This window comes from Paenibacillus xylanilyticus (assembly GCF_013359935.1).
GTDB lineage: Bacteria > Bacillota > Bacilli > Paenibacillales > Paenibacillaceae > Paenibacillus > Paenibacillus xylanilyticus.
Map to the genome: position 1 here is coordinate 1 of NZ_JABMCB010000206.1, position 57065 is coordinate 57065.

Here is a 57065-nt window from a genome sequence, read left to right on the forward strand (position 1 = left end):
ACAATTATATAGTGTGCCAGGCGAAATAAAGGTTGGGATTATTTCAAAAAAATTTGGACGTCCTACCAGATCACTCATACATGTATAATTACAAACATCATGAGTAGGTCATTTAAATGGTTAAAGAGACGTTATGAACTTATTGTTAAACAAGATGAAGATTACTTTAGATGTAAAGGTCTCACTTTTAGTATATAAAGATACTTCTTTTCCGTTCAACTATGGGAGGATACAAACTAGGAGCAGGAGCCGAAGTTCTTCTTTGGGTACTTGGGGTACTCCTTCGTTCCGTAGTTAACCAGGAGTGGTCTTAGTTATTCAAATGCATAATAGAGGTTCATTCAACTAACGGGAAACGATAGCGTAATAGAACTAAGAAAGCAGCCGACCAATCTGATCGACTGCTTTTTTCATCTAACGGGCAGGATTGCTCAATGTTCTGTTGAATACCCTTCATTGCAGGTGCTACAGATATTGAGGAGGTTATAGAATTGTTCGGAGTAGTTGCTCATTTTGACCAGAATACAGAGCTCTATATAAAGCAGGTTTGGAAAGAGTTGAGCGATAATGCAGTTTCTAAATATGCAGAGGAAGTACAAGATAGACGACCTCACATTACGATAGCGGGTTATAACTCAGACGTAGATATCGAGCAATTCATAAGCGTTTTTGACTGCTTTTATGAATCTAAAAAACAACTTTCAATCACAATGAACTCGTTAGGAACTTTCCTGAACACTGGGATTTTATTCCTCACGCCTGTTCCTTCCAAAGAGTTTTTAACGCTTCATGATAATCATCACAGTTTCTTTGAAAAATATCGAATGAAAGCTGAGTCTCAATATCTTCCGGGTAACTGGATACCTCACTGTATACTAGCAAACAGATTAAACGATGAGAAATTAAAAGAAGCGATGTCTTTCTGCACGAAAAGAATCGAAAGAATAAGTGCTACAATCGTTGAAGTATCAATAATCAAAGCCACATACGAAAATAATAAATGTATAAAGTCACCATCAATTCATACGAAAGCTTTGGGCATTGTCTAAATTACAATATAAGTCTCACGACTCAGAGTAAGTTAGCTAACGAGATCGTAGAAATCATATTGAAGACGATAGACCAAGATCTTAACCTTACCTAGCTAACTGATAAAAGTGAAGAAGGTGGTGTTACTCCCGTTGCTCAACCTACAGAAATCGAACAATAAAACATTCAATGAACTGAATGATTATGTTTTGCGGGTTAAGAATGTGATATCTGCTACAGCAGCTGCAACCTGTATTATTCATCATGATCGTATCGTGAATGAATGGTATTCAGGAGTACATAACAATTCTCAAGGTAGTCGATTAGTGGATGAGGAATCACAATTTCATGTGGCTTCGATCCGAAAGACATATGTAGGATTTGCTATTAGTCTTGCATTATATGAGGGGAAGATCAGCAGCATAGATGATTTTGTTGCCGACTACTTGGATGATACGGATACGAAGGTATTAGGCGATACAACGATAAGACATCTGCTAACTCATACTCATGGTTTAGGTGATCTGCATCATCGATTGTTCCTTCCAGGGACGGACTGGAAATACAATAACGTTGGAGTCAATTTGCTCATTAAAATCATCCGGAAATTGTATCATATGCCGTTATCACAATTACTCGAAGAACGTATATTCTCACCTATGGGTTTTAGCCAAACAGGATGGAGAAAAGAACGGCATGAAAAGTTAATATGGCTCAATGAACAATATAACGATGAACAAGGCGATGAAGCCAACTTATTTGTGAGTACCAAGGAATTGGCCTACTGGGGTTATTTGCATTTGAAAAAGGGAGCCATTCACGGGAAGCAAATACTGCCCAGAGAAGTATTTGAACAAGCAACAACAATCATAAGTCCTCCAGATCTGGAACAACCATTACCGAGAAACGGTTTCTTTTGGCTTGTGCAAGATGAGCCGCGTGCTCGAACAGAATTAGGTGATGATCTTCCAACCGGTTCTTTTCAATCCTTGGGTGTCACCGGTTGTGCCTGCCTTGTCATTCCTAAGTATAGAACTGTAGCCGTAAGAATGTATAATCAAACCGGACCCAATCCAGTAGGATATGATTATCTAGAGGATATCAAAACATTTGGAAACCTGGTTAGTAAATATGTGGAAGATTTATAACCCTTGAAAGGTGATCTACCTACGTATGAAAAATGTAAACCAGTGATCAAAGGAGGAGAGCTCACTTATGGAAAATGTTTCGGAACGACATCAATTGCAATCCATACAATCCCTCCAATCTACAATCCGCAAATCCGAAAATGCCTTGACTCAGATGACTCAGAAAGGTGCAAATACGACCTTAATAGAGAAGAGACTCAGGGCTCTTAATATTGGCTTATCCATGCTTGAGAATGTGTGGCATCAAAAGCCTCATTCATATACCCAGGAAGATCTTACCGAAGCTCGCAATGTTCTTACTGGTTTAATGCCATCAATTGAAAATGCATTTGCTAAGTCAAAGGAAGGTGGTCCTCAAAAAAATCTTTTGAAAAGGAGAATTCAAGCATTGGAACTGGCTGTGCATGCGATTGACGATTTATTGCAAGATAACTGATTCTGACTTAAAGTCTGGCGAGCGGAAAAAGAAAGGTTTTATAAAAAAACATGGAGGATAACCAGTGAACAGCTATTATGGAGAACTTTGCACGAAAATATATGAAAACGATAAATCGTTAGCCGAAGGGAAGGAATTGGATTTTTACCTTTCGTTTGCTGACAGAAAAGATATACATGTGCTTGAGCCCATGTGTGGAAACGGAAGAATGCTGATCCCTTTTATGCAGCGTGAAATACAAATAGAGGGATTCGATGTTAAAAGGGAATGACATTGAAGAGATCCCCGAATGGAGAGAAACGGATCGAAAGGTTGTTAACAATGAATTAATTGTTCTATATAAAAAAGTTCAATATCACAAAGTTCAATATCACAAAGAGCAATCCATGCTTGTAACGGAGCTGAAGTATGAGTTAGTTAAAGACGACAAAATTGAAAAGACAGAGGTTATGGATTTTCCTCTTCGTTTGTATGATATGAAGGAGTTTGAAGACGTTCTTAGAACTAATGGTTTTCAACATATTCATTTGCATGAAGTGAAGGATGGATATGGGAAAGGTACTTATTTTCATGTTTTCGAATGTTCCTTATCGGATCTAAGCTAGGGAGTAACTTAATTGACATAAGCCCAAAATGGCCGATTTAATATTCGTGATGAAAAAATGTAAGTTCTTTAACATGATAAGGAGGTATTACATTGTCAGTTCCTAATTTGCTCGTTCGTGAAGCTGTGAAAGAAGATGTACCGTTTTTGATAGAATTGAATGATCAATTTAATGGAGTTCGCCGAAGTCAGGAAGAGGTGGAAACGGACCTATTGAATGGAAGAGAAGTTATTGTAGTAGCTGTAATGGAAGAGAAAGTTGTAGGGTTTGCATGTGGACAGATCTATAAATCGTTTTGCTATGCTGAGCATCAGGCTGAGATTACTGAAATGTACATACAAGAATCTGCACGAAGAAATGGATTGGCTACAATGATGATCGAACAACTGGAAGAAACATTTAAAAATTCTGGAGTGAAACACATAAAAATTTTGACAGGAATAAAGAATACAAATGCTATTAAGACATATGAAAAAGCAGGCTATAACCAGGAAGAGGAGCTAGTATTTGATAAAGATTTGTTATGTTAAAAACCTTTCATTGTTGAACATTCAAGAGATGAGTTGGGCAGTAGCGTTAATAGAAAATAAGAAATCTTCAGGCAGCGATGAAATTTCGGACAAAAATAAACCAAGTTAAAGCGAATATCATACGCTCTAGCTTGGTTTATTTGGTTTTTACTACGATGATACCATTAGAAATGGTCGACATTTTAATTTTGGTTTTAGTTGCAAAAAGCTGCAGCACTTAATTACGGTATATCAGAATAAGATTTAGTTTGCGATATAGATAGCAATGACCTCAAGCATTTCCGAATTCCTTTCGCTTCTTTGCATACTCCGCGGTTGCCGTAAACAATACATCTGACGAGGAGTTCAGAGCCGTTTCGGCAGAGTCCTGCAGCACCCCGATGATAAAGCCAATTCCAACGACTTGGATCGCAACTTCATTCGGAATACCGAACAAGCTGCAAGCGAGCGGAATGAGCAAAAGTGAGCCGCCGGCAACACCGGAGGCGCCTGCTGCGGAAACAGCAGATAATAGAGAGAGGACAATCGCCGTACCAAAATCCACTTCAATGCCAAGGGTGTGAACGGCAGCCAAAGTCAAAACTGAAATGGTCACTGCAGCGCCACCCATATTAATCGTTGCACCTAAAGGAATGGATACAGAATAGGTATCAGGATTCAGATTCATCTTTTCACACATCTTCATGTTAATCGGAATATTTGCAGCGGAACTGCGTGTGAAGAATGCAGTGACCCCGCTTTCTCTCAGGCAGCTGAAGACGAGTGGATATGGATTGCGGCGAATAGCGACGTATACAATCACCGGGTTTACCACTAGAGCAATAAACAACATGCATCCAATAAGAACAAGTAGTAACTTTCCATAATCAAGCAGTGATTGAAGTCCATTAGCTGTAATGGATTCATATACCAATCCCATGATGCCAATCGGTGCGAGGTTAATGACCCACTTGACGATCATGGATACAGCATCCGAGAGATTGGATATCGTAGTTTTGGTGCTGTCCTTGGCATTTTTCAAAGCAACTCCCAGAAGAATCCCCCAGGCAAGAATCCCGATATAGTTGGCATTCATCAGGGCACTAATCGGATTATCGACCACATTAAGCAGCAACGTTTGAAGAACTTCGGCAATCCCTCCGGGCGGAGTCAGATCTTCGGTGCCTTCTATAAGTGACAACTGAACTGGAAAGAGAAAGCTTGCCACAACAGCAGTTAGACCTGCCAAAAAGGTGCTTACAGCATAGAGAAGAATAACTGATTTCATGTTCGTTGGACTGCCCTTTTTATGCTGTGAGATAGCCGAAATAACGAGGAGGAATACTAGTATGGGTGCAACTGCCTTTAACGCAGATACAAACACGGAACCAAAAATGCTGAGTCCGGCAGCACGGGGAAAGACCAAAGCAAGAAGTACCCCTACTATAATTCCTACTAGTATTCGTTTAACCAAACTTAACCGGTTCCATTTGTGTAGCAATGTAAGCATGATTTCCCTCCAGGATTTAAAAATGGAAAAACTTGTGCGCTTCACAGTAATGAAGCATTTTCGTAATAAAAATTAGTTTACCATGAAAATCTCCCATTGCAATATAAAATATTGGGTACTACCATACGACTGAATAAGATCATGAATCATATTCACTTCATACATATTGTATACATAAAAGAGGGATTAACCTGTTAATTCCTTTCGATCATTTTAATTCCATAAAAGGTGTCGTCTGAGTTAAAATAGATGTAGTTAAGATACTAATCCTGAATGCTTGTGTTCTCTTGGTTTAAAAGAGACTTTTCGGAGTAACGGAGTCAGCAGAGCAAACTTTTATTATGAAAGAAGGATAAACATATGATTACAATTCGATTTGTAGCAGGTGAGGATATCCCACACATTCAGGCTATAGCTCATGAAACGTGGACTTTCACATATGGAGCCATTTACTCCAAAGAGTACATTCACAATTTTTTAGGAAGAGCCTATTCTACTGAAAATTTAAATCGATCTGTAGAGAGAGATCTTCAAAGCAACAAACGAAATTTTTTAATCGCTGAATTTAATGATGAAGTTGTTGGATATGCTCAAACAAATCAAGTGAATGAAGAAGAATATGAATTACTGAGAATCTATGTGCGACCTGAATACCATAAAATAGGAATAGGAAAAACCTTCATTCAGGAGTTTATTCGAATTTTAAAGCCGATAAAGAACATTTTTGCCTGGGTAGGAAAAGAGAATGAGATCGGAAGATCTTTTTATGAGAAGAGGGGATTTAAAGAAGCCGGGGAAATGACTGAAAGCATAGAAGGGCAAAGTAAAACACAAATTAAATATGAATTGGAAATTTCCCATGAATAGGGTATGAGTAGTTCAACTAGCCAATTTAAAAATCGTCAAATTCAATTGGTAGTTGCAGCATTTAATGAAAGGGCTATCAAGGTGTATGAACGGACGGGGTTTACGAAAGGGATAAGTTTTAAGAGCAAGGTTGAAGAAACGGAAATTGAATTTATTTCAATGAATTACATTAACAAGATTTGATAATTAAGAAGAGAAGTATGCTGACTAAACGAATAAGGGAGATGGAAGCTATCTATTCTTATAGATCTCTAAAGAAGGAGGATTTACAAGAAATATGTACTTTTCCTCAATCAGATGAAGAATTATTCTATGTTAGTCCGCAGTTCAAATATCCATTGACACCAGATCAGATATTAAAGGTTCTTGAGAATCGCTATGAGCCTACAGTTGTTGTTGATGAGGAGTCAGGACAAGTTATAGCCTATGCCAATTTATATGAGTACAAAGACGATGTATGTTGGCTTGGCAACGTTATTGTATCTGAGAGTTTTAGAGGACAAGGAGCTTCTAAGTATTTGTTAGAGACAATGATAATGAAGGCAAAATCGATTTATAGAGTAAGCAGTTTATTATTATCATGTCATAACACGAATTCAAGTGGCCTAGCATTTTATCACAAGTATGGATTTAAACCTATTGATATGCGAATAACAAAACTAGATAATCAAAAAAGAATAATAACTATACAGATGGAGCTAGAGATTTGAAAGTCTCTTCAAGAAAAAAATGTTGCTGATGGGGCTTTTGCATAGCCAATTTAAGGATCGTCAAATTGTAATTCAAAAAAATAAAACCTCAATGATGCAAAAAAAGGAAGTGATTCAATGTTGAGCTATACCAATACCACTAAAGAACTTTTTGAAAGCGGTATCGATACGGCCATTATCTCTGCCGGAGCTACCGAACAGTTTGGTCCATATTTGCCGATGCACTTAGATACTTTAATTGCTGAAAGATATGCTGAAGAATATGGAAAAACTCTAAATGCATACGTTCTTCCCACAATCCCCTTTAATACCTCTGAAGAGCATGCAAACTTTAAAGGCACGATTACAATTAGTCCTACCTTAGTAGCAACAATGCTAGAAGAAATAATTACAGGATTAATGAGACAGGGATTCAAGAAATTCGTTATTTGTTCTGGTCATGGTGGCTCCTATTGGGAGGGAGCATTTATCAAGCACATGAACTATAAGTATCCAGAAATCATCGTTATTCATCCGCACCATAATCATGATGCGTGGTTGGTTGCCGTTCAAGCAGCAGGGTTAGAGGGAATAGATGAAATGCACGGTGGATTGTTGTCGGTGTGTACTGCAATGTGGTTATGCCCTGATCATGTGAAAATCGAATCCATGGGATCCAACATACCTAGTGAAAACAAAAAGTATGCTGATTTTATGGGATGGGATAAGCTTACATCTGACGGATGTTGGGGAAGTTTTCAGCCCGGAATGTACACCAATGAAGAGTTAGCTCACAAGGGAAAGGTTTTTTGGAGTACTTTGATGAAAAGAAAAGCGGAAGGTCTAAAGGAATTATTAAATGAAGCATATATGAGAAAGACTTGTAATAGAGGAAATCATAACATTCACAATGTTTTTAGCAAGATGGAAGAAGAAAACTAAAAAGTTCTATATTAAGAATTTCTAACTTTTATTATTACGGGAGGTTATTTATGGTAGAGGTAAAATTACATACAGAGAAACCTATCGCCCCATCTCAACTAAAGAATCTTTATCAAGTTGCTGGTTGGTGGCCCGATCGGGATGAGGACGGAATTTTAAAATTACTTACTTGTGGTGTTGCCGTAGGAGCTTGGGAAGATGATGTGTTAGTTGGCTTCTGTAGATCGATTACAGACGGAATGTATCGAGCTTATATAGAAGATGTTGTTGTATTAAGTAGTTACAGAAATAAAGGAACAGGAAAACTAATGGTTGAAAGGCTTTTAAGTGAACTGAAAAATATTGATGTCATTAGTTTGTTTTGTACAGATGATTTGGTTGGTTTTTACGAAGGATCAGGATTTAAAAAGACAAAGCAAATTGTGATGCACTATAAAAATTAAAAATTTTATAATTGAGCGGGAACAGTGTGAATGATCATATCGGAGCGATATTAAGAACGGAACAGGATCAGGTTATAACGGCAGAAGGTAACTTCAATAATAAATCAGGAATATTTCGAAGAACTCCAGATCAAATAAACGGATATATATGAATCAACAATGAGTATGAATAGATTTTAAAGTCTGCATATTGAAAGTTAAAACTTCACATAACAAATTATTCGCGCTGTGGGCTATTGCCAAAAGATTAATGGGGGATGACAATGTTACCTTTTCAAGTAAATGAATCGATTTTAATAAAACTAATTCGACTGCAAGAAAGAGATGAATTATACACGTTAATTGATGAGAACAGAGCACATCTTCGAGAGTGGTTGCTTTGGGTAGATAAACGACAATCACCAATAGACTTAGATCCAATCCTAGCGATGTGGATACAAAATTATGAAGATAGAAACGGCTTTGATGCCGGTGTGTGGCGTGATGGTAAACTGGTTGGAATGATAGGCCTTCACTACATTGATTGGAAGAATAAAGTAACAAGTATTGGATATTTTTTGGCTGAATCAGCTGAGGGTAAAGGGATTATTACAAAATCAATCACAAGACTACTCGAAATCTTATTCAGTGAGTTGAAATTAAATCGAATAATCATACAGTGTGCAGAAACTAACCTTAAAAGCAGGTCTGTACCAGAACGTATTGGTTTTATAAATGAGGGCATTTCGAGAGAAGCACAATGGCTTTATGATCATTACGAAAATATTGTGACATATAGCATGTTATCAAGTGATTGGAATACTTAAATGCTGCAAATTCGCATATAACACATTATTCAATCACGGCTCCATGGGGTTGGTTTATAAGATGGGTTCCGGAGAGGATAATATCTTCGGGCCTATGAATGGGAATGTTAGCTGAAATTAATGTAAAGGTGGTCAACACATGAATCCAATTCTCAAACCATACGTAATGAATGTGAAATTATCTAATGATTTAAGGAATGATATTCACTCTTTCTTTGAAGCCCATCATGATCAGGAAACTTTACAACATACATTAACCGTCGCCACCGAAGCTAAGCGCGTAGCAGGATTATTTGGTGCCCACCCTCAAAAGGCAGAACAAGCGGGATTATTACATGATATTAGCAACGTGGTTCCAGTAAATGAAATGCTGAATTTAGCCAATGGATTGTCGATAGAAATCTTGGATGAAGAAAATAAATACGATAGAATCATCCACCAAAAGTTATCTAGAGCTATGGCAAAAGAAATATTTAATATCAATGATCAAGAAATATTAAATGCAATCGAATGTCATACCACTCTTAAACCACAATCAAGTTTATTGGATAAAGTTCTTTTCATTTCCGACAAAATATCATGGGACTTACCAGGAGAACATAACTATCTGGAAGAGATACGAGATAAAGTAAATGAGTATCAACTTAATGAAGGGATACTTATCTATCTCAACCAGGTGTGGGAACAACGCAATAAACTTAAATTAGTACATCCTTGGCTTATTGAAGCGAGAGATGAATTGTTGAAAGTGAAATAATGAGAGCGTTAACATTTTAACGCATTCTAAACCATCTTGGTTCATGTATGAATACGAGAGAGGTGAGAAGATGATATATCGGAGGAAAGCTCAGAAATAAGTGTTACATGCATAAACAATTCTGGAGGTTATTATGAGAGAAATAGATTATACGGATTATTATTGGCAAGATAAAAAGGTAAGATTGCGAGCAATACAGGAGGAGGACTGGGAAAGTTGCTACGTAAGTGATTTTGACACTCCCGCTCGAATTTTATTGGAATGTGCTATTGAGTTACCGCCTACCATGTCAGGAGCCAAAAAATTCGTAGAAGGAAATGCGAACTTCTCTTCTACGAATGGACGAATCATGTTCACGATTGAAAACTTGGATGGCGATAGCGTGGGAGGTATCAATTTAAACAGCATCGACGAGAGAAATGGGACATTTAGTATAGGAATTGTAATAGATAAAGAGTACCGAGGTATGGGATACGGCACAAGTGCTATGAAAATTTTACTAAAATATGCATTCCTGGAACGGAGACTTCATAAGTTCAATGACTATGTTCTTGAAGGTAATGAAGGCTCAGCGAAGATGATGAGGAAGCTCGGCTGTGTGCAAGAAGGTGTCCGACGCCAAGTCGTGTATATCAACGGAAAACATTTAGATTTTATCTTGTTTGGACTAACGAAAGATGAATTTATAGAAACGTTATCTAAAGAGAATTAGAACCAATATTTCCAAATAAATTAATTTGTTGTAAGATAGAACAATCAATTTCGGCCAGAACATTATGCTGTTCAGAAAAGTATGAATGGTTTTCTAACTAAAACGGAAGGAGGGAAGAAATTCTCTCCTTTTCTTGTACATGAGTGACACCTGCAGATCATTCAGAAGAGGAGGATGAATATTTTCAAGACTTATTGGAGGTATTTCCTATATGTAGTAGATCATAAATTAAATGTCCTCATAGAATGCTGGAAAGCAGGATTATACTATCAGGGATTGAAGCATGATATGTCCAAATTTTCCCTCAAGGAATTCATTCCCTATGCTCGAAAGTTTTATTCTGATCAAAAAAGTGAAGAGATTGAAAAGAAATGGAGATATGCATGGTTGCATCATCAATACCATAATAAGCATCATTGGGAGTACTGGGTAGTAAATCAATATGAAAGAAAAGCTTTGCCGATGCCGAGGAAGTACCTCATTGAGATGGTATGTGATTGGGAGTCGTTTTCAAGAAAATGGGGGCGTAAAGTAAAGGAAAGCAATCTGGCAGAAAGAATGATGACATCAGACAAAATCATCCTGCATGAAGATACAAGGAAAGAGCTTCAGGAGTTATTAACTAAATCAAAAGAAAAGAAGAAGAAATGAAACATCGTAAACGAGAGCATATATCACATATGTGTTTCGCATGTGTTAGTTTAACACCATTGGTTTGCCCGCGATCATCGCGCAGATTGGATAAACCCATGAAAGGAGAAAAAATATGCCTCAATTCCCCGTTTTAGAAACAGAAAGATTAATACTAAGGCAGATTACATCAGAGGATTCAAAGGATATATTTCATTATTTCTCTATGGATGAAGTTACAAAGTTTTATGATGTGGAGAGTTTTACGAGCATTGAACAAGCAGAAGAACTAATTCAAAGATGGAATGAAAGATTTGAAAAAGAACAGGCCATTCGCTGGGGAATCACACTGAAGTCGGAAAACAGAGTCATTGGAACGTGTGGATTTCATGGTAGGATGAAAAATCATTATAAAGCGGCAATAGGATATGAATTAGCATGGGAATATTGGCAGCAAGGTTACATAACCGAGGTGACTCAGAAGATCATTGAATTTGGATTTAACCATTTTGAATTAAACCGGATTGAGGCATTTGTAGAACCAGAGAATGTGGGGTCAAGAAAGGTACTTGAGAAAATAGGCTTTAGAGAAGAAGGGATTTTGAAAGAACACTATTATTGGAAAAATCGATTTGTTGATACGGCCATTTATGCTTTAATTAAGAAGGATTATAAAGTGCGTTAAGGAATGGGTTCAATCATCAAAGCTTTCAATTAGCTAACATGTATAGCTGAAGATATTTATTTATGTGGTGAGGAAATGGCTTGGAATATTGGATTACTTTGTATCAAAACAGAACTAAATAAAGTGGATGATATTCTAGATGTCTTTTACAAATCGGAAGATGGGTTACATTTTGAAGACGTTACTTCCTTTTCAATGGAAGATGCTCTTGGGGTTGGGGAACAGCAGCCCTGGATAATAATTGTTGATACACAAGGTCGATTTATCAATGACGTGAGTTTTCCACTGCAGTTATCAAAACAGTATAAAGTTAAAACGTTTTGGATCTCGGAGAAGCTCATTTATAGAGATTATTATTTCAATTTCTTGAAAAAAGGCGGATTAAAAAGCGAAGTTGTTGGTATAGATGGAGGACTAAAATATCTAAATTCTAAGGGCATTCAGGCAATAGATAAATGGGGAGAAACCATAATATTTCAAATCATAGAGAATGAGATCTTCAATAGAAAGACTACGAAATATGGTACGAGCCTTAATGAAATAAGATACCTGAAGTATGAATTATGAATTAGTTCAGGGTGGTACGGTGAGAGCTGGATGATCAGTAACCCATAAGGAATTTAATCAGAAAGGAGTAAGCCATGACTAAACAAAATGTAGACGTTCAAGCGGTCTTTATGGATAGAGATGGGACGATTGGGGGTACAGGTCACTTTATCCATCCCAGGGATTTCAAGTTATACCCGAATGCTCAGGAAGCTATAACTCTTTTAAAGAAAAATGGAATCAAGGTGTTTGCAGTTACGAATCAGTATAGAATTTCACGTGGAGAGGCTACTGTTCAAGATTTCGAAGAACAATTTAGTGAATATGGATTCGACCAATCCTATATATGCCCCCATGAACAAGAATGCGGTTGTAGAAAACCGAAACCTGGCATGTTGTTAGAAGCGGCAGAGCAGCACCATTTAGACTTATCGAGGTGTATCGTTATTGGTGACGTGGGGGATACCGACATGCTGGCTGCATACGCAGTAGGAGCGAAAAAGATCATGGTAAGAACAGGTTGGGGAGAATCCTCATTAACAACATACAGAAATAAGTGGATAGAGACGGAGCCTGATTACATAGCAGAAGATATTTTAGATGCAGTACACTGGATCATTAATGAAAGCAATCTTTAAAGCTTTTAAAAGAGGGAACATCATATAACAACAATAGCAGACAAACGGTAATTTAAGCCAAATATTTGAGATAGGAGAGGGTGCTCATGAAATATCTTACAAAGGAATGGTATGAATTATGCCAACAGATCAGCCTGCACTCTGGTATGAGAGTACATAGCGGAGCTCATCAACTGGATGAAGCTCTTTATTTGCGACTGTATAAAAGAAAAGAAAAAGAGCATGTAAAGTTTCAACGAGATGTTTATAATGTCGACCCCCGTTACATGCTGGAGCAGGATGGTGCGGTTCTTGTGCGTGCGGAGAAATTTATTAGCGGGGATGAGGTAACGGAAGAGGATACGATGGTTTATCATATGCCGCCTGAAGAAAGAGAGCATATAGAGAAATTAATTGCAGATTATGATGCGAGGCCGCCTTTTGATGAGTTGAGCAGCAGGCAAGAGTTTAAAAGTAACCTGGAATGGAATTGCGAAAACAAGATTGCACGATTACCGAAAGAGATCTATGACCAAATTGCGGATATACGTGTATTTGGCCTAGGTTATTGCACTAGAGAGGTTATGCGCCAGTTGAAAAAACAGAGCAAAATAAATGAAGCACAAATGCAGCTTATCTCAAAAGAATATAGGGAGGCGCAGCTAGCTGAACCTATTCCCGAACATATTCGCAATCAAGTCCATTTCCATGATTGCACTGTGACGGAGTTGGTCTCGGATACGGACTTGGTCATTCGATTCGATACACGTGGAGGCTTCACTAATTTGAATAAAGTCACGTTTGTTGCACCCGAGATCATCAAGCAAGAGGAGCACATTGTCCGTAGTTACTGGCTTTATCATGAAATGTATCGTATCGAGAATGGATATGAAGTACATATGCTTTTTGATGGTGCAGAGATGTCAGAACTGATCATTCAGTGCCAGGATATTGTTGTAGAAGAAGAGTGAACGGCAGAACGAAGTGTGATCGTTGCAAGCTGCAGTAATTTTTATTAACTCTATTGAAAGGGAGGTACTACTAAATGGGGATGTCTGATTACTATAAAAACCTTAGGCAAAAGATCGGAAACGAGCTCATATTTATGCCAGGTGTCGCTGCAATTATTCGAAATGAACAAGGAGAGATCCTGTTCGGGCGTAAACACAATGAATCAACTTGGGGGTTAATTGCAGGAGCAATTGAGATTGGAGAAACACCAGCTCAAGCGGTGGTCAGAGAAGCATTCGAGGAGACGGGGCTTTTCATTGTACCGGATAAGATTATTGGAGTCTACGGCGGTGAAGATCAACGTTTTACATATCATAATGGTCATCAGGTTGAATACTTAACTATTGTATTTGAATGCAGCATTCAATCAGGACAACTAAGATCAAATAATGAAGAGATGAAGGATTTGCAATTCTTCTCTGTGTATAAGCTTCCAGTCATAACCAACCATTACCCGGATTACATTTTCAGTTCCAATCAAGAAGAACGTGCGCATTTTATCAAATAATCCAATGTACATATATGGGAAGAGACTTGATGGTATCGACATGGAATGGACCACCAGTACATTGTCCGGTATTTGTGATGGGTATTGCGTTTTGAAGAAAACTTGCCGAACACAGAAATCCCTAAGTCTATAGAAGTGATTTTAAAAGTATTAGGGTGCACTTTGGTGATTCTAGGGATCATTTGGTTCTGGTTTTCAGAAGAATTTTATCGATATTGGTTTGAATCGGAATAGTACAGATCATATAAGCAGGAGTGAAATCAATGAAAGCATGGTTGTTAGATTATTATCCACCGAATAATACGATTGAGTTTAGCGACTCCGAGGAGTTGGATCAGATTTACGAGGCATTAGGAAGTGAAAATCCATTAATTCAGGAATGGTCTACGCCTACAGTTGAATTTAACGATGTGGGAAAACCAGCTGATATTTTAAACAGATACTCGGGAGCACTGGTTATTAGTAACAAAGTGAAAAATTTATTGGAACAGAATCATATCAAACATATTGAATTTCTTCCTCTCTCAACATCTACAAGTGAGGAATATTATATTCTTCACGTATTGAGCATCATTGATTGTATAGATCCGGAGAACTCTAAAGTTAGAACTTATTATGACGGCATTCCAGAGTTCGATGAATATTCACTCGTTCTGGATCAAGCAGCATTACAGGGACAACACATATTCAGAATCAAACTTCCAATTGGGGATAGAAAATTACCTTACATATATGTTTCAGATTCATTGCAAGAAATATTAAGTCAATCCATCGTGGGTTATCAATTAGTTGAGACATGGGACTCCGAATTTTCATGGAAAGCCAAAGAAGAAGAGCATGAACGGATGAGTAAAGAAATTGATAACTCCCTTCTAGAAATGTTTGATTTTGACAAAGCCAAGAAGTTTGCTCGCAAAAATAAGGGTCATGTGGTGTATTCGGGTAAGTGGGCAATCAAGGCAGATAAGGATAAGCGAATTTGGCTAGGAAACCTACAACTGGACGGGAGCTATTCATGGATAATGCCGATCTATTACCCACCGATTTTGTTAGGACTTCAGTGGGGGATAACGGAAAAAGGAAAATCGATGTTTAGTCGACTGAAAGAGAGTATGGGTTTTATATAACAAGCGTTTGAAGAATACTGATCGGCTTGCATCAATAAAGTATAAGAAGAAACTACATTATAAATGCTGGGATGTGAGTAGGTGGTAGTATTGTCTTCGATATTGTTTTCCGTCCTGATTCTGATTGTCATTCTATTTCAAGTTGCACTCGCTGCAGGTATGCCGTGGGGAGAGGCTGCCATGGGAGGCAAGTTTCCCGGGAAATATCCCACATCCATGCGTTATGCCTGTTTACTCCAGATCACCATTCTTGTATTCATTGGTTTAGTTGTCCTGAGTAAAGCGGGGGTGCTATTGCCTCAGTGGTCTGCGTTTGCAGATACAGCGATCAGGTTTATCGTTGCATATTTGGTGCTGGGGACAATATTAAATCTTATTACGAGAAGCGTATGGGAACGAAGAATCTGGGCGCCCGTAACGATACTGCTGCTTATCACAAGTATCATTATTGCTGTTTCATAAATAACGATTCTATTCATTGATATAAAGGGGTGATTCCATTGGTAAAACAATAAAATGAGAAAAATCCATCGTTTAAAACTATAATGACATGCGATTTTTCTCTTACTATCAAAATTATAAATAGAGGAGAATTGACATGTTAAATAAATTAAGTGAATCCATCTATTACTTATCTAACCAAAATGATAAAGATAGACCGACATTAGGGTTAGTTTGCGGGGATCAGTACAGTCTTGTGATTGATGGTGGGAATTCCGTTCAACATGCTAAAGACTTTTTGCAGGAAATAAGCCGTTTAAATGTACCACCCGTTAAATACTTGGCCATTACACATGCTCATTGGGATCATTTTTTAGGAATGAATGAATTCAATGCGACGATCATTGTTAATAGACTAACCCATCAATTGATCAATGTTTGGAGAAACTATTCGTATGATGACTATTCACTCAATGAATATGTAAAGTCAAACAAGATGAGTTCACATTGTATGGAGATCATACAAAATGAAATACCGATGAGAGACTCGTTTAAATTAAATACTCCTGATATCATTTTTGAACATTCTCTCCAGATTGATTTGGGGAATAAAATTTGTATTCTTGAGAGAATTCGAAGTACGCATACGGATGACTCAACCATTGTGTACATTCCAGATGAAAAAACCATTTTCCTGGGAGATAGCGCGTATGGAACAATTACAAATTCACTATTTCATTTCAAGCAAGCTCTGTTGCTGCTCATGATACAGGACATCCAAAAGTATGATGCCGATCATTTCTTACTTGGGCATGAATCCATTTGTGATCTGGATGAGATGGACGTGTTTTGGAGAGAACTTATCTCCTGTAGTAGAGCTGTGACATCCACATCATTAGATTGCGCAATAGAAACCTTTGAAAAAGATCATCAGCGGACTCCCAATGAAAATGAGATGTTCTTTTTAAAAGCGTTTGTTAACGATCAACGATTGAAGTCAAAGCAAGGATAGACAGTTTAACGTGCATATGTAATATCCATGCTGCATGGCGTGCGCTTCTTGAAGTAACCTTTAAACCAAGAGCCCTGACATTTATGTCAAAGGGCTCTTTTAATCATTGCCGGTCGTCAATTATACTAATGGGAGTTTACCCCATACATAGAAAACGATCAACGGAGAGGAGAGGCTCTACTATGCCTATCTACTACTACATCGCAGCAATTATATTGGTCATTGCAGTATATTTAATTCGGCGTAAAATCAGAATTTTCCGTCCAGCAGGGAGTCGCAGGAGGCACACGATAGTTACGTATAGACGCAAAAAGTTACCTTTGAATCTTGGAATGCGTGATGAAATTCCCTATGAGCAAACCATTCAACAATTGGAGAAGAGCTTTAATAAACATTATTCGAATAAACTTAAGCTCCGTATCGAGCAGGAATATCCTAACATCAAAAAGCTGGAGTATCGATGGAAACTGCTGGAGTTAAAAAGATATTTCGTTATGGCTTCTTTGCTTAAGCAGGTACCCATGTTCAGTGAAGAGGTAGACGAGTTTTGGCATGAAATGCTGATGTTTACGAAGTCCTACACTGACTTTTGTGCTGAATTTATGGGTTCCACGGTACATCATGAGCCGGCAGTTACCCGTCGTGAGAGTCCAGGAGCACGGGCATGGTTTGACTGGGTTTACTGTCAATTATTCGAATTCACTCCCTATAGTTCCGCGATCTGGGGTGATTTCTTCAGTTATCCGTTATCTGGTGATATGAAGAAGCTGATCACACAAGGGGATCAATCTGAACTGGTGAATCAACTCTTTCATACCAGACGTATGCAGGAGAATCCTGAAGCCGCGCAGGTTATTACTTATTTAATTGAAAAACTCCAAAGATCGGCAAGTCTAAACGAAAATGAGCTATCCCTCGAATCCTCGGGTACGGTTGATGTGGCTCTCATTATGGCGAGTGCCATGGTGTATCACTCCATGCATCATGAAGCAACATACGGGGTGCACATGGGTCGTCTGGAGCAGGAAATTCTTCCACAGGAAAAGGCAGCCGCCTCCGGGGCTTCGTCAAGCAGCAGTTGTTCGAGCAGTTCCAGCTGTTATGCGGATATTTGCACAGACAGCAGTGGTTCCTCGGGAGGTTCCGGATCATCCTCAGGGTCTTCCGATTCTTCTTGCAGCTCATCCAGCTGTTCGTCCTGTGGCGGTGGTGGAGATTAATGAAGGAGGATAAAGTATGACCGGGAGATTTCATTTAGAGCGTATTGGCGCAGAAGACCCCTCAGATGAGAACCGGATGTCCGGATATGGTCTGCTTAATTTGTTCCATTGCGAGGTTGAGTATCGGTTTAATACGGAAGACATGAGTTTGGAAGAAGCAGAGCTATATATCCGGGACGTGCTGAATCGCTTGCCGGATGGAACGATTAACGACATATGCAAGCTAGCATATGAATGGAAAACCGAGAAAATATTGAGTGATACAGTGGAATATGCTGCTGGTTTGGCTGAAGCTGAGGGCAGGGACATATTGGAGTTCATGTCAGTTGGCGAAGTTGAACTTTTTCGGAATCCTTATGATCAGAACGATGATATTTTGGGAGCGATTCTGGGTGGTGGTACCGAATGGGACGCTGAAAATGGCATGGAAATCGTGGTACGTGGTGATAAAGTTCTTGAAGTCCGTGAGTATTTGGGGTACGGAGCATTTGCCATCTGGACGGAATCGGATGAAAACGAGTAAGGTTAGTTAAGGGGTGAGACAGCATGGCGAACACGATATCCATGCCTCATGGTGTAGAGTCCGATATTGAATCCTTAGGCATGACTAATGGGTTAACGTCCGTCTTTATAGAGGTGCTATCCATCAGTGGCTCGATGCTGGCCAAGACGAACCGGGAGAGAGAAATGACGATCTGGTTGGCGCAGCAGGATCAGTCTATCGTAGGGATCGGGACGGTTGGTTTTGATATCGATGAGATGCCTTGGACCGTAGACACCTTTGATGATGAGAAAGATTTTATGCTGCGCATGATTGCACATGCAATCGCTGAAGCAGGGTGGGAGAAGTTAAATTATGAACCACGCAAAGAGTCGGTTATATACTGTTTGGAGCAATTTCGGATAATGATTCAAGCCTTCATGAAACAACACGTTAATCTGAGCAACTACCTGGAGTGGTCCGAGATTGAAGAGGATGATGCTCGACCGACGATCCCGCCAGGATATCCGAAATGCGCAAAACATGAAGTGTACCTGTCATGCCATGGCTGCATTTTATGTAACAATGGAAGTTAGTAAGGAGGGAGTACCAAAATGAGAGCATATATCCAGACCGATAAGAACGGAGACTTTTACAATGTAAATGCGTTCATTGCTAATGAAGGATTCAGTATGTTAGGCTGGGAAACTATTAAATTTTTTGATTTGCAAGAGATCGAGGAGGATAAGAGCCCTGAAAGTCTGCTAGTGGGCGGCATTGGTAATGTAAGAAAGCGTCTGGAACATTTGGGACTGAAAAGAAAACATGGAGAAATTGATTATCCAAATACCTTGGCAGGTTATCTGGGTCGAAAAGTATGGAGTACTACGATCCAGAAACTTTTTCAGGATAAAGAGAGTTGGAATGTCTTCGTTAAACCGAAGGATATGACCAAAAAGTTTGCCGGAAAAGTGGTGAAAGAATACAGCGATTTTATCGGACTTGTGGAAGAGAATGAGGATACCAGTATATGGTGTTCGGAGATCATAGATTTCAAAACCGAGTGGCGCTGCTTTATTCGATACGGAGAAATTGTGGATATCAGAAGGTATAAAGGGGCGTGGGATTCAACATTGGATACTCGTGTTATTGAAAGAGCTGTTAGCGATTTTACGAACGCACCAGCGGCATATGGGATGGACTTTGGTGTAGATCACGAAGGAAATATGAAGTTGGTAGAGATCAATGATGGCCATTCTCTGGGGAGCTATGGAATCAGCTCTGTAAACTATGCGAAATTTCTCTCAGCCAGATGGGCAGAGATGACGGGCACGACAGATGATCTAAGATTCCTATAGGCTGAACGGGATTGGTCAAATTGATCAGCAGTACTAGTCCTCTATCCATTGCATGTTTCAGTTTAACTCAGGATTGCCCGATTTTTTGGAGCAATTGAATCTGCTCTGTTATGGAAAGAGAACAAAAAAATGAAATCTAGGTTGGAAAGAGGAAGAATGAGTATAGAGGAATATGGGGATCAGGCTAAGAGAAGCAAAACAAGCTTCGTAATCAACATTAGCTATCTTGTTATCATCTTGTTTCAGCTTGGATATGTCATTATGAATTGGGACGAAGTGGATATTTAGTATTCTAACCAGTCATTAATATTTAAAATAGGAGATTATATAAAGTTTAGGAGGAATTCTAGTATCGAGGTGGGTGTGAGTTAATCAAATCAATTACAGTTTTCAATATAAGTGAGGGGTTGTAAACTAGGATGGAACTCTTTGGAGCTATGATAGCTTTAGTTATATGTTTTATTGTGTTTCTTATCATTGTTGCAGTTGTACGTTATGCCATAGATTCATCAAAAACATCGAGAAGACTTGAGTATCTGATTAAAGAAGTGCATTATTTGAAATCTGAAATCAAAAAACATAACCACAATAAACAAGGTGACAACAAGCAGATTATTGACGAAAAAGTATAAATGCCTATTCAAGAACTACTGCCTTGAATCCTACAAGTTATTTTATTGATAGGGGAGTTAAGATGCGAGATGATTTCATTGAAATGGTAGAAGAGAGTGACGAACGATACAAATGTTATATTTTGAAAAGTACCGTCCAAATATTTAAGCAATCCATCAAGGATGGAGATTTAAATGATGTCCGAATCTATATATCCACTTCTGTTCAGTTAGATGCAATTGTTAGTATAGTAGAGTCATATCTGCATTGGTTTACAGAGTGTGAGGCTGCATTTCGAAACTACTATGAGAACGAACTTCGTGAACAAGTATCCAAGGATTGGTTTAATGAAATTGAAGTATATCGAGTGGACATAATATTTAATAACAAAGAGGATTACGGAGCAACAATAGCCTGTGGAGACAATGTATTACAAGGCCACATCATGATTATTGATTTTGATCGAGAACAAGTCCTGGCGATCCACTTTAATGGATAATACATAACAATTGAAATGGAATGAAAGGTTACAAAAAATGAAAAACAGGACTATTCCACTACTGGGAATCAGTCCTGTTTCCATATACAGCTACAGCTAACGTTCTCTTCTTCTCAATGATGATGATGCGCATGTGCGTCTGGTGCATCACCTTTAACGGTGCATAATACAGAAGTGTCGTGAAGATGCTTCTCAGATTCCACCTGCAAGGTGACATGCTTGATATCTTTATGCTCCAGCATATGTTCGATCTTCTGGACGAGCGTTTCGGCTTCATAAATACTCAATGTTCCATCGACCACGATATGAGCGGTCAGTGCATTAAGGTTACTTGTAATGGACCACACATGCACATCGTGAACGCCATGGACACCGTCTACCTTTTTAATGGTTTGTACGAGGTCGTTGACATCCACATTCGCCGGGGTGCCTTCCATCAAAATATGCAGGGAGGATTTCGTTACGAAGAAACCGCTTCGCAACACAAGCACCGCCACAATTACGCTTGCGAGTGGATCCGCCCAGCCCCAGCCGAAGAACATCATCAGCAGTGCTGCGACAATCGCACCGATGGACCCTAACATATCACTGATGACATGGAGGTAGGCACCTCGCATATTGAGGTTATTCTCCGTGTCGCTGCCGCGCATCATGATCCAGGCGACGAGAATGTTCACGAGCAATCCGATGATGCTGATGATCAACATGCCTACCGTTGCAACTTCCGGCGGATGGATGAAGCGGCCGATCGCTTCGTAAAAGATGTACAGTGAGATGGCGATCAAGGTGACTCCGTTTAAGGTAGCAGCCAAAATCTCAAACCGTCTGTACCCGTACGTTTTGCCTGTATTGACCGCTTTCTCACCAAAGGTAAACGCCAGTAACGCAATCCCCAGAGCAACGGCATCGGACAGCATGTGGCCTGCATCGGAGATAAGAGCCAGACTGTTGGTAATGAAACCGCCAACGGCTTCAACGATCATATAAACTGTAATAATGATGAAGGAAAACAAGAGTACTTTCTTATTATTGGGATGAGCATGATGGTGTCCATGGTCGTGATTGTGGTGATGTCCGGACATACGAGATCCTCTCCTTTGGAGCATTGCTCCGTTATGTAAGTATGATTCCTATTGTAAATTAGGGTACTTCACTACATATTTCATTTTAAAAGATGAATATATGAGCGCTCGTTCATATGTTATGGTTTTATTATAGATGCGCCTAATAATAGTGTCAACCAGATTCGAGAAGATGTAAACATGGCTGCGTCATCAGCGCATGTGTGTTGGCAAATGACTTTGCTTTTGTGCTACCATCTGTGCAGGATCCATGTGCGGAAGTATCCGTAATAACATATTTGAACTTTTAAAAAAGGGGTGGACAACAATATGAAGCATCTGCTTCTGGCGGACGATGACGCCAACATTAGAGCACTCCTGCGGCATGTCATGACCAAGGAAGGGTATCGGGTGCACGAAGCGCAGGACGGCCTGGAAGCGATCAAGGTGATAAAAGAAACGCCGATCGATCTGGCGATCCTGGACGTGATGATGCCAGGTATGGACGGTCTGGAGCTATGTGATTTCATTCGGCAGCATTATGATATTCCGATTATGCTGCTAACGGCACGGGATCAGTTATCCGACAAGAGGGAGGGCTATCTGAAAGGCACGGACGAATATGTGACGAAGCCGTTTGAACCCGAAGAGTTGATCTACCGGGTCAAGGCGCTGTTTCGCCGTTACCATCGTACGTCCAGTGACATCATACGCATGAACCGCATCGTGATTGACCGGAACAATGTGGAGGTATCCGACGGTCAGTCCATTTTATTTTTGCCCATGAAGGAATTCCAGCTGCTCTCCCAGCTGGCACAGTATCCAGGTCGTTTATTCTCGCGGGAGGAACTGATTCGACTTGTCTGGGGAGCAGACTATGAAGGAGATGACCGCACTGTGGATGTGCACATCAAGCGGTTACGCGATCGGTTTGCCGATTATGCGGATGATTTCGTTATTCAGACAGTGCGGGGGATTGGTTACAAGATGGAGGTGAAAGCGCAGTGAGGACCTTGTATGTTCGGGTGTTCCTCATTACGGTTGCGGTAATTGTGGTCAGCGGCATGCTGGGTTTTCTTTTATCAAACATTTACTATCATGCGAAGCTCAAGTCGTTCAATGACGAGAAGCTGGTGGGCATCGCCACAGAGATGAAGCAATTTGTGGAGCAGGAACCGGACACGATGAAACAGTACCTGAACAATGCCGCAGCCCTCGGGTACGAAATCTATGTGACGGATGGAAAAGGGAATGATCAATTCTACGGCAGCGAGTTCCGCGGGAAGGAGCTGGACAAGCAAGCTGTAGATCTGGTGCTGAGTGGGGAGGTTTACCATGGCGTTGCCCAGTTTCCAAGCAAACCCTTCATTACAGGCTTTTTCGATAATCAATTAAGCAATACCGTCGGCGTTCAACTGCAGATGGAAAATGCACATTATGCCCTGTTTATGCGGCCAGATGTGATCTTGCAATTCGGTGAGCTGCGTATCTTCTTTGCGCTGATTGGAGCACTTACGGTGGGTATAAGTATCTTGATCTTTCTGATAAGTACGCGCTATCTGGTTAATCCGATTGAACGTCTGTCGGAGGCGACCAAGCGAATTGCCCAAGGGAACTATAATCTGAAACTGCCCACTACGCGGCGCGATGAGATTGGACAGCTGGCCCAGCATTTCATGACCATGAGTCGTGAATTGGAGCGGGTAGATCAGGCACGTCAGCAGTTTGTATCGAACGTATCGCATGAGATTCAATCACCGCTGACATCCATTCAGGGGTTTGCCCAACTGGTCGCGGATCGGGACCTGCCAGAACAAGAACGGGAGCACTACGCCTCCATTATTGAGGAGGAGAGCCGTCATCTCTCGCTGCTCAGTAAACAGCTGCTTCTTCTGTCATCCCTTGAACAAGGTCATGAGGATCTGACCAAATCAAAATTCTCTCTGCGGGATCAGTTCCGCCAAGCCGTTCAGGTGCTGCAATGGCAGCTGGAAGAAAAGGAGTTACTGCTCCGGATTTCGGTACCCGAAACGATCCAGCTGGTTGGCAATGAAGTGCTGCTTATGCAAGTGTGGATGAATTTGCTGGGCAATGCGGTGAATCATCTTCCGCAGGGAAGAAGCATCGAGATTCATGCCGAACAGACAGATGCCCACTGTGTGATTCATATTCGGGATACAGGAGACGGGATTGCTGCGGAACATCTGCCATTCCTGTTCGATCGTTTCTACCGGGTGGACCGTGCCCGAGAGCGTTCATCCGGACGAACCGGGCTTGGACTTGCCATTGTGCAGAAAATTATCCGGATCCATGACGGGACGATCGAGGTCTCGAGTTCAGCCGAAGGAACGGTCTTTACCGTGACGCTCCCGCAGATGTAATCTGTTATTCATTTGCCGTTCATTTTCGCCTCCTATACTTGGGTTATCAAGAGGAGGTCAGAGAACATGTATTTGGCTATTAGAGAAATGAGGTTTGCCAAAGGGCGGTATGCGTTAATTGCTACAATCATGGTGTTGGTATCATTTCTGGTTTTGTTTGTCACAGGTCTGGCACAGGGGCTGGCGTATGACAACGCGGCTTCGATCAAAAATATGGCAGCATCCCATTTTGTTCTGGAGCAGGACTCGAATCATCGGTTTACCCGTTCCCAGGTGGGTCAGGATCAGCTTGAGCAGACGCGCTCTGTTGTGGGGCAAGAGAATGCCGAACCGCTGGGTGTGAAAATGACAACGGTCAGTCCAGCTGGCGACACGAAGAAGATGGATGTAACGCTATTCATGGTGAACCCGCAAAGCTGGCTGGCTCCAACCGTAACCGAAGGATCTCCAATCACGGATCAGAAGAACGGCCAGGTTGTGGTCGATCAAAAGCTGTCTGAATCCGGCGTGACAATTGGTACGGTACTGGTGGATCAAGCCTCCGGGACAGAATGGACAGTGGGTGGATTTGTGGAAAATGAGTCCTTCAGTCACTCACCGGTTGTGTTTATGAATGAACAGGAATGGCTGGCCATTCAAGGAGGTTCCCGTACTTCGCAAGGAACAGCAGACGCTAATGCTCCGGTATACAATGCGATTGCCATTAAGGATGCAGGTGAGAAGGTAGACAGCCTCAGTACCACTTTGCCAAATACGGAAGTGATTACGAAGTCCGATGCGGTATCGGCCATTCCCGGGTACAAGGAAGAGCAGGGCTCGCTGCTCATGATGATTGCCTTTTTGTTTGTCATCTCGGCGTTTGTACTTGCGGTATTTTTCTACGTCATCACCATTCAGAAAACGAGTCAATTTGGTATTTTGAAAGCCATCGGGACGCGCAATGCGTATCTGGCTGGCAGTGTTTCAATACAAGTATTGCTTCTGTCCGTTGGAAGTTTGGTGATCAGTGTTCTCCTGGTTCAGTTATTTGAATCCATCCTGCCAGCTTCGATGCCGTTTCAATTAGGCTTGTCCACCCTAGCACTGACCTGTGTGTTATTCGTAATGATGTCTATGGCGGGTTCGTTATTTTCGGTGTGGAAGGTTGCCAAAATTGATGCACTTGATGCGATTGGGAGGACAGCAGCATGAGAAATCGACTGGTATTGCAGGGAATTACACAGACTTTTGAAGATGGTGCGGTCAAACGGACGATACTGGATAAGCTGGATCTTGAGGTGGCCGAAGGAGAACTTGTCGCGGTCATGGGACCTTCCGGTTCGGGTAAAAGTACATTTCTGTCCATCGCAGGTGCACTCCTTGAACCGACGGAAGGACGGGTTCTGCTGGATGGCGCATCGATTATGGGCAAAAACAAGCAGGACATCTCTGATATACGGCTTCAGCAGCTGGGATTTATTTTTCAAAGCGCCAATCTCATTCCGTATCTGAAAGTGGAAGAACAACTAATGGTGGTTGCGAAGCTCGCTGGAATGGACAAGAACTTGGCAACGAAACGAGTAGATGAGCTCCTGGAAACGGTTGGGTTAACTCATCGGCGTAAGGCATATGCCGAGAAGCTATCCGGCGGAGAACGCCAGCGGGTTGCCATTGCGAGGGCATTGATGAATGATCCAGCCGTCCTGCTCGCGGATGAACCCACAGCCAGTCTGGATGCGGAACGTGGGCTGGATATTGTGGGCATGATTGCAAAGCTGGTTGCGGAGCAGGGCAAGAGTGCGGTGATGGTTACGCATGATGAGCGGATTTTGCCGCTATGTGATCGGGTTCTCTTTTTGGAAAACGGGAAGCTGATACACAAATAAGTCGTCTTTCTTAGAACGGCGTTAGCCTATTTTCGGTAAAATCAGAAGGTCACGTGTTTCCCAATATGGGAAGGTGGCCTTCTTTCTTCGTTATCATCTATAATGAGAGAAAGAATGAGATGGAAGATTTTACTTTTTCCTAGAGAGGTCGGATAGAGGATGAAGAGTTTGAGTAAAGAACAATTTCCGGCGCTGAGTACGTCGATTCATTGGGGAACGATTGAGGCGGATTTCAGGTTGAACGATATCGTGGACGAAGCGCTAGTGAGCAACGTTAGCATTATTCCGTTCGTCGGGAATCAATGTGTTGTTTTTCAACTGGACAATGGAAAATGGGAGCTGCCGGGTGGGACATTGGAACCTGGAGAACACTATCCGGATGGGTTAAAACGAGAGGTGATGGAGGAGCTGGGCGCGGAACTGCAGTCGTATCAGATTTTCGGTCAATTCCATTGCACATCAGGTGCCTTGGAACCGTATAGACCACATATTCCGCATCCTCATTTTGTAAGACTGATTGGATATGGAGATGTTGAAATTGTCGGTAGTCCGCTGAATCCGGTGGACGGAGAGCAGGTTGTTGCCGTAGAGACGGTAGAGATCGATGAAGCCGTTCGGAGATTCCAGGAGCAAAATAGAAGTGATATTGCGGAGATGTACCAATTAGCTTATGTTCTGCGGGAAGAAGGTAGACGGTAAGGAACAGGATAATGGTCCAGGTCCAAGACACACCTAATTAATTCCAAACGGAGGTCGCAATGATTCGGGAACAAATCAATAAGATGTTAGACGTTTTGCCTGAAAGTGAACTGAATGTGGCGTACTCGCGGATCGAGCTAGTGTACCTTAAGTATATGTTCGAGAAAAATTTGGAGGATAAGGGCGTCCAGGTGACAGAGTTATGCGAGGAATCCGAGGGCATTGCTGAGCAGTGGGATAACGTATTCGCAAGCAATATGGATGACGAGGCAAAAGAAGCTATCTACTACAGCGAATATAAATGGCATATGTTTAGTTATAAGAAACAAGAGTGTTTAACGGGCGATACAGCACGAGATGCCTTTGATGCCGAACTCAAAAATGACTTGTATGTGATGTATCAACACACGCCTTTCATCCAGGGATATGAGAATGCGAATGCAGTCGTTGCAGCGGACTTTGATTCGGAACAGGATATCTATATTTTCGACCGAGAGTTTACCTGGACCTACGTACATACTCACGAAGACATGTGTGGCCCTTATTTTTATAAAGTAAGCAAACCATGACTAACCGTTAACCAGCTGAATTCAATTCAAACGAATCAATGTGCAAAAGGAGACATCCCAATGCGTAAGCAGCTCGTTAAAGTAACTAAACGCTTCATGGTCGTGGTTCTGCTCATTGCAATACTCTCTCTGATATTTCCGACATGGACTCCTGGTATTAAAGGTGAGAATAGCATCAGCACATTAGGACAAGTTGAGATCAATGGTGCCGATCATGAGGTGATGATTCGGGGAACGGATCGGGACAACCCCATCCTGATCTTTGTACACGGTGGTCCAGGCTGCTCCGAAATTCCTTATGTGAGGAAGTACCAAGAGGAGCTGGAAGAGCATTTTACCATTGTACATTATGATCAACGCGGGAGTGGGAAGTCTTATCATTTTTTTGAGGATTATTCGGGTTTGACGACGGATGTGCTCGTAGATGATTTATTGGCTTTAACCGAATATGTGACTGCAGAGCTTGGACAAGAGAAGGTCAGTTTGGTGGGTCATTCATTTGGTACATACATAGGGACTAAAGCTGCTGCCAAGGCACCGGACAAATTCAATGCTTACATCGGTATTGGGCAAGTAGCAGATAACGCGCAGAGTGAGTTGGACAGTCTGGATTATACAATTGCACAAGCGAAGAAGGCTGGTCATTCAGAGGACGCGGCAAGTCTGGAACGCTTACGAAGTTCGATTGAGCGAGGGGATGAGCATACGCCAAGGAATATGGTTCGCAAATACGGCGGTGCAGCCAGACAAATTGATGAAAATCAGGATTATATATTCGGTTTTCTGTTCGGTCCTGAATACAATGCACTTGATGTCATTCGCTATTCCATGGGGATTCAGGCTACACAGGAAATCCTTTTGAATGAAGAATCCGGCCAACACTTACCCGATATCGTAAAAGGGCTGGAGATCCCGACTTATTTTGTTATGGGAAAATACGATTATATGACATCCGTGAATGCGGCGCGGAACTATTTCGCTGTGCTGGAGGCGCCAGTCAAAGATTTTGTGGTATTTGAACATTCGGCCCATTATCCGCAGTTTGAGGAGAAGGAGCAGTTTGCTGCATGGTTGATGGAGATGTATGGGTCTCTCTAAAGATTAAGATATTAGGGGGCTAGTTCGTGGGGGGAATTGACGATCACATTTGGAGACTCATTCTTAGATTAAATTCCAAGGATGTATTGCCCGTATATGGACTTAGAAGAAATTCTAGACACTATCACTTAATAACAGCAATAAATCATTCCATTGGCCTATTAATTAGTGGTTCGTATGGCAATATCGCTGTGTTACTAAATAGAGCATACAAAGAATTGGAAGTTAGAGATTTTGTGGAGACAGACTATATTACGACATGCAAAGAATATCTGGCGTCACTAACCACCTATTTAGTAGAGAATAAATTATTGACTTACGAGGAGCAAGAACTATTAAGGGGACGAATATGATGAAGTCGATTCAGGAAAAACATTCTAAAGTTTATGTGAGAACAAATTCGTACGACCTGTGGTGGGGAGTATATGGACTGAGTCATCTTACAGGCTGGGAGGATATTCGGATCTACAGTGATGCAAACGGCGAGAATAGGATAGGATTTGTATGTATATGTACCAAGAATTATCTTGAACACGGACTAGAGGATATGGAAAGTGATCCGGAGGAGCTTCATTTTGTGAACAGTATCAGAACGTATCTAGCAGATGATCAAATTCACTTTCATTACTACTACGATAATCCATCGGATGAAGACTTTTATGAGTTACCATACACCGATCTTCCTACAAATGAATTAGGAGTAAAACCAAGAGGTTTGGAGATGTGGCATCCGAATCGAGGAATTGATATCGGCGTTATAGAAGAATGTGTAACCTTATTTTGTCGCAAGTTTCTAGATATGGAAGTAGGCGAGATACACTTCAAGGAACCCATTGACCTCAATGAAGCGGTTCAATCATACACAAAACATATGGAGACTTTTAATGGAAATATCGCCTTTTCAGATGATCTGGTTAAGAACATGATGGGGCAATTATCCAAAAGCGAAGAAGAAGTAATGAACATACTAAATCGTAGTGTGGGAAAATAATTTGCAGCATATTTACGATATGCTTTCCTAATAAGCAACCATGGCGAGGGATTATGAAGAGAACAAATGAACATATTATCGCTGGAGTACCTTGTTTACGGATAGATTCATACTTACCGCATCGAGGTACAATCCTGCTATACCATGGTTGGGGTTCCCATGTCCGAGACTACCTGTTCTTTGGATCGATGATCTCCGATTGGGGATACAGAGTGATTATCCCTGAGCTGCCATATCATGGTGAACGTGGCAATCTATCGTATTTTGATAAAGTTATTTTACAACAATACTTTTGGCCAGTCGTGATACAAGCAGTTGAAGAGGCAGGCAGCATTGTCGCAGAAATCCTGAATGCAGACAGTCCTATAGGCATTATTGGGAATTCCGCAGGTGGATTTATTGCAGGTGGAGTTTCCGCGAGTAATTTAGATGTAAAATCTGCAGTGATAACGAATGCCTCTTGTGCCTGGTTAAGGTCTGAGGAGATTTTTCGTGAAAATGATGGGAGAAGTCCGATGAGTGCACTTGAGGTCGGAAACATCATGAAGTATGATCCATTATTTAATATTAACTTTTCTGATGACCAAGCATTACTCTTGCTGCATGGAAGAGAAGACACAACCATTTCTATTGAAAGTCAGCGATACTTTATGGAGCGCATGTCTGGAAAAGGTAATCAAAAATCACTTAAATTCGTCGAGTATGAGGGCGTAAATCATCAAATAACGTTGGGTATGCTGCAAGAGGCAAAAGAGTGGTTAGAGAAACATGTCATGTTGAACGATAACGTTTAGTTCGCAGACTTTTAACAGACACTAATGTGAGATAACAATATATAACGGAAGGTATGTAACGTTATGAGCGATATTCAGTATAATCTGAATTTTGAGAAAATATGCGATCAGTTGCACCTTGGTGAGTTGATAAGCACGCCCAAACCGATATCCGGTGGACACTTACATCGGATGTACGTCATGGAGACAAGAAAAGATAAATATGCAATTAAAGCATTGAATCCACAGATTATGACTAGGCCTGAAGCCATGCAAAATTATATCAATTCAGAAAGAATAGCAAACGTGGCAGCAAACCATATCCCTGGACAACCGGCAAATAGGATTAATAACTCTTCGATCCATAACATAGATAATCAATTCTATCTGATATTTGATTGGATTGATGGTCGAAGTCTAGATCATAGTGAAGTTACCAACGTGCATTGTGATCTAATGGGAACGATTCTTGCGGATATCCACAAGATCAATTTTTCACAACTAAATGTGGATAAGACTCAGATAGATTATTCAAAAGACACCGATTGGGCGTTTTATCTGGACAAAGGGAAAGAAGAGAGTCTGGAATGGTATGAGCTTTTAGATTCAACTATCCAACAGTTGTATGAGTGGAGTGCTAAGGCAAAGAGATCATCGCTACTCCTAACTTCAGATGCAGTGATTAGTCACAGAGATTTGGAACCCAAGAATGTGATGTGGAAGCGGAATAACCCTATTATTATTGATTGGGAATCGGCGGGTTATATAAATCCGATGCATGATCTAGTGGAAACAGCAATTTATTGGTCTATAAATAGTACCGGAAACATAGACAAAGGAAGGTTCTTGGCCTTTATAAATGGATATCGAAAGCACGTGAGTAGATTAAGTGCCAATTGGAGGCTCGTCTTGGAAAATGGACTTATTGGAAAGTTAAACTGGCTGGAATATAGCCTGAAACGTTCGTTGTGGATTGAATGTACAGATCAGGATGAACAGCGAATGGGAACAGCACAAGTCACTTGGACTATAAAGGCTTTAAAACAATATGATAGTATAATCCCAGAGGTTGAGAGTTGGATGGATATCTAATTCAGAAAGGAGTGCCCACATGGTTAACGATAAAGGAAGATCCCGAACCTGTGAACATGGACATACGTACTACAAAAAAAGTGACTGTCCAACTTGTCCCATCTGCGAATCCGAACGGAAACCGAAAGAGGGATTTTTAGCCTTGTTGTCTGCTCCTGCCAGACGTGCCTTGGAGAATGAAGGGATCATAACGTTAGCTAAACTTTCGGAGTATACGGAGAAAGAAATCCTGAAGCTGCATGGCATAGGTCCATCTGCGATGCCAAAGCTTAGACAAGCACTTGAGGGAGAGGGATTGTCATTTACGAGATAATCCCCTCCACTCAAAATGACCCACTAATCCAGACGTGAAACCATTTCCTCGATGGTCACCTCATACAATAAATTCCCTTCACTCAGGAGCTCTTGCCGAGCCTGCTTGAATGGCTTATTGAACTCATTGACCCACTCAATCTTCCTCCCTTCGTCAGTCGTCTAGATTTCTTTCTTGAGAACAAACGTCCCTTTTTGCCCCAACTGCATATGAAGTTGGTTGTTAAATTCTATATCCCATTGTTTACTCTCATAGTATAATAAGGAAGCTGTGTGAATTTTTATGACCGAGGAAGGTGAGATATGCAGCTATATGGAAAACGCCAACATACATAGAACGTACGATAAGTAATGGAGAGAAGCGGCCGTAGAATTTGTGAAATACGTGGAATGATTCATCTCAGAATGACAAAACAGTATAAGGAAGTGTTATCCGTGGAACCACCTATTGAAGAGCAGAAGAGAGACTATCGACCATTGGGCGTATCAGGACTAGGAGGATGGCTGATTCTCATCCAGCTTGGTCTTTTTCTTACGATTATTCTGCTCGTAGTGCAATTGATCCAACAAATCCTGCCTATGTTTACGACAGAAACATGGGAATTGCTGACTTCGAAGCAATCTGATTATTATCATCCGTTATGGGGACCAGTCCTCATTTTTGAAATGGTGTATAACGTGTTATTCCTATTGTTTAGTTTGTATACGGTTTTTGCGTTTTACAATAAAAAAGCGATTTTGCCACGTCTTATGATTATCTTCTATAGTGTCAGTTTGGTCGTTGGCATCATTGATTATCTGTTGTTACTTCAGATTCCGATGGCGAGAGATCTTGAAGATGGAAGTTCGATGAGAGAAATTGCGAAGTCAGTTCTTACTTGTGCGATCTGGATTCCATATTTTATCAAGTCAGTACGAGTTCATAATACTTTTGTAAAATAAATTGTTGTAAGAGCCCCGATCTTGGAATAAAAACCATCTGAGGTCGGGGTTTGTTTTACGAATTCAATCGAAGTTGGCGCGTGGAAAACTGGAGAAAGTGATGGATCCATTCTTGTCTCCTTACATACCAGTGGTTGAGGATCTATACGATCCGTCTAGAGATGATTGAAATACAGATTTAAGGAGGAATGATCTTGAAAATTTTCCTGGTAAGGCATGGTATGGACGAGGAAGGATATCGAGGCGGATGGAGCCAGCGAGGACTCACGGAACAAGGAATTATTCAATCGGGAAAACTGGGCAATTATCTACATCAGCATGCTAAGGAATATGCTATCGATACGATCCTAAGCAGTGATCTTCCTCGTGCAGTACAGACTACAAGGGAGATTGAGAGGAAATTAAATATCCCGGGCAGCTTTGTGAAAGATTGGCGAGAGATGAATAACGGAGTTTTGGCAGGTATGCTCCACGAGGAGGCTGAAGTGAATTACCCAGGAGTTTATTTCAACTCTCTTGAGATGGATTCTCCTTTTCCAGGAGGAGAAAGCCCAAGAAACTTTTATAACAGAATCTGTACATCTTTCGAAATGCTATGCAGAGATATTGAGGAGCAAAAGATAACGTCCAACGTTCTGTTGGTTACGCACGGTGGAGTGATTAACATCCTCTATTATCTGCTCGATAAGCGGGAATGGAGCAATACATCGAGCTTTCATCCTATGGACCATACCAGTGTGCACACGATTGAGAAGGGATTGGAAGGTTGGAGATTTAGCAGCATGAATGTGGTGAGTCATTTGGATTGATTTCTACAAACCATATTGAAGAGGTCTGGAGATCAATAATAGAGGTTAGTTAAAGATGACTAATTTATTTGGCCCGTAAAAGGAAATTCATTTATCTACTAACCATTTTGAGTTATTATTTGAAAATACAGCCATTCTGTTTAAAATACGAATTTTTTTGAAAAACTAAAAGTCACATGAAATGAATAGTATTGATAAATAACATATGTTGGATGGTGTAACAATGTTCACTTATAAAGAATATGGAGAGATAATACAAAGACTCAGAGATACGGGGCTTCCTTTTTTAGATTACAAAGAGATTACTGAAGAGACAAAATCTTTTGTTATTCTCAGACATGATGTTGAATTCTCTTTATCTAGAGCACATAAACTAGCCTATTTTGAGTCGAATCACCTTGATATTAAGTCTTCATATTTCATTCAAATATCGAATAATTGTTATAACCCCTTTTCTGAAGAGAACATAAAAATAATAAGGGATATCCTTCGTATGGGTCATCGAGTTGGATTACACTATCATTTACCAAAGAATAGCACCCATAATATTGTAGAAGGAATAAAAAAAGAAATAGGTATTTTCTCCAATTTTATTGAGACCACGGTAGACCGTTTTTCGTTCCACAGACCCACTAAGGTAGTTTTGTCTTTAGATATAAAAATAGACAACTTAATAAACAGCTGTGCTAGCAGATATTTTAACTACTGCTCTGACAATAATTTAATTAATACCAACAAGTCAAAAATATTTTATCTATCGGATTCTCAACATAAGTGGAAATTCGGGTATCCTAACACAGAGATGCTAGAAGGTGTAGAACGTGTTCAAATTTTAACTCATCCCTACTCTTGGAGTGAGATGGGAGGGGGTTCAGATGATAACTTTGAGAACCTTTTCGTGGAGAAAAAGCAAGAGCTTATGAATTCTATGAATGAGGAATGCAGTCATTTTCCTTATGAAAGGATAAAATTATATGAGAATTTAAAATGATTGATTTCAGGGGATTCAACTAACGGAAAACATGACTTAATATGAGCAACGATCATTGTACAGGCAGTATACTTCCAAGTCGTATCAACAAAAACTTGTTCATTTTTGCTAATTAGACAGTGTCATTAACGTAGAATGGGTCATGTGACGTAGAGGTGGAGTCTGATGAAGTCAAAAAAAGTTAACTTAGTATTCTCAATACTATTCTTAATAGTATTCTTACCTATTATGATCGCTTATTTTGTAATCTATATTAAATTGTTTATTGATACGAATCGGATTGATTCTAGCCCCCAAGCTGCAATAGAAGAATATCTAAACTATGAGACCGATGAATATAAGATCCTTAATCTGACTCTGAAAGAAGAAGAGTTTAGACAATGGATTTATGATCATTGATGAAACTATAGGTGGATATATGAATAAAGTATTACCGAGTAATGATGGGGTAGATCTTCATCGATATTTACCAATAGTGATTGCTGTGTTAATTCACCAGTTCTTCATTTGAAAAAACAAAGAGATCTTCTTTAAAAAGTCTTATTCAGTAGTCTTTATATTTTCATAGCAGTACTAAACTTTATTTATCTCTTATCAATTTATTGATGGTTCAATTTCCGATTGATGTATTAATTGTTCATTAAGCTAATGGGAAACGTTAACTCAATACAATTAAGGAAGCAGCTGACCAATATGACCGGCTGCTTTATTCAACTAACGGACAGGTTACATTATTGTACATAAGCAAAAATATATACTTGACTCTAAAGTACTATAGTGGGTATTATTTCCATATGTTGATGAATAGGAGAATAGACGATGTTAATTTTAGAATTCAAACAATCTCACCATCATGGAAAGCGTTAATTCATTCCTAAAAAAATTTGGGATGGGTTAACGCTATTCGCGCTTCCCATCCTGCGATATATGAACGCGCAGGACTTAGGTCTAGCGCGTTTTTTATTTTTGTTACAAAAGAAATGGAGGAGTAAAAATGGCAATCATGACAGATTCAAGAGGTAACATTTTTTTGGATTTTATTCGTATCGAGTATGATAAGGTCATTACAAGCACACTGGATGCTCCGCTAACACATGCTCTAATTGTCGTGAAATGCCAAGAAAAGTACCTATTTATGCATAATAAATGGAGAAACAACTGGGAACTTCCAGGAGGGATTATTGAAGCTGGAGAGAATGCTCAACAATGTGTAATTAGAGAATTGTTTGAAGAAACCAATCAAAATATTAACACGGCTGAATTCAAAGGGCTAATGAAGTTTAGACTCCAGCCAAGTTTTCATGGACCTGAACGGACAGAGTATGGAGCTCTGTTCAAGGGTGAACTGTACCAACTTGATGATTTTATTGAAAATAATGAGTCTTCTTCAATTATCCTTTGGGATGGTAAATCAGAGATTGGCGATATCGCAGAAATAGATAGGAAGTTAATTGAATTCGTGTGATCTGTGTCGTTTAGCAAATGGTTCGGCATCAGTTTCTGTGGATATTAGCAATAAGGCCCAATTGATTGATATAGGGAGTGAAAGTTATGTTTCCAGCATTAAGTCCAATAACAAAAGAATATCAAGGTAGATTATTTGTTTTTGAGGGTGTCGATGGCTCTGGAAAGACCACAATGATTGAGATGCTTGCAGGTAAGTTTCGAAACGAAGGTAGAGAAGTTCTCATAACTATGCAGCCAACGCCAGAAATGAGGCAGCTGCATATTTTTAAAACTTTTATTTATAAACCGGACAAACGACATCTTGTCGACTATAATGCGCTGCAGATGTATATGATAGCAGATCGTATTCAACATTATAAAGAAGTCATAGAGCCTGCTCTCCGTAAAGGGGGTTATGTCATTAGTGATCGTTATATTTTTACGATGCTTGCAACAATGGTAGCACGTGGAAATTCGCCAGAACCATGGTTAAATGAGATACTTCCATCCATCCGTCAACCCCATGCTTCATTTCTTATGGATGTTGATTTAGAAACTAGTATAGCGCGGATAAAACAACGTAAAAGCTTTGAAGATTCCTACGTTGAGCGCGAACACTTGGAGAAGAGTTTGACCAGCTATCGGAGGGTAGGCGAGTGTTACAATATGCATGTGATTTCTTCAGCAGATTTAGGAATTGAGGATGCATTTTCTAAAATAGCTTCTATTGTAGATCAGCTAGAGGTGATTAACTATTGATCGCCTGAGGGAAAGCTACATTCCTTCACATAAAAAGGCCCTTTAACCCATTTTCTTTTTCTTGATTTCACCTTGCAAGAAAAGCGAACATGGATACAGGGCCTTTATGTTTGTCAGATGACATCATCACAGAATACGTAATTTGGTACATTTGGATCGCTGGCGTTGCTATAAGAGCTTATTTTTCTACGGGGTCACAGGCTGAACTGTTTAAGTCCGGATTTACAAGGAACTCGTTATAATTGTTAATTTTGTAATCAATAATCCTTTGTGTCTCCAGTAATCGGTCAATTTCATCCTGAATTTTATTCTTATGTTCGATCAGAATGGAGACTCTCTGAGGGATTGAGGATGTTCCCATTTCGTAAAGCTTTTGGAAATGCTTCATTTCGTTTATTGTCATTCCGGTTGATTTGAGCCTTCGTAAAAAGACCATGCCTATTAATTGATGTTTACTATACCTTCTGTGTCCGTTTGCTTCACGATCGGCATACGGAAGCAAGCCGATTTTCTCATAATAGCGGATGGTATCTTCTGACAGACCCGTGAATTCAGCGGCCTGTTTAATTGAGCTTGCGTTTTCGGGAATGTCGATCACTTTGCTGCACCTCCTGGTCTATTACCACGGTATCACTCCGTTTTCATCAAAGAAACCACCAGTCGGACCATTATTGAGAAGTGTGGCGAGTTTCACGACAATAGAAGCTCCCTGTTCAACGGTACGATAACCCGTATGCCCATTCAAATCCGTAGCAGTGAACCCTGGATCAGCTGAATTTATCTTGATCGGCGTATCTTTTAATTCTTTGGCAAGCAAGACAGTCAGTGCATTGACAGCCGTTTTCGAACTCATGTAGGCGAGCAAATTTACTCCATATTTTTCGGCATCGGATTCCGGGTCATTATTTAAGGTCAAGGAAGACAATCCACTTGAAAGGTTTACAATTCTGCCAGCAGGCGATTTTTTAATCAAAGGAAGCATAGCCTTAGTGACAGAGAACATGCCGAAAACATTTGTCTCATAAGTATTTCTTAGAACGGCCAATTCCAGTTGACTCGGAGGAAGACCCCTATCCAAGCTCACGCCAGCGTTATTAATCAGAACATCAAGCGCTCCATACTGATTTTCAATTCGATTAGCAGCAGATTGAATTGTATCCAGGTCTGTAACGTCAAGCGTTATTGCCTCAGCATTTATGTTCTCATTCTTCAGCGAAGCAGCCGCTTCCAGCCCTTTGGATTGATCCCTTGAACCAATTAAAATTATGAATCCCATCTTGCCCAATTGTCTGGCACTCTCGAACCCGATACCTTTATTTCCACCCGTTATCAAAACAGTCTTTTGGTTCATGATTAAGTCTCCTTGAGGTAAAATTTACTTGCTGAAGATCACGATACATCTTGGAGTACACTCCAAGTCAAGAGCAAAATTTTAGACCGACGGATAGGAGTAAGTATGTATTTTGGCAACTGATCAGTCTAATGACATTAATCAATGGTATAGATGTCCCAATCTCCTTGTTCATTCTGCCGGATCGCATACATCATTTTTACTTCTTCAACCGAATTGGTTGTTGTATCCAGACGTTCACCAAGAACCGTAATATGCACCTGTTTTTTAATAGACGCACTTTTCTCAATGCTTTCAATGCTTGAAAACGTATATTGGAACTGCTCACCATAATAAAAATCCATGGCATCGGCCAGTTGATCATCGACAAAACCGGATCGGTACAGTTTGTGATCATGCTGCACGAGAGCGGTCAGGTTTTTTTCGAGTACATCCAGCGCGGGGCGCTCGTTTTCGTTCAACGGATTTTTAGCTGATTCTAAGTCAATTGCCAATTCAGCTTTAAAACTGGTATTCGACGATGGTTTGGCACTCGTATCTTGCGAATTTGTTGTATCGGTAGCTTCATTCTGAGTCGGTATATTTGTCGATGTGCTTGGTTTATCTTTTGGCAGACTTTCTCCACTACATGCCATCAAAAAAATTAGAGAGACTAATAGTGTAGTCATTACAAATGTTTTTATCACTATATCCCACCTTTTTAAATATTTATAGATTAGACGCTAGGAAGTATGAAAGAGTTACATTAATAAATGTTACACCTGTGGACAGTACAATGGGGATCAAGACCAAGTTCTCCCGTTCACCGTGATGATGCTGTATCATTACGGGACCTCCAGAATTTTGAAGGGAAAATGGGTTTGGATATGGAAGTAAACGAAAGTACAATTGAATAAAATCACATGGTGATTACTACGATTTCGTTACTCCGCTCTCATTCGGTGTTGTTACAATAGGTGGAAGGTCTATCCAGCTAGGTGAAGGATAGCTTCTTAAGAAAACATAAGAGAACAAAAAATCGACTTGAGGTGGTAATGATGACTAGCATAAAGGAAGTTCTACTCGATCAATTGGCTGCTTGTCATGATGATGAAAGTTGGTTTAAATCGTCTAAAACCATTTTAGATGATATATCAGTTGCGGAGGCAACTTGGAAACCTGAGGGTAATTCACATTCCATCTGGGAGATCGCGAATCATCTTATATACTGGAATGAGATGTGGCTAACACGTTTTAGGAACGAAGACATATTTGAGATTAGTATTATAAATAATGAAGAAACTTTTGAAATGGATCGCCTGAAGCTGGATGAAGAAAATTGGCGTAAAACCATTCGACGGTTGAGTAATGGCTTTTCCGAATGGCGTGACAGCATTACTAATTGTGAGATATCAAAACTGGAAGGAAGAATACCTTCCTACTTCAATGCTCAGTGGTGGAATGTTGTTTCAAATTTGTGTATCCATAATGCACATCATATTGGACAAATGATCTTTTTGAAAAAGCTAGTAAGGCTAAACGAGACGGACGTACTTGGGTAACCTATTCAACTAATTTGAAACGTTAGTTGAACTACAGTTAAAAAATTGAGGAGGCAACAATTATATTATGGCCGATGACCTATACCGAAAACTTGTTCCTTTCTTCCTGAAGAAAGATCTGGTCCAGGTAGCAGCTCAGTTTTTTATTTCAGGGATAATCGGAGTTATCTATGGATGTATGTTAATTGACGAAACTATAGGTGGAACTATTAACAAAGTTTTGCCGAGTAGTGATGGTCCGGATCTTCACCTATATTTGCCCGTTGTGATTATTGTGTTAATCTACACATATTTCATTCAAAAAAAAGAAAGAATTTTCCTAGAAAAAATCTCATTCAGTTGTCTTCATATTATCATTGCAATAATAAGCTGTTTTTCCTCTTGTGTAGTTCTACTTTTAATTTAATTCTAATTGGTGTTGCGCTAACAGGAAACGATAGCGCTCAATACAACTAAGCAAGCAGCTGACCAAATGAACTGCACCCCAATTGTTAGACAGTGTCTAGCCAAATGGAGGTGCAGTTCATTTTTGATCGGCTGCTTTTGTTCAACTAATGGGAACGTAACTTTCAATTTCAAATTATAGTAAAGTGGAACTTTTAAACTGCTAGAACTACACTCTTGAGGGAGTGTAGTTTGGATATTCGAGGATATGGGACTACGTTTTATTCGATATTTTGAGATAATACGGAAACTTCCTCTAAGTAAATGCGTATGTAAACCCATATCCAGGAAATAGAAAACTTGGGTATACCGAGGAGGATAAACCAATGAATTTAATCGTCAAGTGGATGCGAGAATTCAAAGACCGTGATACCCGGCAGCAGTTGAAAGGCTATCGAGACAAAGTGGAACTCATCAGGAAGCGGAATTTGGAAGCTTGGGGCGATCAGCAGCTTCAAGAGGAATCTCTCCGCCTTAAAGAAAAAGCAAAGTGGGGCACGCCTTTAGATGAGCTTCTTGTCGATGCCTATGCGTTAGTCTGCGAGGTAGCGAAGAGAAAGCTCGGTTTACAGCCCTATGATGTGCAGATCATGGCTGCTATCGCTCTGCATGAGAGATTTTTGATCGAGCAGCATACTGGTGAAGGGAAAACACTCTCTGCTGTTATGCCTGCATATCTAAATGCGCTGACTGGCCAAGGCGTTCATGTGCTAACGTTTAACGATTATTTGGCAAATCGAGATGCCGAGTGGATGGGCCCGATCTATCGTTTTCTCGGGTTAAGCGTAAACTCGGTTCAAGCGGGCATGAGCCTGTACGAGAAAAAGGAAGCTTACGCCAAAGATATAACTTATGTGACGGCTAAAGAAGCGGGATTTGATTATTTACGCGACACGATCACATTAAATGAAGCTGATATGGTGCATCGCCCGTTCCACTACGTTATTGTCGATGAAGCGGATTCACTGCTCCTCGACGAAGCGCGGGTGCCGCTAGTCATCAGCGGAGAGTCGAGCGCCTCCAAGAGCGACGATATTCGTTTCGCAGAAGTGGCTCGGCAGCTCAAACAAGCAGAGCATTACGAATTCGACGAGTTCCAGCGGAACGTGTACTTGAATGAAGCAGGGGCTGCGAAGGTGGAATTGCTGCTCGGATGCGGTAATCTGTACGACAGCCAAAATAGTCAGATGCTAACATCAGTAAATTGTGCGCTGCATGTGGAAACGTTACTTAAAGAAGATGTTGATTACATCGTACGGGACGGTGTAATCGAGTTAATTGATGAATATACCGGCCGTGTGGCGGAGAACAGGTATTTGCCGGACGGGCTGCAAGCCGCGCTTGTGGCCAAAGAAGGACTGCAGTGGACGGCAGGCGGGAAAATTCTCGGGACGATCACCATTCAACACTTCATTAGCCTGTATCCGGGAATTTGCGGAATGACGGCTACGGCGCAAGCTTCAACAATGGAATTCGAACATATCTATGCGCTGCGAGTCGTGCAAATTCCGCCGAACCAGCCAAATATACGGATTGATCACCCGCACCGGATTTATACCCATAAAGAAGCCAAACTGAAGGCGCTTGTACAAGAAATTTCGTCTGTCCATGCAACGGGACGTCCGATTCTCATCGGGACGTCTAGCGTCGAGGAGTCTGACAAGCTGGCGGAGGCGCTGGCGAACGCTAACGTACATTGCCATGTTCTGAATGCAAAAAATGACGCAAAAGAAGCCGAAATCATCGCTAAAGCAGGAGAAATCGGCGCCGTAACGGTGTCTACCAATATGGCAGGACGCGGCGTAGACATTCGGCTCGGCGGCTGCAATCCTGAGCAGGCAGAAGTTGTCGCCAAGCTGGGAGGATTATACGTGGTGGGTACATATGTGAACGAAAGCCTGCGGATTGATGAACAGTTACGTGGCCGTTCCGGCCGCCAGGGCGACCCTGGAGCTTCCGTATTTTTCCTCAGCTTGGAAGACGAGTTGATGCTTCAGTTCGGTATCCATAAAGTGGTTCGCGCTCCTAAGCAGGATGAGGCTCTCGAGGATTCGGTGCTCCGCAGTAAAATCGAGCATATTCAGCGCATTATTATGGGCCAAAACTTCGATATCCACCAGGAACTAAACGGTTATTCGGATATGGTGGAGGACCAGAGGCGAATTCTATATGCGGAGCGGCTCCGAGTTTTGAAAGGCGAGCAGCGGATGAGCCCTTCGGAGCAGCGGGTACGGCTTTTTTATATCGACGAGTTCTGGGCTGAACATTTGGCATACGTTTCTTACCTTCGCGAAAGCATCCACTTGGAGAGCATTGCCAGCCGCAATCCAATTGACGAATTCCATACAAAAATCTCCCAAGCCTACGAGCAAATTCCGGCTAAAATCAAAAAGAAGTCTACGAATATGCTTGAAAGGCTTGGGGGTACAAATGATCCAGCGGAGTGGGAAAAGTTCGGTCTGAAAAGCCCTATTTCCACCCGGACCTATATTATCAACGACCAGTATAGCGAGAATAATCGTAGCTCATGGACAGGAATGACCGTATTGGCTTTTTGGGGCCGCGAGATGTTAAGGTTGGCACTGTGGCCGGTATATAAGCTGTCTAAATAGTGATGCTGAGTAGATTTTAAGGATAATCGGGTAAAACAGATCCTCTTTAGAGATCGAACAAATAGTATAGAAATCTTTGGAGAATAGTATCGTTAGGAGATGAGATTGACACTGTGACACTTATTTTATTATATTGCTGAAAGCCATGGGCTTCCAACAGGGGAACGAAAGCTCAATAAATCAAGGAGTCAGCCAATCAGCATGATTGGCTGACTTTGTTCAACTAACGGGCAGGTTAGTTTAGTAAGACAGGAGAAATTCTCAAGAATCTACACTGTTTGGAGGTAACCTTACGTTTGCGTCTTATTATATAAAGATTATAAAACTTAGGAGGTTTTCCAAATGAAGAAGTTAGTATTATTTTCTTTTGCTTTTCTATGTTCTTCGCTTTTGGTAATTCCAACCAATGATGCAGCTGCAATAGTACAAGGTCCAAAAGGAACGCAAGTTGTTGTGAATAATAATGACTTAGATTCAAAAGACATTCTCAACAAGAACAACCAGGTATTTTTTAGCCTGACTTCACTCAAAAGTTTAGGTGGCTTAACGTTTGCCTGGAATAATACTACTAAGCAAGTGACAGTGAAGGGGAGCGATACAAACTTGCAGTTGACGATGAATAAAAAAGTAGCACAAAAAAATGGAAATTCAGTTTCATTAAGTACTGCTCCATTTATTCATAATGGTAAAACGATGATTCCCTTACGTTTTGTTGCAGAAGCGTTAGACGGTTCAGTAACGTGGAATCAAAAGACCCAAACTGCATTTGTTTCGAAACCGAGCACGAAACTGCTTACTGATATTAAGAGCAGTGAATTAAGCACAGCAAGAAATGCTGCGATTAATCTTCCTAGAGTTTCACAGCTCACAGAGGACTTTGAAGCATCTGTGGAAGTAGCCAGCCTTCAATATTATTTTCCGGAAAATACAAAAGACCGATTCATTGAGGTCAATAATAATGTAATCCGTTATTATCAAATTACGAAGAATACAGCTTACCTTAAGTGGCAAGCTTTCATTAGCGAAAAGGCCGCCAAGCAGGATAATCTTTATTTCCTAAACCGCTCCTTTACAAAAGAGAATGGTTCCTTACCAAATTTTAAAGATACGACATTCGCCAACTTTCGCTGGATGCCTCATATTACTTCTACTGGATATGGTTTAATCAATAAGGAAAATTGGAATGATGTTGTTTTTAAAGAAGCTGAAGTGCCTGAATCTGATGTGAAAGAAAACTATATTATTGTTGATATTCCAGAAGATTGATTTGAAATGAAATTTCAAAATGGGTTGATTAGAATTCCTCAACTAAGGCAATACCGTGAATGTTTATTTCCGCACGTTGCTAGTCCGTTAGCAATGAATCATTGGTGAGCACGGTCAAGCGCTTTGTCCAGCCTGATATCAATCTTCACATAATGCAAATTTGAATTATTCGGAGCAATCATGCTGATCTGCCGGTCCCTCAACGCCCATCCATCATAGAACGGACAGACAAAAGCTGTGGTGCCATACACTTCGGAAATCCCTCAATGTCAGGCAATACATCTTTCATGCCTGTGGCAAACAAGAGCTTGCGACTGCGAGCCGTCGCTTCCGACCTCTCCAACTGAAGGCGGAAATCACCGTCACCTCCAGTAACAGATGACATCACCCCAGATTGGAATAGGACCGAAGGGTACTTCACAATATCTGTTCCCTTGCAATCCGCCGGAATTCAGATGGCGTAATCCCATCACGTGTCAAGAAGCCATGAGATTCTTTTGTCACATGGTTTCTTGGTATCTCCATATATTTCGGCCTCAGTCTCCGGTCATCTTCCTTCTACCTCCCTGATCAACATCACAATCTTCAAAAGCTATTGGCAAGCCAAGTTTGCACGGATTCGGCCTCAGGCTTCCAGCCAAGCAAGTTTCGAGCATGCACAGAGCGAATTCGGGAATTCGTCGACAGTGTATATTGAGCCAGAAGGCCAAATTCAGCAACCGCTTCTTCCAGAGACCAGCTCATCGTGCGTCCCTCATATCCAAGCGCCTCACTCACGTAACGGCTTAGATCACGGAACGATTCCTCGCCATTTTCTGCGAAAAAGTAAGAGGAGGAGGGCGCTTTTTCTAGCGCAAGAAGATACAATTGGGCCAAGTCACGAATATGGACGTTCGACCATTTGTTCAGACCTTTACCAATATAGACTCCGGCCTTCATTTCTTTCGATTTCTGTACGATCATTGGAAGCTGAATGCTGTCTCTTGGAAGTCCGAGAGAAGTTCCATATACCATGGAAGGTACGATGACAATGCCTCGCACTCCTTGATCGACCCCTGCTTTACGCACCAGCTCATTGACTCGAATCGATTCTAAGTCCCTTGTTACAGGTGTTTCTTCGTTATAGATTTGCTCGCTCTGGAATTCGCCCTTGGCATCATCCCCAACGTTGCCTGAACCGGATGTGTGAATCAACGGCTTTCCTGTACCGCGCAAAGCGCTAATAAACGTCTCAATAGCCTTGCGGTGAGCAACGTCAGCTGTATGAATCACTCCATCGCTCCGTTTTGCGTAATCAGCCAGTATTTCCGTATCTCCAAGTGTGCCCACGACAGGCTCCACTCCTAGCTCTTTCAGCTCGTTTATTTGGCTGGTGCTCCGGGTCAGACCATAGATAGAATGCCCTGCATCGAGCAGTACTTTAGCCACAGAACTTCCAATATATCCGGTAACGCCTGTCATAAATATTTTCATCGTTCGTCATCTCCCTAATCTAAGTTCTTACAAGTAAAGTGATACGATCTGTCACTGTCTCCTATTAATTAATAATAAGATATTATAGACACTCTATGTCTATAATAGGGGTAAAAAAAAGGTGCGCGATTCAGCTTGCATTCATACAAAGAACCCACTCCTTTGATCGCATGGACATGAAGTGCATAGTCGAGTTAAGAATAATTCATTTGCGCTTCTATTATCGACTCATCGAGTCCATAATCGACTGACTTAGCTCATTTTAGGGCTACGGATTACATATGTCAAGTACCTGGCTCGCCGAAACCGACATAAACCATTGTAATCTTAAGCTTGTTGCTCTTAGCATCCCGTATTAGACGGATTGCATAGCAACGTATTCCACATGCTAGAACTGCCAAGCGTACCCGAAGACTGAAAATATCTGGTCATAGACTCTGTCGAAATCAACTGGCAGTGGTTAAATAATTCAAAAATTTTAAAACGATTATTCAAAGCTGTTCGCAATTTCTTTGTTAGTTATTTCAATAAATTTCTACTTCGGTTTCCTTTTGAAAAAATGAAGCAATTGCTGATCTCCTAGCTGTAAAGGATATTGAACTAACGGGAAACGATAGTTCAAGCATGGGCAATCTGCAGGTTGGGCAGATTGCTTCTTTTTTTCACTCTAAAAATCACTGTTTCCAGTACATTACAATTACGCTACAATGGAATGAATTGGAAGGTGGGGTGAAGATATGAGCATTGTACCGAGCGAACTGCTGCGCAGTTTGCAATCATTATCTGGACCGTTCCCTTCTTGGGATATGGAGTATTTGCCGGATCGTCCTGGAAAGCTTTTTTTGGATTGGTTGCGAGTGGCGATCGATTCTGATGTGAAGGAACCTCATGCTATGACGATCTCGACTGTGGACCAGGATGGTCATCCGGATGCGCGTGTATTGATTTTGAAGAATGTTGTAGATGACTCGTTTTACTTTGCATCCAGTGCCGAGAGCCGAAAGGGGCAGCAGTTGAAAGATAACCCTCACGTAGCTCTGACGTTTTACTGGCCAGCGCTCGGAAGACAGATTCGCATTAAGGGAACAGCCGAGGATATGGGAGATGAAGCAGGAGCTGATGATTTCCGGAAACGCTCGGCTGGAGCACGCGCAGTTGCCATGACAGGGCACCAGAGTCAGGAACTGGGGAGCGAGGAAGTACTGGATAGCTCCATTGAAGCCCAGATGGAACGGATTCAACGTGACCCCGATGTCGTATCACCTCAATGGCGATTATACGCGGTGAACGCAGAAGAGGTAGAGTTTTGGCAGGGAGATCCAGAGCGGAAGCATACACGAATTCGGTACCAGCTGCGAGACGGGCAGTGGAAGCAGCACAGATTGTGGCCTTGATACTACAACATAAGGACCGGACAATACTGAACGAGTTAAAGTGTGTGTTTTAATAATCCCAGGGAGGGACATGTATGAAGACGATTGAAAGCTTTTTTGATCCATTTCCCGTATTGGAAACCGAACGAACCTTGCTCCGGCCCCTCACCTATGATGATCTGGATGATATGTATAGTTACTGCGCAGTCCCTGCCGTTTCGGAATTAATACATGGGACACGCATCAGAGTAAGGAAGATACCAAAGTTTTTATTGATTTTGTCATGAACCGCTATGAGATGGACAAGCTCGGACCTTGGGGGATTGAGGATAAACGGACCAAAAGGCTGATTGGTAGCTGCAATTATTTAGGCTGTGACACCAGCAGTATGAGGGTGGAACTGGGTTATGTATTGTCCGATCGGTACTGGAATCAAGGGATCATGACGGAAGTGGTGAACGAAATCATTCAATTTGGATTCGAAGAAGTCGGATTGGAACGAATTCAAGCCAGATGTATGGTGGACAATACAGGTTCGGCCAAGGTGATGGAGAAGGTAGGCATGAAATTCGAGGGTGTCTTGCGAAATTACATGAGAGTCAAAAATGAGCTTCGGGACTTGAAGATGTATGCCATTCTAAAAGAAGATTTTATTCGTCATAAGTAAATGAGTGTTTGAGAGGGTTGTTATCGTTGAGCAAAGGAATGCTGTATTTTGTTTTATTTATCACTTTACTGAATAACACAGAAGTATAGGGCCGCTTCCCAAGGGCAAGGCGTCACATTTAATATTATCTAATTCATATGTACATACAATAAACTGGCCCACTCCCGATGATCGGAGAGATGGGTTTTTATCTCATTCCTAACTTACTCGGCGTACATAATGTCATATCCGAATTCTGCATCATTCCGCTATAATCTCCAAGTTGTATTAACATGAGATGAAGGAACCAGGAGGTATATGGAATTGACCGCAAAAAACAGATATAAATCACTCGAACTTGAAACACACGATGTGGTTGAGTTGGAAGGGCTGGAGGTCGGGGTGACCTCCAGTTGCAATTTCAAGTGTGATTATTGCTGCGCTTACAATCGGGACGATGGACAGTGCATGGATGCCCAGGAAGTTATCCGCATTATAAGTGAACTTCCCAGATTGAAACGTGTCCGATTGTCTGGGGGAGAAGTGACGCTGAAGTTTCAGGATTGTCTGGAGATCGTAACCTATTGTGCAGCACATGGGATCGATACCCAATTGAATACCAATGCCAGCCTGCTGACCGAAGAACGCATTCATGCGTTGCGTAATGCAGGGTTGTCCAACATTCATATTTCATTCAATTATACCGATGCGGAAGCCTATTCCACCTACTACCGTGTTCACCCGCGCATGTACGAGAGACTGGAACGCAATATCCGATTGTGTACGGAAGCCGGACTGGAGACAGTACTGGAAACGCTGCTGTTTGAAGGCACACAATCGAACATGCTGGCCATTAGCGAGAAGGTCTATGATCTGGGTGTACGGATTCATGAGATTCAGAATAGTATTGTGATGCCTCACAGCAAGTGGAGCAAAATAGCTTCCAAAGAATCTCTCATTCGCTCTGTAAACGAGCTGATTAAACACAAGAAGGACGACACAACCCTATATTTTACCTGTATGGATCGCTTCGCCGATCAATTGGGATTGCATGAGCAGCCAGGTGTATATTTCTCCAATTGTGTGGATGGAACGAAACAGCTGCACTTGCACGGCAACGGGGACATCCTCATCTGTGAGCTGTGTCACCCGGTAGTGATTGGAAACATCTATCAAGGCACGTCATTGAACGAAATTTATGCCAAGCAGCCACCCGCGTTAGCGGACTTTTTGGAAAAACGGCCTTGCCCCGCGTACGATGCACTTTTTGCAGGTGAGTAGTGAAAAAAGGGATACCGTATCGTATCCCACTGGTTGAAGATGAACCTAAGCACGACCTCGTTTATACCAGCCCTATTCTGAAGTCGTTCATAAGGATATATCCATTGGTTTGAAGGTTACCTGATTCCCCCGAGGGAGAGGTGGCCTTCTTTTTTTGTCTGTTTACATGTTTCAGATTCATTTAAGCTACCCCGCCTATCATGGCCTTAAGAACTTAGATGATGAAGAGGTGGCTTCAATGATGAGAATGTTTGATAAACCCAATTCGAAAGAACCACATAGAAAAGCAAACCCCAATAAAAGGCGCAAGTGGCTGATGGTTACGCTTGTTGTTGTCCTGGGGATTGGTGGCATTATTTACAGCCTTGCTGATCGTTACCTGATTCGGCATGTGGAAGTGGTCGTAGCGGATGACAATACGGCAGCAACAGGCAGTTTGAATGATGAGGCAGCCACAGAGACGGAGGTCAATGCAACCTCAGATGACTGGAACTATTCAAGTGATGATATGCAGGTCAGCATTGAAAAGGTGCAGACAGGCTCCGGTTCGGATCAGATTACGTATTACGTCGCAGATGTACAGTTGACGGATGCAAGCAGTCTGCGCTCGGCTTTGGCGGATAACAGCTTTGGCACGAATATTACCGAAAACACGTCAGAGATCGCTGCGGCCAACAATGCCATATTCGCCATTAATGGGGATTACTACGGTTTCCGTGATGATGGCGTGATTATCCGCAACGGTACGGTATACCGGGATGATCCGGTTCGTGATGCGATGGCACTCTTCAGTGACGGGACGATGAAGACGTATAACGAGACGGAAGTTTCCTCCTCGGAGCTGCTGGCCGAAGGTGCCACCAATACGCTGTCGTTTGGACCGATCCTGATCCAGGACGGCGAGATTGTAAGTGATTTTAGCAGTGTGAAAATCGACAACAACTTCGGCAACCGTTCCATCCAGAACGCGAACCCGAGAACGGCAATCGGCATGATCGCCCCGAATCATTATGTATTCGTCGTGGTGGACGGACGGCAGGATGACAGCCGGGGCATGACGCTGGCAGAGCTGGCGGACGTGATGCAAAGTTTGGGAGCAACAGAAGCCTATAACTTGGACGGCGGTGGTTCATCCACCATGTATTTTATGGGCCGGGTCGTGAATAATCCACTGGGCAGAAATCAGGAACGCGGCGTAAGTGACATCCTTTACCTCAAGGAGGGACAATGATCATGACCATTTTAATTCCATCCTACGAACCGGACGTTCGGTTGTTAAATCTGGTGCTGCAGCTGCAGACGTTTCAATTAGGGCCCATTGTCATTGTGGATGATGGCAGTGGGGCGGAGTATCGCGGGATATTTGAGACAGCTGAAGCATACGGCTGCACCGTTCTGACCCATCCGATCAATCTGGGCAAGGGACGTGCGCTGAAGACTGGATTCCAGCATATCAAGGAATTTGGCCCACAGGGTGGTGTCGTATGTGCAGACAGTGACGGGCAGCATCTGCCGCATGATATCCGGCGTATCTTCGATGTGCTGCTGGAGCAGACCACCCCAGGGATCGTACTCGGCAGCCGCCGGTTTAGCGGAACGATTCCTGCACGCAGTCGTTTTGGAAACACAGTTACCCGGGCGGTTTTTTCCATCACAACGGGTACCAAAGTATATGACACTCAAACGGGCTTGCGTGGTTTTCCATATTCCATGCTGGACTGGCTCTGTCAGATTCCGGGTGATCGGTTTGAGTACGAGATGAACATGCTGCTAACCGCGAACAAGGAAGGATACGAAATCACGGAGGAGTTTATTGACACGGTATATCTGGATCATAACAAATCCTCCCATTTCCGCCCGCTGGTAGACTCGTTCCGCATTTATATGCCGATCCTGATGTTCAGTACGTCTTCGGTGCTGTCCGCCTTGATCGATTTTGGATTACTGTTCGTCATCCAGTATTTCACGCATAATCTGTTTCTGTCTGTCGTCACTGCGAGGCTGTGCAGCTCTGTCTTCAACTATACGATCAATCGGAAATATGTGTTTTCAGCCGGGGGCCAAACGTCGAAGGTGCGCCATTCCTTACCTAAATACTTCTCGCTGGTCATTCTGGTGCTCCTGTTGAATTACGGACTCCTGTACTTCTATAACGAAAAACTGATCATCCCCCTCATCGCGGCCAAGGTGCTGACGGAGGTGTCGATCTTCCTGTTCAGCTACTGGGCGCAGCGCAAGTTTGTCTATTAACACAGAGAGAGTGAGTATATAGCTTGCTCTCTTTTTTCAATCATCACCGTTTCAAAAGAATATCCTGTGCTTCTTGGTTAACAAAAAAAGGCCGAGAACAGGGTAGCCTACCCTTGTTCTCGACCTTTTAAACTCAAAGGAGGACGAGCGTTACATCAGCCTCTTAATCTCATCCTTAAGGATTTCGGACTGGGTGCCGAAGATGACCTGCACAGCTCCGCCACCGAGCCTCATGACGCCGGAAGCGCCAAGCTGTTTGAGCGCCTGGTCGTTGACGGCTTTGTCGTCCCTAACAACTAGCCGGAGGCGAGTGATGCATGCGTCGATGCTCTCGATATTGTCTGCGCCACCGATCTCCGCGAGCACTTTGCCAGCCTTGGTGTCGGCAGACGGCGCTGCCACGGCGGAAGCATTAGTGGGGGCATCGGCAGACGGCGCTGCCACGGCGGAAGCATCAGTGGGGGCATCGGCATCATAAGCGTCATCCTCGCGCCCCGGCGTTTTCAGGTTGAACTTGACAATCATGAACCGGAAAAGGAAATAATAGACGACCGCAAATGCGAGTCCGACCGGGATCATGAGCAGCGGATTGGTCGACAGCTTCATGTTCACAAGGTAATCGATCAGACCTGCCGAGAAGGCGAAGCCCAGCTTAACATTCAGCAGGTACATGATCAGGGCCGCTGCACCTGTAAGAATAGCATGTGCCACATACAGCAGAGGCGCCGCGAACATGAAGGAGAACTCGAGCGGCTCGGTAATACCCGTTAAGAACGAAGCCACCGCTGCGCCGATAAAGATCGAAGCGACCATTTTGCGCTTTTCAGGCCGGGCTGTATGAATCAAGGCAAGCGCCGCCGCCGGAAGAGCGAACATCATAATCGGGAAGAAGCCAGACATGAACATGCCTGCCGTAGGGTCTCCGTTGAAGAAGCGTGTCAGGTCGCCGTGCACGACTTCCCCGGCTGCATTGGTATAATCTCCGATCTGGAACCAGGCGATGGAGTTGAGGACATGATGCAGACCGAGCGGGATGAGCAGGCGGTTGGCGATCATGAACACCATGGAGCCAACGCCTTCAAAGCCTACAATCCAGGTGCCGAAAGCGCCGATGGCATCCTGAATCGGGCTCCAGACCATGCCGAACAGGATGGCCAACACCAGCATGGAGCCGGCGGTGACCATCGGCACAAAGCGTTTGCCGGAGAAGAAGCCGAGCCAGTCAGGAAGCTTGATATTATGGTATTTTTTATACATATAGGCTGCAAGCAGTCCGGCAAATATCCCGCCCAATACGCCCATATCCAGCTTGACATCGTCAGGAATATAGCCGAATACACCTGGAACGGCTCCCAGAATCCGCGTCAGCACCATATAAGCGATCAGGGCCGAAAGCGCGGCGACCGCATCCCCCGCCAGTCCGATTGCCACCCCAATGGCGAAGATGAGCGCAAGGTTGCCGAAGATCGCCCCCGCTCCCTCATTCAGGAATGGAACTACATACTGATTGAGAAATCCCCCAATCACGGGACCGAGCGGAATGTCCTTTTCATAATCAAGAAGGCCGAGGCCTTGAAGAATACCTGCCGCAGGCAGGGTTGCTACAGGAAGCATCAGGGATCTTCCCAGCTTTTGCAGTGCTTTCAGCATATTGTTCTTCCTTTCTTTTTTTGATTTAGGTTATTTGGACAAGCTGACTTTCATGATAGTTCCCATGCCTGCTTCTACGCTGCCATACTCCGGGTGCGACTCCCACGGCTGTTCAGCCGCATTCGCAACGATGACAGGGGTGATGACCGGATAACCGGCCGAAGCGATCGCATTCAGGTCAAATTCAATCAGGGTCTGACCGATAGTGACCTGATCCCCGGTCTGCACTTGGGGTGTGAAGCACTGTCCTTTCAGGCTGACAGTATTCATACCGATATGCAGCAGCAGCTGCAGCCCGGAAGCATGCTCAATCATTACGGCATGGTGCGATTTGATCAGGTGCACCACAGTGCCGTCGATAGGGGCGACCAGCCTGCCCTCCTGGGGAATCACTGCAACTCCCGGTCCCATAAGTCCTCGCGCAAACGCTTCGTCAGACACTTCTTCCAAACTGACGCAGGTTCCGGTTAGCGGGGAGGAGATGGATATTGTTTCAGATGTTTTGGCAGATTTGTTGTTTTTCCATTTCCAGATCATTGTGTGTTGTCCTTTCTGTTGTTGGTTTTGGCATGGGTTTGAAAAAGCCGATATAAATGCATGGCGAGAAAAGCCGTTTCTTCCTCGGGTACCTCTGTACCCAAATCCTCGGCCATAACAGCGCTCAGTTTTCTGGCCAGCTGGTATTCGGACGGATATTCATTTTTCACATATTGTGCGAAGGTGGGGGCCGTCATCGGCTGCTGATACAGGCGTTCCATGGAGAAGCGCAGGTGTATCAAGAGTCTTGCCTGGCTAAGGCTGGCCTGCTCAAAGCGAACGCCACCCTCCTCTTCAATTATGGACTGAAGCTTGCTGATCACATTGGATACCTTAACCAACTGTCCGACAGGGACGTGATTTACGGAGGAGTACACATGGTATGTCAGGAACCCGGCCTCATCCTCCGGTACCTCTACGCCAAAAGCCTCTCCGATCATGGCCGCCGCTTCCGAGGCGATTTCGAATTCTTTCGGAAAGCTGAGCTTTGTCTCCGTCAGGAAAGGGTTCAGAATTTCCATCCCGTTGCGGATACGATATAAGGTGAACTGAATATGACTCGGAAGAGCAAGGTAGATCTTGTCATTCAGCTTGCCCGGAAACTGATCAGCGATGAGACGGATAATTCGGTCAGAGATGTCGATGACATTGGGGTCCAAGTCTTTCATCAGCTCCTGCGCCTGTCCCCATTCCTCCCGGTCTTCCAGCCGGAACCTTTTCTCAATCCGCGGATCATCGGCCTGAACGGTGCTTTCCACCTTGAATGCAAATCCCAACCCTTTGCCAATCAGTACATACTCCTTGGTATTCTGGTGCGACCGGGCCAGAACAATATTGCTGCCGACGACCCGCTCCACCTGCAGCATCATTCCTTTACTCACGGTTCACCGCCTCCTCGTCTCTAAAGTTAACGCTTTCAGGCCTCCGGAACGCAAAAAGAGCCAAGAAGCGAATATAGTCTCATGTTCGCTTCTTGGCTCATGCCCTCTGGGGTGGTAACACGCCAATTCATTTTATGTTTTATGCAGAACGTTCTTCCTACATAATATAGAAGCTGATCTGCCACCGTCAACCATAATTTTTGTCATCCATCTGTCCGTCGTTTAATATAGGGAATGTGTAAACGAAAAGGTATCTGTCGTAGTTGACAAGTAAGGAGCCATGATCATCTTTTAAGATGAAATGAGCCTAATCCGTTGTTGATCGTGTTCGGCTAGATGGAGCCAAATCTAACATGAATAGGAGGATGAACATGTATCTTAGAAGTGTGCAGTTCATGAAGGAAAAGGTAGAGAATGCGAGACAATATCCGTTTAATATACCCGCTATACAGTCCCTGCAGAGATTGGAATTCAGGAATAACATTACTTTTTTTGTAGGTGAAAATGGATCCGGTAAGTCCACGCTGCTGGAAGGCATCGCTCACCAATGTGGATTCAATACAGCCGGGGGCGGCAGAAATAACGTCTTTGAGATGCATGCTTCGGAATCCTCATTAGGGGATTATCTGCGACTGGCCTGGTTGCCAAAGATTACGAATGGTTTCTTCATGCGCTCCGAGTCCTTCTATCAATTCGCATCCCATGTCGATGAGATGGGTACCCTTGAATACTATGGCGGGCGTTCATTACATGAGCAATCCCATGGGGAGTCTTTTCTCAATCTGTTTGTAAACCGCTTCAGCTCCAAAGGCATCTATCTGCTCGATGAGCCCGAAGCCGCACTATCTCCTGCCAGGCAATTATCCTTGCTGCGCATACTCCATGACCTGTCTGGAACTTCTCAATTTATTATCGCGACGCATTCGCCCATTCTGCTGGGTTATCCCGATGCGGATATTTTAAATTTTGACGACATTAGCATTCAAAAAATGGCTTATGAAGATACGGAACATTACCAGATCACCCGCAGTTTTCTGGAGAATCGCCATCGTATGCTGGATGAGTTGTTTAAGGACTGACCTTGGTTTGCATAGTTAAAAAAGGTGGAGGGATGACATGTATAAGTCTGTCGCCATTATTTCAGATATTCACAGTAATCACTTGGCCCTGGAGGCCGTGTTGCAGGATATTGCTGCCCGGAACATTGAACTTACCGTCAATTTGGGGGATAGTTTGTTTGGCCCGGTTGATCCGCTGGCGACAGCACGATTATTAATGGACCACAACAATATAATTCACGTGATGGGAAATTGTGACGAGATTCTATTGCAAAAAGAAAGCCCGTCGGAAACCTTTCAATTTGTAAAACCCCTGCTTGATCAGGGAATCGAGAATTGGATCAGATCATGTAATCGTACGGTGGGCGTACGAGGAGCTTTTATTTTGCCATGGAACGCCATGGGTGAATGATCGGTATTTGTTGGAAGAAGTGACAGCGGAAGGAGTTCAATATAAAGATACGATTCAATTGGCGAACGAACTTCTGGAGGTACCGCAGCGTTATATTTTTTGCGGACACAGTCATGTGTTTCAAACGAAATATTTGCCCGGAAGTAAGGTAATTGTGAACGTAGGCAGTGTCGGTTTGCCTGCTTATCATGATGAATTGCCCTATCCGCATGTAAGGGAATCCAGCTCGCCTTACGCCGATTATGCAATTACTTATCGTAATGCGCAAGGGAACTGGAACATAGAACACGTTATGGTTGAGTATGATTGGGAGATGGCCAGCTCGATTGCCCAGGCAAATGGACGAGAGGATTATGCTTTTGCGATCAGGACGGGGAATTTAGTTTATTGATTTACCCTCAACAGGGGAAGATAGTCTGATTAACGTAGAGGGTTGTCCAAATGACATGGAAGCATCAATAAAGTTTTCCAAAGATTGAACGGAATCAGTCAGGACCTTGATTAGATAATTGTATGATCCGGCCAGCCGATGACATTCAATAACACTAGGGTGATTTTTGCAAAATTCTGCAAACGGTTCACATTTTGTATTGTCATATAGGATAAAAGCCATGATAGGTTTATCTATTTTTTCCGGATTAATGATTGCTTTATAGCCAACAATGATCTCTTTTTCTTCAAGTTTCTTGACTCTTTCATTAACGGCGGGGGTAGATAAGCCCACTTTTCTTCCTAATTCTGCAAAGGAATATCGGGCATTTTCTTGCAAGTGTAATAATATGTCTTTATCAATCTCATCCATCTTTTTGGATCTCCTCACAAAAATGTTAGGTTAAACAGCAGTTTTTCAGTTAAAAAGAAAGGTATTTTATAAAATTACAATAAGATTAATATGTGAAGTTAGCAACCTTTTTATTAGAATTAGAGCATCAGAAAAATACAAGAAAGAATAAAAACTATAGGAGGTCAATACGATGGCTTTAGAAATGAGAAGTAAATGCGAAAAATGCGAAAGTGGACTCCATAAGCATTCTGTAGCGTATATTTGTACACATGAATGTACGTTTTGCAATGAGTGTGCAGTGGAGGCGAATTATGTATGCCCTAACTGTGGAGGAGAACTTGTGAAGAGACCAAGAAGTGAAAATTCATTGAGTTGTCCTATTAGTTAGTCAAAACCTTCAGGATGTACTTGATTTAGAGGAGTGCCGCCTGTAAACCCGAATACATATATGTGAAGCATTGATTTAATTTTTAAATATACCGGTAGTAGAACATTAAATCATATTTTGAGGAGTGTTT

Annotated in this window: 68 protein-coding genes and 1 pseudogene; 58 read left to right on the forward strand and 11 right to left on the reverse strand. The window is 42.1% G+C overall.

Annotated features, from left to right (window positions below):
- Positions 1–491: 491 nt before the first annotated feature.
- The 5 genes and pseudogenes from HP552_RS31685 to HP552_RS31705 all read left to right on the forward strand — a co-directional run bounded on the left by HP552_RS31685 (position 492) and on the right by HP552_RS31705 (position 3748).
- Positions 492–1049: a 2'-5' RNA ligase family protein gene (locus HP552_RS31685; RefSeq protein ID WP_175399326.1), complete on the forward strand. Its 558-nt coding sequence runs from the start codon at positions 492–494 to the stop codon at positions 1047–1049.
- A 132-nt stretch (positions 1050–1181) separates the two neighbouring features.
- Positions 1182–2177, forward strand: coding sequence for a serine hydrolase domain-containing protein (locus HP552_RS31690; protein ID WP_175399327.1), 996 nt, complete (start codon positions 1182–1184; stop codon positions 2175–2177).
- 67 nt (positions 2178–2244) lie between these two features.
- A complete protein-coding gene (locus HP552_RS31695; RefSeq protein WP_175399328.1) occupies positions 2245–2613 on the forward strand; it encodes a hypothetical protein in 369 nt (122 codons plus the stop codon).
- 64 nt (positions 2614–2677) lie between these two features.
- Positions 2678–3218 (forward strand): annotated as a pseudogene (locus HP552_RS31700) (hypothetical protein).
- Positions 3219–3310: 92 nt separating this feature from the next.
- On the forward strand, positions 3311–3748 hold the full coding sequence (locus HP552_RS31705) for a GNAT family N-acetyltransferase (RefSeq protein WP_246311146.1): 438 nt from the start codon (positions 3311–3313) through the stop codon (positions 3746–3748).
- A 271-nt stretch (positions 3749–4019) separates the two neighbouring features.
- On the opposite strand, the gene sstT is transcribed toward HP552_RS31705, so the two are convergent.
- On the reverse strand, positions 4020–5237 hold the full coding sequence (sstT, locus tag HP552_RS31710) for a serine/threonine transporter SstT (protein ID WP_175399329.1): 1218 nt from the start codon (positions 5235–5237) through the stop codon (positions 4020–4022).
- A 360-nt stretch (positions 5238–5597) separates the two neighbouring features.
- Here sstT and HP552_RS31715 point away from each other — a divergent pair, with 360 nt between their 5' ends.
- The 23 genes from HP552_RS31715 (at position 5598) to HP552_RS31825 (ending at position 21200) form a co-directional block, all read left to right on the forward strand.
- Positions 5598–6104, forward strand: a complete 507-nt coding sequence (locus HP552_RS31715) for a GNAT family N-acetyltransferase (RefSeq protein ID WP_175399330.1) — start codon at positions 5598–5600, stop codon at positions 6102–6104.
- 200 nt (positions 6105–6304) lie between these two features.
- Positions 6305–6814 (forward strand): GNAT family N-acetyltransferase, encoded by a 510-nt coding sequence (locus HP552_RS31720; protein ID WP_246311147.1) that lies wholly within the window; start codon positions 6305–6307, stop codon positions 6812–6814.
- A 117-nt stretch (positions 6815–6931) separates the two neighbouring features.
- Positions 6932–7735, forward strand: a complete 804-nt coding sequence (locus HP552_RS31725; RefSeq protein WP_175399331.1) for a creatininase family protein — start codon at positions 6932–6934, stop codon at positions 7733–7735.
- A 50-nt stretch (positions 7736–7785) separates the two neighbouring features.
- The gene (locus tag HP552_RS31730; RefSeq protein ID WP_175399332.1) at positions 7786–8178 is read left to right on the forward strand and encodes a GNAT family N-acetyltransferase; all 393 of its coding nucleotides are present in this window, start codon (positions 7786–7788) and stop codon (positions 8176–8178) included.
- Between the two features lie 263 nt (positions 8179–8441).
- Positions 8442–8984, forward strand: coding sequence for a GNAT family N-acetyltransferase (locus HP552_RS31735; RefSeq protein WP_175399333.1), 543 nt, complete (start codon positions 8442–8444; stop codon positions 8982–8984).
- A gap of 139 nt (positions 8985–9123) precedes the next feature.
- Entirely contained in the window at positions 9124–9741 is a 618-nt protein-coding gene (gene yqeK / locus HP552_RS31740; RefSeq protein ID WP_175399334.1) for a bis(5'-nucleosyl)-tetraphosphatase (symmetrical) YqeK, read from the forward strand.
- A gap of 133 nt (positions 9742–9874) precedes the next feature.
- On the forward strand, positions 9875–10453 hold the full coding sequence (locus HP552_RS31745) for a GNAT family N-acetyltransferase (RefSeq protein WP_175399335.1): 579 nt from the start codon (positions 9875–9877) through the stop codon (positions 10451–10453).
- 174 nt (positions 10454–10627) lie between these two features.
- Positions 10628–11104, forward strand: a complete 477-nt coding sequence (locus HP552_RS31750; RefSeq protein WP_175399336.1) for a DUF5662 family protein — start codon at positions 10628–10630, stop codon at positions 11102–11104.
- A gap of 115 nt (positions 11105–11219) precedes the next feature.
- Positions 11220–11768, forward strand: a complete 549-nt coding sequence (locus HP552_RS31755; protein WP_175399337.1) for a GNAT family N-acetyltransferase — start codon at positions 11220–11222, stop codon at positions 11766–11768.
- Positions 11769–11843: 75 nt separating this feature from the next.
- On the forward strand, positions 11844–12335 hold the full coding sequence (locus HP552_RS31760; RefSeq protein ID WP_175399338.1) for a hypothetical protein: 492 nt from the start codon (positions 11844–11846) through the stop codon (positions 12333–12335).
- A 74-nt stretch (positions 12336–12409) separates the two neighbouring features.
- Complete coding sequence (locus HP552_RS31765) at positions 12410–12952, forward strand: HAD-IIIA family hydrolase (RefSeq protein ID WP_175399339.1); 543 nt, start codon at positions 12410–12412, stop codon at positions 12950–12952.
- An 86-nt stretch (positions 12953–13038) separates the two neighbouring features.
- A complete protein-coding gene (locus HP552_RS31770) occupies positions 13039–13902 on the forward strand; it encodes a DUF4085 family protein (RefSeq protein ID WP_175399340.1) in 864 nt (287 codons plus the stop codon).
- Between the two features lie 74 nt (positions 13903–13976).
- The gene (locus HP552_RS31775) at positions 13977–14450 is read left to right on the forward strand and encodes an NUDIX domain-containing protein (protein WP_175399341.1); all 474 of its coding nucleotides are present in this window, start codon (positions 13977–13979) and stop codon (positions 14448–14450) included.
- A gap of 263 nt (positions 14451–14713) precedes the next feature.
- Positions 14714–15577 (forward strand): imm11 family protein, encoded by an 864-nt coding sequence (locus HP552_RS31780; RefSeq protein ID WP_175399342.1) that lies wholly within the window; start codon positions 14714–14716, stop codon positions 15575–15577.
- An 81-nt stretch (positions 15578–15658) separates the two neighbouring features.
- The gene (locus tag HP552_RS31785) at positions 15659–16039 is read left to right on the forward strand and encodes a hypothetical protein (protein WP_175399343.1); all 381 of its coding nucleotides are present in this window, start codon (positions 15659–15661) and stop codon (positions 16037–16039) included.
- A gap of 136 nt (positions 16040–16175) precedes the next feature.
- Positions 16176–17030 (forward strand): MBL fold metallo-hydrolase, encoded by an 855-nt coding sequence (locus HP552_RS31790; protein WP_175399344.1) that lies wholly within the window; start codon positions 16176–16178, stop codon positions 17028–17030.
- A 182-nt stretch (positions 17031–17212) separates the two neighbouring features.
- The gene (locus HP552_RS31795; RefSeq protein ID WP_175399345.1) at positions 17213–18250 is read left to right on the forward strand and encodes a UCP032817 domain-containing protein; all 1038 of its coding nucleotides are present in this window, start codon (positions 17213–17215) and stop codon (positions 18248–18250) included.
- A gap of 16 nt (positions 18251–18266) precedes the next feature.
- Positions 18267–18773 (forward strand): DUF6985 domain-containing protein, encoded by a 507-nt coding sequence (locus HP552_RS31800; protein ID WP_175399346.1) that lies wholly within the window; start codon positions 18267–18269, stop codon positions 18771–18773.
- A 23-nt stretch (positions 18774–18796) separates the two neighbouring features.
- Positions 18797–19327 carry a hypothetical protein gene (locus HP552_RS31805; RefSeq protein WP_175399347.1) on the forward strand — a complete coding sequence of 177 codons (531 nt, stop codon included), beginning with the start codon at positions 18797–18799 and terminating at the stop codon, positions 19325–19327.
- Positions 19328–19345: 18 nt separating this feature from the next.
- Positions 19346–20089, forward strand: coding sequence for an ATP-grasp domain-containing protein (locus tag HP552_RS31810; RefSeq protein WP_175399348.1), 744 nt, complete (start codon positions 19346–19348; stop codon positions 20087–20089).
- A 129-nt stretch (positions 20090–20218) separates the two neighbouring features.
- Entirely contained in the window at positions 20219–20377 is a 159-nt protein-coding gene (locus tag HP552_RS31815) for a hypothetical protein (RefSeq protein ID WP_175399349.1), read from the forward strand.
- 131 nt (positions 20378–20508) lie between these two features.
- Positions 20509–20721, forward strand: coding sequence for a hypothetical protein (locus HP552_RS31820; RefSeq protein ID WP_175399350.1), 213 nt, complete (start codon positions 20509–20511; stop codon positions 20719–20721).
- Positions 20722–20783: 62 nt separating this feature from the next.
- Positions 20784–21200, forward strand: coding sequence for a hypothetical protein (locus HP552_RS31825; protein ID WP_175399351.1), 417 nt, complete (start codon positions 20784–20786; stop codon positions 21198–21200).
- 113 nt (positions 21201–21313) lie between these two features.
- Here HP552_RS31825 and HP552_RS31830 read toward each other — a convergent pair whose 3' ends face one another.
- On the reverse strand, positions 21314–22282 hold the full coding sequence (locus HP552_RS31830; RefSeq protein WP_175399352.1) for a cation diffusion facilitator family transporter: 969 nt from the start codon (positions 22280–22282) through the stop codon (positions 21314–21316).
- 309 nt (positions 22283–22591) lie between these two features.
- Here HP552_RS31830 and HP552_RS31835 point away from each other — a divergent pair, with 309 nt between their 5' ends.
- The 17 genes from HP552_RS31835 to tmk all read left to right on the forward strand — a co-directional run bounded on the left by HP552_RS31835 (position 22592) and on the right by tmk (position 36988).
- Entirely contained in the window at positions 22592–23269 is a 678-nt protein-coding gene (locus HP552_RS31835; protein ID WP_175399353.1) for a response regulator transcription factor, read from the forward strand.
- Positions 23266–24642 (forward strand): sensor histidine kinase, encoded by a 1377-nt coding sequence (locus HP552_RS31840; protein ID WP_175399354.1) that lies wholly within the window; start codon positions 23266–23268, stop codon positions 24640–24642. The genes HP552_RS31835 and HP552_RS31840 overlap by 4 nt, the downstream gene beginning before the upstream one ends.
- Before the next feature lie 66 nt (positions 24643–24708).
- Positions 24709–25833: an ABC transporter permease gene (locus HP552_RS31845; RefSeq protein WP_175399355.1), complete on the forward strand. Its 1125-nt coding sequence runs from the start codon at positions 24709–24711 to the stop codon at positions 25831–25833.
- Positions 25830–26507 (forward strand): ABC transporter ATP-binding protein, encoded by a 678-nt coding sequence (locus HP552_RS31850; RefSeq protein ID WP_175399356.1) that lies wholly within the window; start codon positions 25830–25832, stop codon positions 26505–26507. The genes HP552_RS31845 and HP552_RS31850 overlap by 4 nt, the downstream gene beginning before the upstream one ends.
- Before the next feature lie 159 nt (positions 26508–26666).
- Complete coding sequence (locus tag HP552_RS31855) at positions 26667–27206, forward strand: NUDIX hydrolase (RefSeq protein ID WP_175399357.1); 540 nt, start codon at positions 26667–26669, stop codon at positions 27204–27206.
- A 59-nt stretch (positions 27207–27265) separates the two neighbouring features.
- Entirely contained in the window at positions 27266–27775 is a 510-nt protein-coding gene (locus HP552_RS31860; RefSeq protein WP_175399358.1) for a DUF4275 family protein, read from the forward strand.
- Between the two features lie 60 nt (positions 27776–27835).
- Entirely contained in the window at positions 27836–28873 is a 1038-nt protein-coding gene (locus tag HP552_RS31865; protein WP_175399359.1) for an alpha/beta fold hydrolase, read from the forward strand.
- A 26-nt stretch (positions 28874–28899) separates the two neighbouring features.
- The gene (locus tag HP552_RS31870; RefSeq protein ID WP_175399360.1) at positions 28900–29226 is read left to right on the forward strand and encodes a hypothetical protein; all 327 of its coding nucleotides are present in this window, start codon (positions 28900–28902) and stop codon (positions 29224–29226) included.
- Positions 29223–29864, forward strand: a complete 642-nt coding sequence (locus HP552_RS31875) for a hypothetical protein (protein ID WP_175399361.1) — start codon at positions 29223–29225, stop codon at positions 29862–29864. The genes HP552_RS31870 and HP552_RS31875 overlap by 4 nt, the downstream gene beginning before the upstream one ends.
- Positions 29865–30076: 212 nt before the next feature.
- Positions 30077–30658: an alpha/beta hydrolase family protein gene (locus tag HP552_RS31880; protein ID WP_175399362.1), complete on the forward strand. Its 582-nt coding sequence runs from the start codon at positions 30077–30079 to the stop codon at positions 30656–30658.
- A 63-nt stretch (positions 30659–30721) separates the two neighbouring features.
- Positions 30722–31729: a phosphotransferase gene (locus HP552_RS31885; RefSeq protein WP_175399363.1), complete on the forward strand. Its 1008-nt coding sequence runs from the start codon at positions 30722–30724 to the stop codon at positions 31727–31729.
- Positions 31730–31748: 19 nt separating this feature from the next.
- The gene (locus tag HP552_RS31890) at positions 31749–32042 is read left to right on the forward strand and encodes an RNA polymerase alpha subunit C-terminal domain-containing protein (protein ID WP_175399364.1); all 294 of its coding nucleotides are present in this window, start codon (positions 31749–31751) and stop codon (positions 32040–32042) included.
- 434 nt (positions 32043–32476) lie between these two features.
- Positions 32477–32983, forward strand: a complete 507-nt coding sequence (locus HP552_RS31895) for a DUF2569 domain-containing protein (RefSeq protein WP_175399365.1) — start codon at positions 32477–32479, stop codon at positions 32981–32983.
- A 188-nt stretch (positions 32984–33171) separates the two neighbouring features.
- Complete coding sequence (locus HP552_RS31900; RefSeq protein ID WP_246311150.1) at positions 33172–33792, forward strand: histidine phosphatase family protein; 621 nt, start codon at positions 33172–33174, stop codon at positions 33790–33792.
- A 223-nt stretch (positions 33793–34015) separates the two neighbouring features.
- The gene (locus HP552_RS31905) at positions 34016–34783 is read left to right on the forward strand and encodes a hypothetical protein (RefSeq protein WP_175399367.1); all 768 of its coding nucleotides are present in this window, start codon (positions 34016–34018) and stop codon (positions 34781–34783) included.
- 994 nt (positions 34784–35777) lie between these two features.
- Entirely contained in the window at positions 35778–36248 is a 471-nt protein-coding gene (locus HP552_RS31910) for an NUDIX domain-containing protein (protein ID WP_175399368.1), read from the forward strand.
- Between the two features lie 86 nt (positions 36249–36334).
- Positions 36335–36988, forward strand: a complete 654-nt coding sequence (gene tmk, locus HP552_RS31915; RefSeq protein ID WP_175399369.1) for a dTMP kinase — start codon at positions 36335–36337, stop codon at positions 36986–36988.
- Positions 36989–37166: 178 nt separating this feature from the next.
- Here tmk and HP552_RS31920 read toward each other — a convergent pair whose 3' ends face one another.
- The 3 genes from HP552_RS31920 to HP552_RS31930 form a co-directional block, all read right to left on the reverse strand.
- The gene (locus HP552_RS31920; RefSeq protein WP_175399370.1) at positions 37167–37586 is read right to left on the reverse strand and encodes a MerR family transcriptional regulator; all 420 of its coding nucleotides are present in this window, start codon (positions 37584–37586) and stop codon (positions 37167–37169) included.
- 21 nt (positions 37587–37607) lie between these two features.
- On the reverse strand, positions 37608–38339 hold the full coding sequence (locus HP552_RS31925; protein ID WP_175399371.1) for an SDR family oxidoreductase: 732 nt from the start codon (positions 38337–38339) through the stop codon (positions 37608–37610).
- A gap of 137 nt (positions 38340–38476) precedes the next feature.
- Positions 38477–39025: a hypothetical protein gene (locus tag HP552_RS31930; RefSeq protein WP_175399372.1), complete on the reverse strand. Its 549-nt coding sequence runs from the start codon at positions 39023–39025 to the stop codon at positions 38477–38479.
- Positions 39026–39373: 348 nt separating this feature from the next.
- Here HP552_RS31930 and HP552_RS31935 point away from each other — a divergent pair, with 348 nt between their 5' ends.
- The 3 genes from HP552_RS31935 to HP552_RS31945 all read left to right on the forward strand — a co-directional run bounded on the left by HP552_RS31935 (position 39374) and on the right by HP552_RS31945 (position 44202).
- Positions 39374–39880 carry a DinB family protein gene (locus HP552_RS31935; protein ID WP_175399373.1) on the forward strand — a complete coding sequence of 169 codons (507 nt, stop codon included), beginning with the start codon at positions 39374–39376 and terminating at the stop codon, positions 39878–39880.
- A gap of 770 nt (positions 39881–40650) precedes the next feature.
- Positions 40651–42936 carry a preprotein translocase subunit SecA gene (locus tag HP552_RS31940; RefSeq protein ID WP_175399374.1) on the forward strand — a complete coding sequence of 762 codons (2286 nt, stop codon included), beginning with the start codon at positions 40651–40653 and terminating at the stop codon, positions 42934–42936.
- A gap of 342 nt (positions 42937–43278) precedes the next feature.
- Positions 43279–44202 (forward strand): copper amine oxidase N-terminal domain-containing protein, encoded by a 924-nt coding sequence (locus tag HP552_RS31945; RefSeq protein WP_175399375.1) that lies wholly within the window; start codon positions 43279–43281, stop codon positions 44200–44202.
- Positions 44203–44401: 199 nt separating this feature from the next.
- Here HP552_RS31945 and HP552_RS31950 read toward each other — a convergent pair whose 3' ends face one another.
- Positions 44402–44623: a hypothetical protein gene (locus tag HP552_RS31950; RefSeq protein WP_175399376.1), complete on the reverse strand. Its 222-nt coding sequence runs from the start codon at positions 44621–44623 to the stop codon at positions 44402–44404.
- A 164-nt stretch (positions 44624–44787) separates the two neighbouring features.
- On the reverse strand, positions 44788–45675 hold the full coding sequence (locus HP552_RS31955) for an NAD-dependent epimerase/dehydratase family protein (protein ID WP_175399377.1): 888 nt from the start codon (positions 45673–45675) through the stop codon (positions 44788–44790).
- Positions 45676–46412: 737 nt separating this feature from the next.
- Between HP552_RS31955 and HP552_RS31960 the strand changes: the two genes are divergently transcribed.
- The 6 genes from HP552_RS31960 (at position 46413) to HP552_RS31980 (ending at position 51225) form a co-directional block, all read left to right on the forward strand.
- Positions 46413–47069: a pyridoxine/pyridoxamine 5'-phosphate oxidase gene (locus HP552_RS31960; RefSeq protein WP_175399378.1), complete on the forward strand. Its 657-nt coding sequence runs from the start codon at positions 46413–46415 to the stop codon at positions 47067–47069.
- Between the two features lie 74 nt (positions 47070–47143).
- A complete protein-coding gene (locus HP552_RS35215; protein ID WP_246311151.1) occupies positions 47144–47335 on the forward strand; it encodes a GNAT family N-acetyltransferase in 192 nt (63 codons plus the stop codon).
- Positions 47332–47715: a GNAT family N-acetyltransferase gene (locus tag HP552_RS31965; RefSeq protein WP_246311152.1), complete on the forward strand. Its 384-nt coding sequence runs from the start codon at positions 47332–47334 to the stop codon at positions 47713–47715. The genes HP552_RS35215 and HP552_RS31965 overlap by 4 nt, the downstream gene beginning before the upstream one ends.
- A gap of 303 nt (positions 47716–48018) precedes the next feature.
- Complete coding sequence (locus tag HP552_RS31970; RefSeq protein WP_175399379.1) at positions 48019–48975, forward strand: radical SAM protein; 957 nt, start codon at positions 48019–48021, stop codon at positions 48973–48975.
- 238 nt (positions 48976–49213) lie between these two features.
- Positions 49214–50206 (forward strand): phosphodiester glycosidase family protein, encoded by a 993-nt coding sequence (locus HP552_RS31975; protein WP_175399380.1) that lies wholly within the window; start codon positions 49214–49216, stop codon positions 50204–50206.
- Between the two features lie 2 nt (positions 50207–50208).
- Positions 50209–51225, forward strand: coding sequence for a bifunctional glycosyltransferase family 2/GtrA family protein (locus HP552_RS31980; RefSeq protein WP_175399381.1), 1017 nt, complete (start codon positions 50209–50211; stop codon positions 51223–51225).
- A gap of 150 nt (positions 51226–51375) precedes the next feature.
- Here the strand turns inward: HP552_RS31980 and HP552_RS31985 are convergent, their stop codons facing one another.
- The 3 genes from HP552_RS31985 to HP552_RS31995 are packed head-to-tail and all read right to left on the reverse strand — an operon-like array spanning position 51376 to position 54293.
- A complete protein-coding gene (locus HP552_RS31985) occupies positions 51376–52875 on the reverse strand; it encodes a PTS transporter subunit EIIC (RefSeq protein ID WP_175399382.1) in 1500 nt (499 codons plus the stop codon).
- A 30-nt stretch (positions 52876–52905) separates the two neighbouring features.
- Complete coding sequence (locus tag HP552_RS31990; protein ID WP_175399383.1) at positions 52906–53412, reverse strand: PTS sugar transporter subunit IIA; 507 nt, start codon at positions 53410–53412, stop codon at positions 52906–52908.
- The gene (locus HP552_RS31995) at positions 53409–54293 is read right to left on the reverse strand and encodes a PRD domain-containing protein (protein ID WP_312884380.1); all 885 of its coding nucleotides are present in this window, start codon (positions 54291–54293) and stop codon (positions 53409–53411) included. Before HP552_RS31995 ends, HP552_RS31990 begins: the two co-directional genes overlap by 4 nt.
- 371 nt (positions 54294–54664) lie before the next feature.
- On the opposite strand from HP552_RS31995, the gene HP552_RS32000 reads away from it, so the two are divergent.
- Genes HP552_RS32000 through HP552_RS35685 form a run of 3 tightly spaced genes read left to right on the forward strand, consistent with a single transcriptional unit; the run spans position 54665 to position 56154 of the window.
- Entirely contained in the window at positions 54665–55372 is a 708-nt protein-coding gene (locus HP552_RS32000; RefSeq protein ID WP_175399384.1) for an AAA family ATPase, read from the forward strand.
- Between the two features lie 37 nt (positions 55373–55409).
- Entirely contained in the window at positions 55410–55763 is a 354-nt protein-coding gene (locus HP552_RS35680) for a metallophosphoesterase family protein (protein WP_312884381.1), read from the forward strand.
- Positions 55756–56154 carry a metallophosphoesterase family protein gene (locus HP552_RS35685; RefSeq protein ID WP_312884382.1) on the forward strand — a complete coding sequence of 133 codons (399 nt, stop codon included), beginning with the start codon at positions 55756–55758 and terminating at the stop codon, positions 56152–56154. Before HP552_RS35680 ends, HP552_RS35685 begins: the two co-directional genes overlap by 8 nt.
- Here HP552_RS35685 and HP552_RS32010 read toward each other — a convergent pair.
- Positions 56143–56565, reverse strand: a complete 423-nt coding sequence (locus HP552_RS32010) for an Lrp/AsnC family transcriptional regulator (RefSeq protein WP_175399385.1) — start codon at positions 56563–56565, stop codon at positions 56143–56145. The genes HP552_RS35685 and HP552_RS32010 overlap by 12 nt on opposite strands.
- 172 nt (positions 56566–56737) lie before the next feature.
- Here HP552_RS32010 and HP552_RS32015 point away from each other — a divergent pair, with 172 nt between their 5' ends.
- On the forward strand, positions 56738–56935 hold the full coding sequence (locus HP552_RS32015) for a DUF1272 domain-containing protein (RefSeq protein WP_175399386.1): 198 nt from the start codon (positions 56738–56740) through the stop codon (positions 56933–56935).
- Positions 56936–57065: the final 130 nt, after the last annotated feature.

Coding starts and splice junctions, on each gene's coding strand:
- HP552_RS31775 (WP_175399341.1), top strand. CDS start 13,977: ATGGGGATGTCTGATTACTATAAAAACCTTAGGCAAAAGATCGGAAAC.
- HP552_RS31695 (WP_175399328.1), top strand. CDS start 2,245: ATGGAAAATGTTTCGGAACGACATCAATTGCAATCCATACAATCCCTC.
- HP552_RS31825 (WP_175399351.1), top strand. CDS start 20,784: ATGCGAGATGATTTCATTGAAATGGTAGAAGAGAGTGACGAACGATAC.
- HP552_RS31725 (WP_175399331.1), top strand. CDS start 6,932: ATGTTGAGCTATACCAATACCACTAAAGAACTTTTTGAAAGCGGTATC.
- HP552_RS31730 (WP_175399332.1), top strand. CDS start 7,786: ATGGTAGAGGTAAAATTACATACAGAGAAACCTATCGCCCCATCTCAA.
- HP552_RS31745 (WP_175399335.1), top strand. CDS start 9,875: ATGAGAGAAATAGATTATACGGATTATTATTGGCAAGATAAAAAGGTA.
- HP552_RS31790 (WP_175399344.1), top strand. CDS start 16,176: ATGTTAAATAAATTAAGTGAATCCATCTATTACTTATCTAACCAAAAT.
- HP552_RS31845 (WP_175399355.1), top strand. CDS start 24,709: ATGTATTTGGCTATTAGAGAAATGAGGTTTGCCAAAGGGCGGTATGCG.
- HP552_RS31860 (WP_175399358.1), top strand. CDS start 27,266: ATGATTCGGGAACAAATCAATAAGATGTTAGACGTTTTGCCTGAAAGT.
- HP552_RS31965 (WP_246311152.1), top strand. CDS start 47,332: ATGAACCGCTATGAGATGGACAAGCTCGGACCTTGGGGGATTGAGGAT.
- HP552_RS31820 (WP_175399350.1), top strand. CDS start 20,509: ATGGAACTCTTTGGAGCTATGATAGCTTTAGTTATATGTTTTATTGTG.
- HP552_RS32015 (WP_175399386.1), top strand. CDS start 56,738: ATGGCTTTAGAAATGAGAAGTAAATGCGAAAAATGCGAAAGTGGACTC.
- HP552_RS32010 (WP_175399385.1), bottom strand. CDS start 56,565: ATGGATGAGATTGATAAAGACATATTATTACACTTGCAAGAAAATGCC.
- HP552_RS35680 (WP_312884381.1), top strand. CDS start 55,410: ATGTATAAGTCTGTCGCCATTATTTCAGATATTCACAGTAATCACTTG.
- HP552_RS31760 (WP_175399338.1), top strand. CDS start 11,844: ATGGCTTGGAATATTGGATTACTTTGTATCAAAACAGAACTAAATAAA.
- HP552_RS31805 (WP_175399347.1), top strand. CDS start 18,797: ATGGCGAACACGATATCCATGCCTCATGGTGTAGAGTCCGATATTGAA.
- HP552_RS31935 (WP_175399373.1), top strand. CDS start 39,374: ATGATGACTAGCATAAAGGAAGTTCTACTCGATCAATTGGCTGCTTGT.
- HP552_RS31975 (WP_175399380.1), top strand. CDS start 49,214: ATGATGAGAATGTTTGATAAACCCAATTCGAAAGAACCACATAGAAAA.
- HP552_RS35215 (WP_246311151.1), top strand. CDS start 47,144: ATGAAGACGATTGAAAGCTTTTTTGATCCATTTCCCGTATTGGAAACC.
- HP552_RS31770 (WP_175399340.1), top strand. CDS start 13,039: ATGAAATATCTTACAAAGGAATGGTATGAATTATGCCAACAGATCAGC.
- HP552_RS31925 (WP_175399371.1), bottom strand. CDS start 38,339: ATGAACCAAAAGACTGTTTTGATAACGGGTGGAAATAAAGGTATCGGG.
- HP552_RS31980 (WP_175399381.1), top strand. CDS start 50,209: ATGACCATTTTAATTCCATCCTACGAACCGGACGTTCGGTTGTTAAAT.
- HP552_RS31940 (WP_175399374.1), top strand. CDS start 40,651: ATGAATTTAATCGTCAAGTGGATGCGAGAATTCAAAGACCGTGATACC.
- HP552_RS31875 (WP_175399361.1), top strand. CDS start 29,223: ATGATGAAGTCGATTCAGGAAAAACATTCTAAAGTTTATGTGAGAACA.
- sstT (WP_175399329.1), bottom strand. CDS start 5,237: ATGCTTACATTGCTACACAAATGGAACCGGTTAAGTTTGGTTAAACGA.
- HP552_RS31985 (WP_175399382.1), bottom strand. CDS start 52,875: ATGCTGAAAGCACTGCAAAAGCTGGGAAGATCCCTGATGCTTCCTGTA.
- HP552_RS31720 (WP_246311147.1), top strand. CDS start 6,305: ATGCTGACTAAACGAATAAGGGAGATGGAAGCTATCTATTCTTATAGA.
- HP552_RS31780 (WP_175399342.1), top strand. CDS start 14,714: ATGAAAGCATGGTTGTTAGATTATTATCCACCGAATAATACGATTGAG.
- HP552_RS31735 (WP_175399333.1), top strand. CDS start 8,442: ATGTTACCTTTTCAAGTAAATGAATCGATTTTAATAAAACTAATTCGA.
- HP552_RS31750 (WP_175399336.1), top strand. CDS start 10,628: ATGAATATTTTCAAGACTTATTGGAGGTATTTCCTATATGTAGTAGAT.
- HP552_RS31835 (WP_175399353.1), top strand. CDS start 22,592: ATGAAGCATCTGCTTCTGGCGGACGATGACGCCAACATTAGAGCACTC.
- HP552_RS31865 (WP_175399359.1), top strand. CDS start 27,836: ATGCGTAAGCAGCTCGTTAAAGTAACTAAACGCTTCATGGTCGTGGTT.
- HP552_RS31990 (WP_175399383.1), bottom strand. CDS start 53,412: ATGATCTGGAAATGGAAAAACAACAAATCTGCCAAAACATCTGAAACA.
- HP552_RS31900 (WP_246311150.1), top strand. CDS start 33,172: ATGATCTTGAAAATTTTCCTGGTAAGGCATGGTATGGACGAGGAAGGA.
- tmk (WP_175399369.1), top strand. CDS start 36,335: ATGTTTCCAGCATTAAGTCCAATAACAAAAGAATATCAAGGTAGATTA.
- HP552_RS32000 (WP_175399384.1), top strand. CDS start 54,665: ATGTATCTTAGAAGTGTGCAGTTCATGAAGGAAAAGGTAGAGAATGCG.
- HP552_RS31855 (WP_175399357.1), top strand. CDS start 26,667: ATGAAGAGTTTGAGTAAAGAACAATTTCCGGCGCTGAGTACGTCGATT.
- HP552_RS31830 (WP_175399352.1), bottom strand. CDS start 22,282: ATGTCCGGACATCACCACAATCACGACCATGGACACCATCATGCTCAT.
- HP552_RS31810 (WP_175399348.1), top strand. CDS start 19,346: ATGAGAGCATATATCCAGACCGATAAGAACGGAGACTTTTACAATGTA.
- HP552_RS31755 (WP_175399337.1), top strand. CDS start 11,220: ATGCCTCAATTCCCCGTTTTAGAAACAGAAAGATTAATACTAAGGCAG.
- HP552_RS31765 (WP_175399339.1), top strand. CDS start 12,410: ATGACTAAACAAAATGTAGACGTTCAAGCGGTCTTTATGGATAGAGAT.
- HP552_RS31945 (WP_175399375.1), top strand. CDS start 43,279: ATGAAGAAGTTAGTATTATTTTCTTTTGCTTTTCTATGTTCTTCGCTT.
- HP552_RS31815 (WP_175399349.1), top strand. CDS start 20,219: ATGAAATCTAGGTTGGAAAGAGGAAGAATGAGTATAGAGGAATATGGG.
- HP552_RS31960 (WP_175399378.1), top strand. CDS start 46,413: ATGAGCATTGTACCGAGCGAACTGCTGCGCAGTTTGCAATCATTATCT.
- HP552_RS31850 (WP_175399356.1), top strand. CDS start 25,830: ATGAGAAATCGACTGGTATTGCAGGGAATTACACAGACTTTTGAAGAT.
- HP552_RS31955 (WP_175399377.1), bottom strand. CDS start 45,675: ATGAAAATATTTATGACAGGCGTTACCGGATATATTGGAAGTTCTGTG.
- HP552_RS31910 (WP_175399368.1), top strand. CDS start 35,778: ATGGCAATCATGACAGATTCAAGAGGTAACATTTTTTTGGATTTTATT.
- HP552_RS31885 (WP_175399363.1), top strand. CDS start 30,722: ATGAGCGATATTCAGTATAATCTGAATTTTGAGAAAATATGCGATCAG.
- HP552_RS31890 (WP_175399364.1), top strand. CDS start 31,749: ATGGTTAACGATAAAGGAAGATCCCGAACCTGTGAACATGGACATACG.
- yqeK (WP_175399334.1), top strand. CDS start 9,124: ATGAATCCAATTCTCAAACCATACGTAATGAATGTGAAATTATCTAAT.
- HP552_RS31715 (WP_175399330.1), top strand. CDS start 5,598: ATGATTACAATTCGATTTGTAGCAGGTGAGGATATCCCACACATTCAG.
- HP552_RS31800 (WP_175399346.1), top strand. CDS start 18,267: ATGACCGGGAGATTTCATTTAGAGCGTATTGGCGCAGAAGACCCCTCA.
- HP552_RS31905 (WP_175399367.1), top strand. CDS start 34,016: ATGTTCACTTATAAAGAATATGGAGAGATAATACAAAGACTCAGAGAT.
- HP552_RS31795 (WP_175399345.1), top strand. CDS start 17,213: ATGCCTATCTACTACTACATCGCAGCAATTATATTGGTCATTGCAGTA.